At 52.4% G+C, this 54,282-nt stretch carries 67 protein-coding genes (2 of these 67 cut by a window edge); 52 read left to right on the forward strand and 15 right to left on the reverse strand.

The genetic code is table 11. The annotated features are described in order from the left end of the window. Positions 1–874 carry the 3' portion of a 3-isopropylmalate dehydrogenase gene (locus WC772_06025; GenBank protein ID MFA6170308.1) on the forward strand. Its footprint begins 179 nt before the window's first position, so 874 of the gene's 1,053 nt are visible here — the last part of the coding sequence; its start codon lies beyond the left edge, outside the window; it ends in the stop codon at positions 872–874. 4 nt (positions 875–878) lie between these two features. On the opposite strand, the gene WC772_06030 is transcribed toward WC772_06025, so the two are convergent. The 3 genes from WC772_06030 to WC772_06040 form a co-directional block, all read right to left on the reverse strand. Beyond that, positions 879–1,499: a hypothetical protein gene (locus WC772_06030; protein MFA6170309.1), complete on the reverse strand. Its 621-nt coding sequence runs from the start codon at positions 1,497–1,499 to the stop codon at positions 879–881. A gap of 79 nt (positions 1,500–1,578) precedes the next feature. Continuing rightward, positions 1,579–2,754 carry a serine/threonine-protein kinase gene (locus WC772_06035; protein ID MFA6170310.1) on the reverse strand — a complete coding sequence of 392 codons (1,176 nt, stop codon included), beginning with the start codon at positions 2,752–2,754 and terminating at the stop codon, positions 1,579–1,581. Between the two features lie 247 nt (positions 2,755–3,001). After that, positions 3,002–3,481, reverse strand: a complete 480-nt coding sequence (locus tag WC772_06040) for a 3-isopropylmalate dehydratase small subunit (protein MFA6170311.1) — start codon at positions 3,479–3,481, stop codon at positions 3,002–3,004. 127 nt (positions 3,482–3,608) lie between these two features. Between WC772_06040 and WC772_06045 the strand changes: the two genes are divergently transcribed. The 11 genes from WC772_06045 to WC772_06095 all read left to right on the forward strand — a co-directional run bounded on the left by WC772_06045 (position 3,609) and on the right by WC772_06095 (position 11,316). Then, entirely contained in the window at positions 3,609–4,544 is a 936-nt protein-coding gene (locus tag WC772_06045) for a hypothetical protein (protein ID MFA6170312.1), read from the forward strand. Positions 4,545–4,609: 65 nt separating this feature from the next. Next, positions 4,610–5,623 carry a serine/threonine-protein kinase gene (locus WC772_06050; GenBank protein ID MFA6170313.1) on the forward strand — a complete coding sequence of 338 codons (1,014 nt, stop codon included), beginning with the start codon at positions 4,610–4,612 and terminating at the stop codon, positions 5,621–5,623. 89 nt (positions 5,624–5,712) lie between these two features. After that, the gene (locus tag WC772_06055; protein ID MFA6170314.1) at positions 5,713–5,973 is read left to right on the forward strand and encodes a hypothetical protein; all 261 of its coding nucleotides are present in this window, start codon (positions 5,713–5,715) and stop codon (positions 5,971–5,973) included. Next, on the forward strand, positions 5,940–6,368 hold the full coding sequence (locus WC772_06060) for a hypothetical protein (GenBank protein ID MFA6170315.1): 429 nt from the start codon (positions 5,940–5,942) through the stop codon (positions 6,366–6,368). The genes WC772_06055 and WC772_06060 overlap by 34 nt, the downstream gene beginning before the upstream one ends. A gap of 62 nt (positions 6,369–6,430) precedes the next feature. Continuing rightward, positions 6,431–7,423 (forward strand): serine/threonine-protein kinase, encoded by a 993-nt coding sequence (locus WC772_06065; protein MFA6170316.1) that lies wholly within the window; start codon positions 6,431–6,433, stop codon positions 7,421–7,423. Positions 7,424–7,466: 43 nt separating this feature from the next. Then, complete coding sequence (locus WC772_06070) at positions 7,467–8,312, forward strand: hypothetical protein (GenBank protein ID MFA6170317.1); 846 nt, start codon at positions 7,467–7,469, stop codon at positions 8,310–8,312. Next, on the forward strand, positions 8,312–8,917 hold the full coding sequence (locus WC772_06075; GenBank protein MFA6170318.1) for a hypothetical protein: 606 nt from the start codon (positions 8,312–8,314) through the stop codon (positions 8,915–8,917). The genes WC772_06070 and WC772_06075 overlap by 1 nt, the downstream gene beginning before the upstream one ends. After that, the gene (locus tag WC772_06080; protein ID MFA6170319.1) at positions 8,918–9,379 is read left to right on the forward strand and encodes a hypothetical protein; all 462 of its coding nucleotides are present in this window, start codon (positions 8,918–8,920) and stop codon (positions 9,377–9,379) included. A gap of 227 nt (positions 9,380–9,606) precedes the next feature. After that, positions 9,607–10,314: a deoxyribose-phosphate aldolase gene (gene deoC / locus WC772_06085; protein MFA6170320.1), complete on the forward strand. Its 708-nt coding sequence runs from the start codon at positions 9,607–9,609 to the stop codon at positions 10,312–10,314. 26 nt (positions 10,315–10,340) lie between these two features. After that, positions 10,341–10,946 carry a hypothetical protein gene (locus WC772_06090; GenBank protein ID MFA6170321.1) on the forward strand — a complete coding sequence of 202 codons (606 nt, stop codon included), beginning with the start codon at positions 10,341–10,343 and terminating at the stop codon, positions 10,944–10,946. A 31-nt stretch (positions 10,947–10,977) separates the two neighbouring features. Next, positions 10,978–11,316 (forward strand): hypothetical protein, encoded by a 339-nt coding sequence (locus tag WC772_06095; protein ID MFA6170322.1) that lies wholly within the window; start codon positions 10,978–10,980, stop codon positions 11,314–11,316. 336 nt (positions 11,317–11,652) lie between these two features. Here the strand turns inward: WC772_06095 and leuC are convergent, their stop codons facing one another. Continuing rightward, complete coding sequence (leuC, locus tag WC772_06100; protein ID MFA6170323.1) at positions 11,653–12,912, reverse strand: 3-isopropylmalate dehydratase large subunit; 1,260 nt, start codon at positions 12,910–12,912, stop codon at positions 11,653–11,655. Between the two features lie 85 nt (positions 12,913–12,997). Between leuC and WC772_06105 the strand changes: the two genes are divergently transcribed. The 24 genes from WC772_06105 (at position 12,998) to metG (ending at position 32,574) form a co-directional block, all read left to right on the forward strand. After that, positions 12,998–13,480 (forward strand): hypothetical protein, encoded by a 483-nt coding sequence (locus tag WC772_06105; protein MFA6170324.1) that lies wholly within the window; start codon positions 12,998–13,000, stop codon positions 13,478–13,480. A gap of 14 nt (positions 13,481–13,494) precedes the next feature. Further along, entirely contained in the window at positions 13,495–14,013 is a 519-nt protein-coding gene (locus WC772_06110) for a TIGR00725 family protein (GenBank protein ID MFA6170325.1), read from the forward strand. Next, positions 14,013–15,296: a phosphomethylpyrimidine synthase ThiC gene (thiC, locus tag WC772_06115; GenBank protein ID MFA6170326.1), complete on the forward strand. Its 1,284-nt coding sequence runs from the start codon at positions 14,013–14,015 to the stop codon at positions 15,294–15,296. The genes WC772_06110 and thiC overlap by 1 nt, the downstream gene beginning before the upstream one ends. Positions 15,297–15,599: 303 nt before the next feature. Continuing rightward, entirely contained in the window at positions 15,600–15,992 is a 393-nt protein-coding gene (locus WC772_06120; protein ID MFA6170327.1) for a leucine-rich repeat domain-containing protein, read from the forward strand. A gap of 102 nt (positions 15,993–16,094) precedes the next feature. Further along, positions 16,095–16,562 carry a DUF6036 family nucleotidyltransferase gene (locus tag WC772_06125; GenBank protein ID MFA6170328.1) on the forward strand — a complete coding sequence of 156 codons (468 nt, stop codon included), beginning with the start codon at positions 16,095–16,097 and terminating at the stop codon, positions 16,560–16,562. Next, the gene (locus WC772_06130) at positions 16,543–16,752 is read left to right on the forward strand and encodes a hypothetical protein (protein ID MFA6170329.1); all 210 of its coding nucleotides are present in this window, start codon (positions 16,543–16,545) and stop codon (positions 16,750–16,752) included. Before WC772_06125 ends, WC772_06130 begins: the two co-directional genes overlap by 20 nt. Before the next feature lie 64 nt (positions 16,753–16,816). Next, the gene (locus WC772_06135; protein ID MFA6170330.1) at positions 16,817–18,004 is read left to right on the forward strand and encodes a hypothetical protein; all 1,188 of its coding nucleotides are present in this window, start codon (positions 16,817–16,819) and stop codon (positions 18,002–18,004) included. Then, positions 18,001–19,068, forward strand: coding sequence for a hypothetical protein (locus WC772_06140; protein ID MFA6170331.1), 1,068 nt, complete (start codon positions 18,001–18,003; stop codon positions 19,066–19,068). The genes WC772_06135 and WC772_06140 overlap by 4 nt, the downstream gene beginning before the upstream one ends. Before the next feature lie 88 nt (positions 19,069–19,156). Further along, entirely contained in the window at positions 19,157–19,777 is a 621-nt protein-coding gene (locus tag WC772_06145; protein MFA6170332.1) for a hypothetical protein, read from the forward strand. Between the two features lie 53 nt (positions 19,778–19,830). Beyond that, entirely contained in the window at positions 19,831–20,775 is a 945-nt protein-coding gene (thiL, locus tag WC772_06150) for a thiamine-phosphate kinase (protein ID MFA6170333.1), read from the forward strand. Next, on the forward strand, positions 20,772–21,884 hold the full coding sequence (locus WC772_06155; GenBank protein ID MFA6170334.1) for a M20/M25/M40 family metallo-hydrolase: 1,113 nt from the start codon (positions 20,772–20,774) through the stop codon (positions 21,882–21,884). Before thiL ends, WC772_06155 begins: the two co-directional genes overlap by 4 nt. Next, positions 21,877–22,425 (forward strand): NUDIX hydrolase, encoded by a 549-nt coding sequence (locus WC772_06160; GenBank protein ID MFA6170335.1) that lies wholly within the window; start codon positions 21,877–21,879, stop codon positions 22,423–22,425. Before WC772_06155 ends, WC772_06160 begins: the two co-directional genes overlap by 8 nt. Beyond that, positions 22,422–23,294 carry a site-specific tyrosine recombinase XerD gene (xerD, locus tag WC772_06165; protein ID MFA6170336.1) on the forward strand — a complete coding sequence of 291 codons (873 nt, stop codon included), beginning with the start codon at positions 22,422–22,424 and terminating at the stop codon, positions 23,292–23,294. Before WC772_06160 ends, xerD begins: the two co-directional genes overlap by 4 nt. Positions 23,295–23,312: 18 nt before the next feature. Next, on the forward strand, positions 23,313–23,897 hold the full coding sequence (locus WC772_06170) for a site-2 protease family protein (GenBank protein ID MFA6170337.1): 585 nt from the start codon (positions 23,313–23,315) through the stop codon (positions 23,895–23,897). Next, positions 23,894–25,057, forward strand: a complete 1,164-nt coding sequence (locus WC772_06175) for a folylpolyglutamate synthase/dihydrofolate synthase family protein (GenBank protein MFA6170338.1) — start codon at positions 23,894–23,896, stop codon at positions 25,055–25,057. Before WC772_06170 ends, WC772_06175 begins: the two co-directional genes overlap by 4 nt. Before the next feature lie 16 nt (positions 25,058–25,073). Next, positions 25,074–25,661 (forward strand): SPOR domain-containing protein, encoded by a 588-nt coding sequence (locus WC772_06180; protein MFA6170339.1) that lies wholly within the window; start codon positions 25,074–25,076, stop codon positions 25,659–25,661. 31 nt (positions 25,662–25,692) lie between these two features. After that, the gene (locus WC772_06185) at positions 25,693–26,721 is read left to right on the forward strand and encodes a rod shape-determining protein (protein ID MFA6170340.1); all 1,029 of its coding nucleotides are present in this window, start codon (positions 25,693–25,695) and stop codon (positions 26,719–26,721) included. Continuing rightward, the gene (mreC, locus tag WC772_06190; GenBank protein ID MFA6170341.1) at positions 26,718–27,533 is read left to right on the forward strand and encodes a rod shape-determining protein MreC; all 816 of its coding nucleotides are present in this window, start codon (positions 26,718–26,720) and stop codon (positions 27,531–27,533) included. Before WC772_06185 ends, mreC begins: the two co-directional genes overlap by 4 nt. A 4-nt stretch (positions 27,534–27,537) precedes the next feature. After that, a complete protein-coding gene (mreD, locus tag WC772_06195; protein MFA6170342.1) occupies positions 27,538–28,008 on the forward strand; it encodes a rod shape-determining protein MreD in 471 nt (156 codons plus the stop codon). Next, positions 28,001–29,728, forward strand: coding sequence for a penicillin-binding protein 2 (mrdA, locus tag WC772_06200; GenBank protein MFA6170343.1), 1,728 nt, complete (start codon positions 28,001–28,003; stop codon positions 29,726–29,728). Before mreD ends, mrdA begins: the two co-directional genes overlap by 8 nt. A gap of 112 nt (positions 29,729–29,840) precedes the next feature. Further along, a complete protein-coding gene (locus WC772_06205; GenBank protein ID MFA6170344.1) occupies positions 29,841–30,545 on the forward strand; it encodes a 50S ribosomal protein L25 in 705 nt (234 codons plus the stop codon). 51 nt (positions 30,546–30,596) lie between these two features. Beyond that, entirely contained in the window at positions 30,597–31,877 is a 1,281-nt protein-coding gene (locus WC772_06210) for a hypothetical protein (protein MFA6170345.1), read from the forward strand. A 2-nt stretch (positions 31,878–31,879) separates the two neighbouring features. After that, positions 31,880–32,242, forward strand: coding sequence for an EscU/YscU/HrcU family type III secretion system export apparatus switch protein (locus WC772_06215; protein ID MFA6170346.1), 363 nt, complete (start codon positions 31,880–31,882; stop codon positions 32,240–32,242). 2 nt (positions 32,243–32,244) lie between these two features. Then, on the forward strand, positions 32,245–32,574 hold the full coding sequence (gene metG, locus WC772_06220) for a methionine--tRNA ligase subunit beta (protein ID MFA6170347.1): 330 nt from the start codon (positions 32,245–32,247) through the stop codon (positions 32,572–32,574). On the opposite strand, the gene WC772_06225 is transcribed toward metG, so the two are convergent. From WC772_06225 to WC772_06235, 3 genes are read right to left on the reverse strand one after another with little or no spacing between them, the layout of a single operon-like run. After that, positions 32,575–33,267 (reverse strand): SIMPL domain-containing protein, encoded by a 693-nt coding sequence (locus tag WC772_06225; protein MFA6170348.1) that lies wholly within the window; start codon positions 33,265–33,267, stop codon positions 32,575–32,577. An 8-nt stretch (positions 33,268–33,275) separates the two neighbouring features. After that, positions 33,276–33,827, reverse strand: a complete 552-nt coding sequence (gene rfbC / locus WC772_06230) for a dTDP-4-dehydrorhamnose 3,5-epimerase (GenBank protein MFA6170349.1) — start codon at positions 33,825–33,827, stop codon at positions 33,276–33,278. A gap of 31 nt (positions 33,828–33,858) precedes the next feature. Further along, a complete protein-coding gene (locus WC772_06235; protein ID MFA6170350.1) occupies positions 33,859–35,025 on the reverse strand; it encodes a 2-phospho-L-lactate transferase CofD family protein in 1,167 nt (388 codons plus the stop codon). 175 nt (positions 35,026–35,200) lie between these two features. Between WC772_06235 and WC772_06240 the strand changes: the two genes are divergently transcribed. Beyond that, the gene (locus tag WC772_06240; protein ID MFA6170351.1) at positions 35,201–35,833 is read left to right on the forward strand and encodes a hypothetical protein; all 633 of its coding nucleotides are present in this window, start codon (positions 35,201–35,203) and stop codon (positions 35,831–35,833) included. Positions 35,834–35,877: 44 nt separating this feature from the next. Here the strand turns inward: WC772_06240 and prmC are convergent, their stop codons facing one another. Genes prmC through WC772_06260 form a run of 4 tightly spaced genes read right to left on the reverse strand, consistent with a single transcriptional unit; the run spans position 35,878 to position 39,006 of the window. Then, a complete protein-coding gene (gene prmC, locus WC772_06245; protein ID MFA6170352.1) occupies positions 35,878–36,753 on the reverse strand; it encodes a peptide chain release factor N(5)-glutamine methyltransferase in 876 nt (291 codons plus the stop codon). Then, entirely contained in the window at positions 36,750–37,811 is a 1,062-nt protein-coding gene (gene prfA / locus WC772_06250) for a peptide chain release factor 1 (GenBank protein MFA6170353.1), read from the reverse strand. Before prfA ends, prmC begins: the two co-directional genes overlap by 4 nt. 21 nt (positions 37,812–37,832) lie before the next feature. Then, positions 37,833–38,138: a 50S ribosomal protein L31 gene (gene rpmE / locus WC772_06255; protein MFA6170354.1), complete on the reverse strand. Its 306-nt coding sequence runs from the start codon at positions 38,136–38,138 to the stop codon at positions 37,833–37,835. Positions 38,139–38,172: 34 nt separating this feature from the next. Continuing rightward, complete coding sequence (locus WC772_06260) at positions 38,173–39,006, reverse strand: glycosyltransferase family 2 protein (protein MFA6170355.1); 834 nt, start codon at positions 39,004–39,006, stop codon at positions 38,173–38,175. A gap of 86 nt (positions 39,007–39,092) precedes the next feature. Between WC772_06260 and nikR the strand changes: the two genes are divergently transcribed. The 5 genes from nikR to WC772_06285 are packed head-to-tail and all read left to right on the forward strand — an operon-like array spanning position 39,093 to position 41,445. Then, positions 39,093–39,515 carry a nickel-responsive transcriptional regulator NikR gene (nikR, locus tag WC772_06265; GenBank protein MFA6170356.1) on the forward strand — a complete coding sequence of 141 codons (423 nt, stop codon included), beginning with the start codon at positions 39,093–39,095 and terminating at the stop codon, positions 39,513–39,515. Between the two features lie 10 nt (positions 39,516–39,525). Then, positions 39,526–40,224: an energy-coupling factor ABC transporter permease gene (locus WC772_06270; protein ID MFA6170357.1), complete on the forward strand. Its 699-nt coding sequence runs from the start codon at positions 39,526–39,528 to the stop codon at positions 40,222–40,224. A 2-nt stretch (positions 40,225–40,226) separates the two neighbouring features. Continuing rightward, positions 40,227–40,466, forward strand: a complete 240-nt coding sequence (locus WC772_06275; protein ID MFA6170358.1) for a PDGLE domain-containing protein — start codon at positions 40,227–40,229, stop codon at positions 40,464–40,466. After that, positions 40,463–40,888: a hypothetical protein gene (locus WC772_06280; GenBank protein MFA6170359.1), complete on the forward strand. Its 426-nt coding sequence runs from the start codon at positions 40,463–40,465 to the stop codon at positions 40,886–40,888. The genes WC772_06275 and WC772_06280 overlap by 4 nt, the downstream gene beginning before the upstream one ends. Before the next feature lie 56 nt (positions 40,889–40,944). Then, the gene (locus WC772_06285) at positions 40,945–41,445 is read left to right on the forward strand and encodes an outer membrane beta-barrel protein (GenBank protein MFA6170360.1); all 501 of its coding nucleotides are present in this window, start codon (positions 40,945–40,947) and stop codon (positions 41,443–41,445) included. Positions 41,446–41,509: 64 nt separating this feature from the next. Here the strand turns inward: WC772_06285 and bioA are convergent, their stop codons facing one another. Continuing rightward, positions 41,510–42,817 (reverse strand): adenosylmethionine--8-amino-7-oxononanoate transaminase, encoded by a 1,308-nt coding sequence (gene bioA / locus WC772_06290; GenBank protein ID MFA6170361.1) that lies wholly within the window; start codon positions 42,815–42,817, stop codon positions 41,510–41,512. A gap of 108 nt (positions 42,818–42,925) precedes the next feature. Here bioA and WC772_06295 point away from each other — a divergent pair, with 108 nt between their 5' ends. From WC772_06295 to WC772_06315, 5 genes are read left to right on the forward strand one after another with little or no spacing between them, the layout of a single operon-like run. Then, the gene (locus WC772_06295) at positions 42,926–43,546 is read left to right on the forward strand and encodes a hypothetical protein (protein MFA6170362.1); all 621 of its coding nucleotides are present in this window, start codon (positions 42,926–42,928) and stop codon (positions 43,544–43,546) included. Then, positions 43,533–44,516, forward strand: a complete 984-nt coding sequence (locus WC772_06300) for a hypothetical protein (protein ID MFA6170363.1) — start codon at positions 43,533–43,535, stop codon at positions 44,514–44,516. The genes WC772_06295 and WC772_06300 overlap by 14 nt, the downstream gene beginning before the upstream one ends. 12 nt (positions 44,517–44,528) lie before the next feature. After that, positions 44,529–46,667 (forward strand): hypothetical protein, encoded by a 2,139-nt coding sequence (locus tag WC772_06305; GenBank protein MFA6170364.1) that lies wholly within the window; start codon positions 44,529–44,531, stop codon positions 46,665–46,667. Positions 46,668–46,696: 29 nt separating this feature from the next. After that, positions 46,697–47,260 carry a radical SAM protein gene (locus tag WC772_06310; protein ID MFA6170365.1) on the forward strand — a complete coding sequence of 188 codons (564 nt, stop codon included), beginning with the start codon at positions 46,697–46,699 and terminating at the stop codon, positions 47,258–47,260. After that, a complete protein-coding gene (locus WC772_06315) occupies positions 47,242–47,547 on the forward strand; it encodes a hypothetical protein (protein MFA6170366.1) in 306 nt (101 codons plus the stop codon). The genes WC772_06310 and WC772_06315 overlap by 19 nt, the downstream gene beginning before the upstream one ends. Here the strand turns inward: WC772_06315 and WC772_06320 are convergent. Continuing rightward, on the reverse strand, positions 47,473–48,900 hold the full coding sequence (locus WC772_06320; GenBank protein ID MFA6170367.1) for an acetylxylan esterase: 1,428 nt from the start codon (positions 48,898–48,900) through the stop codon (positions 47,473–47,475). The two genes, WC772_06315 and WC772_06320, sit on opposite strands and share 75 nt — an antisense overlap. A gap of 74 nt (positions 48,901–48,974) precedes the next feature. Here WC772_06320 and WC772_06325 point away from each other — a divergent pair, with 74 nt between their 5' ends. Genes WC772_06325 through amrS form a run of 5 tightly spaced genes read left to right on the forward strand, consistent with a single transcriptional unit; the run spans position 48,975 to position 53,287 of the window. Further along, positions 48,975–49,736, forward strand: a complete 762-nt coding sequence (locus WC772_06325; protein ID MFA6170368.1) for a thiazole synthase — start codon at positions 48,975–48,977, stop codon at positions 49,734–49,736. Then, positions 49,733–50,731 carry a 2-iminoacetate synthase ThiH gene (gene thiH, locus WC772_06330; protein MFA6170369.1) on the forward strand — a complete coding sequence of 333 codons (999 nt, stop codon included), beginning with the start codon at positions 49,733–49,735 and terminating at the stop codon, positions 50,729–50,731. The genes WC772_06325 and thiH overlap by 4 nt, the downstream gene beginning before the upstream one ends. Continuing rightward, positions 50,728–50,931 (forward strand): sulfur carrier protein ThiS, encoded by a 204-nt coding sequence (thiS, locus tag WC772_06335; protein ID MFA6170370.1) that lies wholly within the window; start codon positions 50,728–50,730, stop codon positions 50,929–50,931. Before thiH ends, thiS begins: the two co-directional genes overlap by 4 nt. Positions 50,932–50,951: 20 nt before the next feature. Beyond that, positions 50,952–52,274, forward strand: coding sequence for a histidine--tRNA ligase (gene hisS / locus WC772_06340; GenBank protein MFA6170371.1), 1,323 nt, complete (start codon positions 50,952–50,954; stop codon positions 52,272–52,274). Continuing rightward, positions 52,271–53,287 carry an AmmeMemoRadiSam system radical SAM enzyme gene (gene amrS, locus WC772_06345; GenBank protein ID MFA6170372.1) on the forward strand — a complete coding sequence of 339 codons (1,017 nt, stop codon included), beginning with the start codon at positions 52,271–52,273 and terminating at the stop codon, positions 53,285–53,287. Before hisS ends, amrS begins: the two co-directional genes overlap by 4 nt. On the opposite strand, the gene WC772_06350 is transcribed toward amrS, so the two are convergent. Both WC772_06350 and WC772_06355 read right to left on the reverse strand, forming a co-directional pair. Beyond that, the gene (locus WC772_06350) at positions 53,284–54,093 is read right to left on the reverse strand and encodes a class I SAM-dependent methyltransferase (protein MFA6170373.1); all 810 of its coding nucleotides are present in this window, start codon (positions 54,091–54,093) and stop codon (positions 53,284–53,286) included. The two genes, amrS and WC772_06350, sit on opposite strands and share 4 nt — an antisense overlap. Before the next feature lie 40 nt (positions 54,094–54,133). Then, positions 54,134–54,282, reverse strand: the 3' end of a protein-coding gene (locus tag WC772_06355; protein MFA6170374.1) for a glycosyltransferase family 39 protein. The gene runs 1,246 nt beyond the window's last position; 149 of the gene's 1,395 nt are visible here — the last part of the coding sequence; its start codon lies off the right edge, out of view — the gene reads right to left on this strand; its stop codon occupies positions 54,134–54,136.

A 54,282-nucleotide genomic window follows, 5' to 3' on the forward strand; every position in this document is an offset into this window, starting at 1 on the left:
CGCCGAACTCAAGAAATACAACGCTATTTATTTAGGGGCGGTCGGCAGTCCGGATGTCAAGCCGGGGATCCTGGAACACGGCGTCTTGCTCAAACTGCGCTTTGCCCTCGATCAATACATCAATCTTCGCCCGGTCAAGCTTTATCCCAATGTCTGGACGCCGGTCAAAGATAAAGGACCGGACGAGATCGACTTTGTCGTCGTTCGGGAAAACAGCGAAGGCCTTTACGTCGGTACCGGCGGCTTCCTGAAAAAGGGGACCCCGGACGAAGTGGCGACCCAGGTTTCAGTGAATACCCGCAAGGGAGTGGAACGCTGTCTCCGCTACGCCTTCGAAATCGCCAGGAAGCGAAACAAACGGAAACAGCTGACCCTGGTCGGCAAGACCAATGTTTTGACCTACGCTTTTGATCTCTGGGAGCGGGCCTTCCATGAGATCGGGGAAAAGGACTATCCCGATATTAAACGGGAATACGCCCACGTCGACGCGACTTGCATGTGGTTCGTGAAGAACCCGGAATGGTTCGACGTTATCGTGACCGACAACCTGTTCGGCGACATCATTACCGACCTGGGGGCGATGATCCAGGGGGGGATGGGGATCGCGGCCGGCGGCAACATTAACCCGCAGGGGGTCTCGATGTTCGAGCCGATCGGCGGCTCGGCCCCGAAATACACCGGCAAGAACGTCATCAATCCTTTGGCGGCGATCGGCGCCATGCAGCTCCTCTTAAGCAACCTGGGGGAAGAAAAGGCGGCCGCCGACATCGAAGCGGCGATCATCAAGACCGTGGCCAAGATGCCCTCGCAAGCGGCCGGCAAGATGGGGATGGGGACGAAGGAAGTCGGGGACAGCGTTGTTGCTAACCTCTGAACTTCTATATTCCCGCGAGTTTTCGTAAAAATATATCAGCGGCAGTTTTCAGTTTTTGGAGCGGGATGAGCTGGTTCGGACCTTGGCCTAAAGATAAGACCATCATTTGTCCGGTGAATTTGGCGAGCGGACCAAACATATTGTCGAGTTCTTTTTGGGCGAAGCTATCGGTATCGGACAACTTGACATGGTTCGGCTCGACCGGTCTGGTGACCGGGAAGCCAGGGCAGGGGACCATTGTTAATTCGCTCTCGTCAGCATTGAAGGCCGGTAAGGCCAAGCTAGTTACTCTTTTTAGATAGACATCGTCGCAAAAAGCAATCAGTCCGCAATAATCTTGATAATGATCGGAGTTTTGCAGCAGTTCGCGCAGGTCACGGGGGAGGGCCGCCTTTTCAACCCCTAGGAGGACCTTGAGCTGTTGGGGATTATATTGTGGTTGATTGGTCTGCCAATCATGAATTATTCGTCCCACTTCATTTATTGTCGACAAAGGCCGCGCTTTTATTCTGGTTAGAAGCATGATTTCGGAGTTTAAGGAAACAGTATAGCAACGGACCCCGGCCCGGTAGGTTCGTGGTTGGAATGTTATTCGGTGTTGGGCATCTAAGGTCATATTGATCATTTGTTTTCTCTATATAACATCGGCAGGGGAGAGCTTTAATTTCAGTGGATTTATGATGAGGGGGAGCGTTTTAACTGGCTTAAAATGGGTAGGGCTGTTCTTCTGAAACCCCGGTTACTTCCGCTACTTCGCTGGCCGGCAGCATTTGGTAAACCTCATATTCTTCTATACTTTTTGCTAACCGTTGGGCTTGTCGCAGGGAAGCGATTAGTTCGTTTAACTCACTCGGGCGCTTAGCCGGGTCCTTATCAGTCATGCTTTGAATGATGTTATCCAGCCGAGAATGTAAACCATTGAGGACGGGACTAAGCCAAATAGCGTTTCGACCTTCAAATCTTTCGGTGATCGCGGCTTTGGGCAAATTTGGAAAAGGCTCATTGATCTGATTATTTGCCACCGCGAGAAAGCTCCCGCCTCTCATTGGGTTGGTACTCCAGGCGAGCAGACCATAGAGGATTATTCCCAGGGAATAAATATCATACGCTGGTCCGAAAGAAGAGATCATTTCTGAAGAATATAAATGTCCAAAAGCTTCTGGCGGCATATAATTAAGTGTTCCTTTAACTACGCCTTGTTTGATGTCTTTATCTTCTTTGCCAATTTCAATAGCCAGACCAAGATCTATTAGGAAGGCTTTGAGACCAATATTTATTTCATTAGTAATAAGAATGTTCCCCGGTTTTAGGTCCCGGTGAATCAGACCATTGCTATTGATTGATTTGAGCGCTCCAAGCATTTGAATCGCGATCTCTACCGTCTGATTAACCGTTAAAGAATTGCTTTCCAAGTAATAATTTAAGGACGGCCCGTCGAGATCCCGCATTGCCAGATAGTAAGGAGTGTTGCCGGAGCTATCCGGTCTTGAATTTGGCAGAGGCCCTGATTCGACATGCTCAGGGATCCCCAGCGAAACATTGTTTTCAACCGGATTTGAAGTGGTGATTTTTTCCAGGGCCGCCGCTTCGGAAATTAAGGCTCGTGCCATTCTGTTTTCGGCGCATTTAATGATTACCTTAGTTGAAGCTAGCTCTTTCATACTTTCCAAGGCCTTTAAGCCTGATCTGGTGATAGTAAGCCGACAAAGATCAAACAGATCGGCGTCAATAGCGTCCAGTTTGGCCAGATTAATTTTTTTTAGCTTAGCGATCCCTAGGGAGCGCAACTGTTCGAGGCCTAACATTTGTAGTTTTTTTAAGTCGATCGCTCGATAGGCGGTGGACATTCCTCCCTGTTCAGATAATTTGGAGGTGATCAAATATCTTCTAAGATAGATCTGTCCAACGCGAAGGTTATCGCTTCTGATCTCTCGGTTGACCGGGTGAGGGGTTCGCCCGATATTTACCGCGGCTGATGAGTAGGACATTAATATCTCTCTCCTCAGGCCTAACCAATAGGCCTTCTGCTTATATTATCGAATATATCGGGGGAAAACTTGCGCAAAGGCCAGTCATATATTTGGCGTAAAATAAGTAAATACTGGGAGTGTAAGTAGGGGCGGGCAGTTACCGGTGTTTTAAATAATTGATCAGCCCGCCCTTGTCGACGATCTTTTGCATGAACTCGGGGAAGGCTTGTGCTTTATAGGTTTTACCGCTGGTTTTGTCTTTTATCGTCCCGCTGGATAGTTCAACTTCGAGCTTGTCCCCTTCATTTATTTCTTCCGCCGCCTGGGGTGATTCCAGAATGGGGAGGCCGATATTGATGGCGTTCCGGTAAAAGATCCGGGCGAACGACTTGGCGATCACCGCCGAGATCCCAGCCGCCTTGAGGGCGATGGGGGCGTGTTCGCGCGACGAGCCGCAACCGAAGTTATCCCCGGCGACGATAAAGTCGCCCGGGTTCATTTTGTCGACCCATTCCGAGTCGGCGTCCATCATGGCGTACTGGGCGAGCTCGGCCGGGTCGGAGGTATTGAGGTACCTGGCCGGGATGATCAGGTCGGTATCGATATTATTACCGAATTTCCACGCTTTACCTTGCATAACATCACTATTTTAGCACCCTTAAAGCGGGACTTCAATAAATCCCCTGAAATTTTCTCCTCCAAATATCGATAATTTTTTAGAGAGCGGCAGCTCCGCGCTTAAAAAAATTTATAAAGGCGGGAACATGATAATTAAAACGGGATTGCGGAACGCCGGTTCTTTCCCCGCGCGGACTGCCGGTTATGAAATATTTCCGAGCCGCAACGGCCGGATCGCGGCTTGCCAGCCTTACAAATATCCCACCAGAGACAACGACCTTGCGGTCGGCGAACAGGTCTTTCAGGCCGATAACCGGCAAGAGTATCTTTCGGTCCGCCTCACCATGTCCCATCTTTTCTCGGCCATGGGGGCCGACAGCCGCGGCCAGGCGGTTGAAAACAAGGCGGTCATTACTTCTCCCGGACTGGTCCCGGCGGAGATCGAACGATCTTTCAGCCTGGCCGGACCGGAATTCGCCGCCGATTTTGCCGGCCTCGCCAATATCGTTTTTTGCCCGCTGGTTTTAGAGGTTGACGATCGCGGGGTCCGCTGGTCGCCGGGTTTTGAATTGGGGATGTTTTATCACGAACCGGTGCTTCAAAGATCTTTTTTAAGCCAAGCGAAGTATCTTGACGATCCGGCCAGGATCGTCTTTGTCAGCGCTTTTTCCGCGGAAAAACTCCCGATCCCGGGAGAAGAACTTCACTGGAGCTTAAGTTTTCTGGTCGGTCGGGTCAAGATCAATGCTTTGGCGGTTGCCAAAGGCTTATCGGATTTCGGGGAGAGCGCCCGGGATTGCTACGCCCAGATCTATCAGATCAGACTGACCCAGAACTTGCTGGAACAGACTTTGGCCGCTGACCCAAGTTTCAATTCTAATAGTAAATTCATGATTATCCTGAAGTACTTGATCGGTTTCGACCAAATGGTCGGCAAAGCGGCCAACCTGATGACCCCGGCTGAAAAACAGCGCTTGGCGGGCTTGTTCGGCGGGGAGAGCGTCGATACCACACGACGTTATAACCAGGCTTTTGTGGAAGCGATGCTGGGGACCGTAGACAAAGAGCCGACTGCGAGTTAAAAAACCGCTTATAAAACTGCAATTTTTGTCAATTTGTTACGATAATATAATAGAGGGAGTACCCTATGAGTACAATCAGAAAAATACCTTCGTTCAGTGATCTTAAACCGAGCCGGAAAATCAGCCGTCCGGCGCCTTCGCGGCTGAAGCAACCGGCGGACAACAATCCCGGCCGCCTCTCGTTGCCCAAGGTTGATTTTACTCATACCGTTGACCAAGATCATATCGCCAATTTAATGTCCGCTACCCATAATTGCCTGATGAATACCACGGGGCCGATTGAGTTCGGCCCTTTTCTATTGAGAAGCAGACTTGGCGCCGGAGGGTATGGCGTAACTTTTAAAGCGATCGACATGCGAGACGGCAAAGAAAGCGTCGTCAAGGTCCCTTTAAGATTTGAAGAGGATAATTTTAGGGCGCTGATAGAAGAGGGGCAAAAAGCATTGGTCAGCGGCAGTCTTGACGGGCAGGTCGTTACGGTCAAAGGAATAGGGGATGTTAACGGCGTCCCGTATATTGCCATGGAATATATCGATGGGTTCGACCTCTCCGCTCTTCTTGAGCTGAACGGCGATTTTTTGCCGCTTAAACGGAGCCTTGAGATCGTCATCGGCCTTTGCGACGCGGTTGAACACTGTCACTCGCTCGGGGTTTTTCATCGGGACATCAAACCGTCGAACATCATGATCGGCAATGACGGCAGAGTCGTGCTGATCGATCCCGGATTATCCGCTGTTGGGAACGACGCGACCGGTTTTGCCGGCACGCCGCTCTATTTTTCACCGGAGCAGTCGAGAGGGGAACAATTAACGCCGAGATCGGAGATCTTTACGGTCGGCGTGATCCTGTTCGAAATTCTGACCGGCGAACACCCGTTCGGGGCCTACACTCATTCGGCGCTGATGCAAAACATTCAATCCAATGAACCGGACTTCAGCCTCCTGCCGCAAAAGACCAGGGAACAAAAGCAGCTTTTCTACGTGATCAGGCGGGCGCTGGCCAAAGACCCGAAACGCCGGCCGGCTTCGGCCGCCGAACTGCGCAGTCAGCTCGCAATTATCCTCGCCAAACTGCCGTAATTATACGCCGCTTCTAAGCCAGCAAAATATCCTGAAATTTCCCGGCGGGCTAAAAGATAACTAATCAGCCGCAGTAAAAGGAGATTTTTATGGTATATAAAGTCGGGTCCCGTCAATTAAGGCCGCAGTCGACCGCGCTGAAAGTCGGCGACGAGATGATTGGGAGCCTTATTTTTAGGGAGAGAAGGAATGTCGGTTTCGGAGAAGCAAGGGAACTTTTGCTGGTCAGGGTCAGAGACGGTATCATGGGACTCTTGGTCGGTAACCGGGCCGAATTGGACGCGCTGGACCCGAACCTTACGATGCCGCCGACTCTTTGCATCCAAAAAGACGCTACGTTTTTGAATTGATCAATCAATGGCGGCCAAACATGCCGGCCGCCGCCCCGACCAAGCCCGAAACCACTCCTTCCCGCATCACCGACAAAGCGATCCCGGCGGTAACAGAGCGGACCGCTTTCCGCAATTTCGGCTACGGCCTGTCAAAGACCAGTTCGAGGGATAAAGGCCAGTTAAGGAGCCTTTCTATGGACTGGATTGCCATGGCCAATGATGGCATTGGAACCTATCGCCGGAGCCTGCGGGATGGAGAAATTATCGACCTGGAGGCGTATCAACATTATAAGGGTCTTTATGAGCTCGTCCAAAAATTGGAGATAAAAAATAAGGGTTGGTCTTCCTTCAGGGATAAATTCTTCCAGTTTTTAAGCCTCCCGGCGGAACCGACGCGGCCGGAACGATCATAATCTCGGTTTAGCCATGCAATTTTACTCGTTTTCTTTCGATAATATAGTAGGAGTAAAGTGCCATGAGTACTATACCTAACATTGGTTCCTCAAGCAGGCTTTCATCGAGATGGGTGGTTTCTTGCCCACCCTCAATTCCGGCGTCGCGTTCTTCCGGGCTTAGCCCGTTAGCGCAGAGCCTCCCAACCCTTAATTTTCATGCTTTACCGTCGATCAAAGACCAACCGATCGCCTTAAACATCCAAGGAACGCAAGTTACTTTGAGCGACAGCAATAAAATTGGCCAGGGTGGAATGGCGGCGGTTTACAAGGTTTTTGCCGATGGACGGGAGCTGGCGGCGAAATATACGAGTATCCCCAAATTGGCGGCTTTTTTACGGAAGGAAGGGGTGTTTGGTTCCCAGCTTAATTCCGCGCCTGGTTTCCATCAGGTCTACGGAGTGGCCGATGCTGGAGGAGGGGCGGTCCTTTTAATGGATTTTATTCCAGGCGAAAAAGCCTCAAGGTTGGCGGGGATTCTTCCCCAAGCAACAGTAATCAGGTGCATCAGAGACATCAGCTTGCGACTGTATGAAGCGCATTTGCAGGGGATAATTCACCGGGACATTAAAACCGAGAATATCATGATTGAGATAGAAAACGGCCGGCACGTCAAATCAAGTTTATTTGATTTCGGCCTGGCCACGACCGTTGACGAACAGCGGCGTCAGTCCGGTCTTATGGTTGGAACGCCGGCGTTTTTTTCTCCGGAACAAGCCCGCGGTCAAGCCCTTGATCCGCGGTCGGACCTTTACTCTCTTGGGGTCGTGTTTTATGAAATGCTGACCGGGCGCAATCCAATCGATCCGAGAAATGACATGCCGGCTTATGACCTGATAAACAGTGTCGCCCTTGGAACGGTCGCCCCCGACCTCACCAAATTGCCCGTCGAACTTCGCCCAATAATCGGTAAAATGTTGGAGCGTAATCGCGAAACCCGCTATCAGGATTGCCTGGCTGTTTTTCTGGACCTGGCAACCGTCCTGGAAAACATGGGGCTCGACCCGAATTCTTAAACCGAGTGAAATTTCCCGCTCCTACCCACGATAACTAACCGTAATGCTAAAGGTTATTTTCCAACCACAACGGGCCGGGTTTTTACCGGCGGACTTTGCCGGCCGCCGGCTCTCGCCGGCCAAGAACGGCCGGGTTGAATTAGCCCAATTGGGGCGGCCGCTCCCTGTCGCGCAAGATGACGTGAAGGCCCGTCCGCCGATGATTGGTATTTATGGGCTGGTGGCAAAAATAGCGGTCGCGGTCGTTGTCGACGTCAATCATTTGCCGGAGGCGATTAAAGCGCCGTATCTTTTGGCCGGAGAGGAATTTGCCAGGGATTTTGAACAGTATCTTTCCGCCGTCGTCTTTTTTGATTCGATCAAAGGACGGAACGGCGAATGGAACAATGGTTTTGAGCTCTCCATGCTGGGGTTAGATGGGCAGTCCTTTAGCCATTTAACGGCGGATGCCACGTCGGAGATTTCCCGGTCCGATGGTCGAGGGGTTGTTTTTTTGAGCTCTACCGCGCCCGAAGGGAACTTGATCCCGGGCGAAGAACTCCACTGGAGCCTTAGTTGGTTTATTGGGCGGCTTCGTGTCGGGAACTTACCGCTAGGGGAGACGGGCCGCGATTGCGCCGCGGCTATTTATCAATCGAAAATGCTGCGGCATTTTATTTCCGGCAAAATGCGGACCGATCAGGGCTTTTATTATGACCCCTTGCTAAGGCAATATTTAAACTGCTTGGTCGGCTTTAACGAGCTTATTATCAGTAAAGCCAGCTTGCTGACGGAGCCGGAAAAAAACACGATCGCCGCTCATCATGAGAGGGGCTGGTCGATCGACAGCGTGATCAAGTTTAACCGAATAACCGTTGAGGGCTATCTGACTGCTCTGCAGGAGACGTAATGAAGATCAATAAAGTTCGCGCGTTAATGCCGCTGGTCCTGGCCGGTGCGCTGGCCGGTTGTCAGACAAAAAATACGGCTATTCATAAAGACCCGACCGCGCCGGTTGCTCCGGCCAAAAAGACGGTCTGGCCGCCAAACTATGAATATTTTATCGCTCATACTATTGCCGTTAAAAATATCAACCTTAAGAATTACGGCTGTGTCGGCGTTGGCGATAGCTTTGACCGGGACTTCAACGGGACTGAAGCGAGCGCGGTGGAAAATGTCCGCCAGGCGATGTTTTCGGCCCACCGGAGTTATTTCTCCAGCTGTCGGCTGGCAACGGCCGGCGATAAGCAGCCAACAATAGCGAAGTCGATCGATCCGAAGGAGCCGAACTCGCCGCTTTATATGACGATCGCCGGGTCGGATGGGGTTGTCGACAGTTACATCCTGATTTATCGGCAAGATAAACTATTCCACGCCACCGCTATTGCCGCTGACGGGATCGCCATGGTTAAGGCGGGGGGAAAGCTGAATACTTTTGTCGGGACGATGACCGCTGAAGGCTGTACGCCGACGATCCCCGATCTTAGTTTGTTGCTGATTTTGAGAGGCAAATAGATGGGGATTACGCGAGTTTATCATCGCGTCATGGGGGCGCTTGGTTCGGAAAGTTCACAAGCCAAACTACTGAAGTCCGGCCAACTTCCTAACCGGACGATCCTCCGTTTGGCGTTTACTTCAAGTAACAACCTTAGGCTGGCCGCCTGGGCGGCGATCAACGCCCGGCCGGAAATTATCTGCGGCGGGGCGCAAAGGGACGAGTTTGGGGTAAAGCGCCTGTTACCGGACGCGGAACTGGTCTTAAGACAACGGGAAACGGAACCGAAAACGGTTGCCCGGGTTTTGCATTATTTATGTTCCGACGAAGCCAGGGAACTGACCTATGTAATCGATCTGTTAAGTGAGCACAGCGCAAACAAGCAAGGGGACATTGTCTCCGAACTTGGCAAGATCAACCTTCCTTTGGCGAAAAGAATAGTCGCGATTTGGCAAAGAAGCCGCGGAAATAAACCAGAGTAATCCACTTCTTCTGACGATCTGCCCACCTATAGGCCGACTTCTACCTTGTTCTCACGGCACCCTTCATTACCCCAAAACATTGACTCTCAAAGAGGGGCACTGCACATGATAAACGGAAACCAGCGGCAATATCGCCGCGGTTTCCGTTTCCCGACTAAATATGTTTTTTCAGCAGTCTTAGATTGACTCTATGAGGCGAGAATGGGAGAATAGGCCGCTTTATGAATATGTTAATTTCAAAATCCTCAGATCTTGCCCCTTATATTGACCACACCCTTTTGAGAAAAGAGGCTACTGAAAATGATATTGAAAAGCTTTGCCTCGAAGCTAAGCAATACGATTTTTATTCGGTTTGTATAAGATTTCAATGGGTTAGAAAAGCTAAAGAATTGTTGAAAGGAACACAAGTAAAAGTGTGTTCAGTTGTAGGGTTTCCGCTTGATTCTGTTCAAGCTGAAAATTGCCATTTTGGTGCTATGTCTACTAAAGAAAAAGTGGGTGAAGCCCAAATGGCGATTGCTGATGGGGCGAACGAATTGGATATGGTTATTAATATTGATGCCTTAAAGAAAGGCGATTATGAATATATAAAAAACGATATCAACTCGGTTAAAAAGGCTGCGGGTAATAAAACATTAAAGGTTATCATTGAAACGGCTATGCTTAATGAGGAGCAAAAGAAACAAGCGTGTCAATTAGCACAAGAGGCTGGGGCCGATTATGTTAAAACCTCAACAGGATACGTTAAAGATCAAACAGGCAAGACGCTTGGCGCAACGATTGAAGATGTGAAATTGATGAGAGAGATTGTTGGAGGTGATTTTGGGGTTAAGGCTTCCGGTGGAATTAGTGATTATAAAAAAGCAAAAGCCATGATAGAAGCTGGTGCAAATAGGCTGGGGTGTTCGGCATCGGTTGAGATAGTGAAAGAATGAATTGTTTTAAATTAGGGAGGAATGAGATGGATAATAAAGAGTACGAATTAAAATTTAAATATGCATGGAACTGGTTTAAGTATCATGCTGTTCAGCGCTATTCATCATTTTATTATTATTTGATAATTATCGGTGCATTGGCTTATGGATATATTCAAGGTAATTGTGCGCCAAGAATAAAGCTGATTATTTCTCTATTCGGGGTAATTGTTTCGTTGGCTTTTATTTTTATTGAGAAGCGTAACGCTGATTTGGTCGATTGTGGCAGATTAGCGTTAGATGCCTTGGAAAAGGATAAAAAATGTGTTCTTAGCACCTCATATATTAGGTGCAGAGATAGGAAAAGTAGTTGCGGAGGTAAAAAGGGCAATGTGGAATGGATCAGAACACATACATTTTGGTTTAGGGCGATTATATGCACTGTTTTTACTATATCACTGTTTGCAATGGTTGATATTATTGTTAATAACTGGGGCAAAATAATGTCTAATATTGTTAATCCGTTAAATTGGATAATACTAATAGTTACATTGGTTGGTTTTATTGTTTTTGTAATAATTGCTTGCTCTTCCCTTAAAAGGGTTGTTAATATTAAGATTCCGGATGATTGTTGGAATGGGGACTGCAAATGAAGTTGGGGTATTCAAACTATATGGTTTTCTCATGTTAACCTTATCAGCAAGAATCCTTGCCATTCTCTACATCGCCTTTATCAGCCTTTTCGCCTTAGATGCCTTTAACGGTGGTTTTAGCTGGCCGGGGACGGTGATCGCGTTATTCATCCACCTTATCCCAACTTTTATCCTGATCTCTTGCCTTGCCGTCGCCTGGAAAAGGGGAGTGATCGGCGGGAGCCTTTTTCTGGCAGTGGGAATATTCTTTACTCTCTGGTTTAGGACCTATCAGCGGCTAGATGTCTTCCTCTTAATTAGTTTCCCGTTGCTGTTGATCGGCGCGCTGTTTATAATAAGTGGGAGACCGACTAGAGGTCTTCGGGACTAACTATTCGACCGGCGACCGCCGAAGCGGCCGTTAAGTAATAAACCCAATTCTTTTTTTCGGCTTTTCTTCAACTTGAAGGGTTCTTTCTCTATGGAGCATGGAGTTATGGTGGCTGAGGAGGGGAAGCGGCAATTGCTAGACTCGGAAACCTGCGGCAATATCGCCGCGGTTTCCTTGTTATTGAGGGCAAAGAAACTTGGAACCGCGACGTTCAGTCGCAGGTTCCACTAGAAAGATTAAAGATACCCCACCGCAAGCGGTGGGGAGTTAGGTCAGAATGTTGACCTCTTTTATTCTTGTTGTCCTTTAAGGTCACAATTTGTGACCTTAAAAGTTTTAGAGGTCTTCTGGGCTAACTATCCGACCGGCAACCGCTGAAGCGGCGGCGACGGCGACGTTGGAGAGGTAGACTTCCGATTTGGGATGGCCCATCCGGCCGACAAAGTTGCGGTTGGTCGTGGCGATCGCTCTTTCCCCTTCAGCCAAAATCCCCATGTGGCCGCCAAGACACGGCCCGCAGGTCGGGGTCGAGACGGCCGCTTCCGCTTTCAGGAAAATATCGAACAACCCTTCTTTCATCGCCTGTTCGTAGATCTTTTGAGTTGCCGGGATAATGATCAGGCGGACATCTTTGTGTTTCTTTTTCCCTTTAAGGACCTTGGCCGCGATCCGGAGATCTTCGATCCGGCCGTTAGTGCAGGAGCCGATGACCGACTGGTCGATCTTTACCGACTTGCATTGGCTGACCGGTTTGGTGTTGCTGGGGAGATGAGGGAAGGAGACCTGCGGTTCGATCTTGGAAACGTCCCAATCGTAAACCTGGACGTATTCGGCGTCCGGGTCGGAAGTATAAATAGTGCCTTTTCCCGCTTTGACCTTCTTTAGGTAGGCGACGGTCTTGGCGTCGGCCGGGAAGATCCCGTTCTTGCCGCCCGCTTCGATCGCCATATTGGCCATCGTCATCCGTCCCTCGACCGAGAGGGCGTCGATCGCCGGGCCGGTAAATTCCATCGACATGTAACGAGCGCCGTCGACCCCGATCTGGCCGATGGTGTAGAGGATGAGGTCTTTGGCTTCGACCCACTTCGGGAGCTTGCCGCGATAGACGAATTTTAATTGTTCCGGGACTTTGAACCAGACTTCGCCGGTCGCCATCCCGGCCGCCATGTCGGTGGAACCGACGCCGGTCGAGAAAGCGCCGAGGGCGCCGTAAGTGCAGGTGTGGGAATCGGCCCCGATGATGAGATCGCCCGGTTTGATCGCCCCCATTTCCGGGAGGAGGGCGTGTTCGACCCCCATACAGCCGATCTCAAAGAAATTGACGATCCCGTATTTCTTGGCGAACTCGCGCATCATCTTGACCTGTTCGGCCGATTTGATGTCTTTGGCCGGGGTGAAGTGGTCGGGGACCAGGAAGATCTTCTTTTTGTCGAAAACCTTTTTAACGCCGATCCGCTCGAACTCTTTGATCGCTGTGGGGGAGGTGATGTCGTTCCCCAAGACCAGGTCAAGCTTGCAGTTGATTAGTTCGCCGGGGGAGACGGACTTCTTGCCGGCGTGTTTGGCTAATATCTTTTGGGAAATAGTCTGTGCCATAGACCAATCTTAACAAATTTGTCGCCAGGTTTCAAGAAAACCGCTCCGCTATGTTATAATTCCGTTGTAAGGAGCGTGTTTTTTTATGAAAAAAATCGCTATTGTTTTGTGTTCCTTATTTGTTCTCGGTTGTTTCAACCAGGTTCGGGCGGAGATTGGGGCCGGTTATGAAACCATGGTCATCCTGCCTCACGCCTTTACCCTTTACTACAAGGATAAATCCAGCGGTTGGGGAGGCAAACTTTCCGCTGATTTCGGAACCTCCTTTCTTTCCAATATGGTGAAACTTTACGGCTCGATCGTGACGCTGGGCCTAGTTAACATTAAAGAGGTTAATTTTTATACCGCGTCGATCACTAAAGATTTGACCCAGGAGCCCAGGTCCCGCTCGTACGCGCGGCTCGGGGTGATGTTATTTTCCGCTTCATCGGGGAGCGCTTCCACTACCGCGACGATCCCAACCCTCGGGATCGGTTGGGAATGGCAGGACGGTCTTTTCGGCCAGACGACTTCCTGCGAGCTTGGCTACCCGGAAGTTTTGACCCTGGGAATGCGTCATTTTTTTTAAACGAGGAGTCTAAAATGATCAATAAAGTTTTTATCTCGGTTGTCGGTGAAAGCCACGCGTCGCCGGAGATCGCCAAACTGGCCGAAGAGGTCGGGGTGGAGATTGGCAAAGCGGGGGCGGTCCTGGTTTGCGGCGGGTTGAAAGGGGTTATGGAGCATGCCTCTAAAGGGGCTAAAAGCGCCGGCGGAACGACGATCGGCATTTTGCCCGGCAGTAAACGGGACGATGCCAACCAGTATATTGATTACCCGATCGTTACCGGCATCGGCTATGCCAGGAACAAGCTGGTGGTCAAGAGCGGCCATGTCGTGATCGCGATTGGCGGCAGTCATGGGACCCTCTCGGAAATGGCCTTTGCCCTTGGTTATAAAATCCCGGTCGTTGGTCTCAAGACCTGGCAGATTATCCATCACAGCGGCGTGATCGACAGAAGCATCCACTATGTTTCTACCCCCAAAGAAGCGGTCACCGTTGCCCTGAAACTGGCGAAAGAGGCCGGGAAGCCCGAAGAGATCAAGGAATACCACTCGTAATGACGACCCAACGCCAGGCCGCCCTCAAAGGGGTGATCACCCCGCAGATGAAAGCGGTCGCGCGCGACGAAAAGCGTTCATCAGAAGAGATCCTCGCTGGGATAAAGAAAGGGACGATCGCGATCCCATTCAACCCAAGGCACAAAAATTGTAAGGCAACAGGCATAGGCAGAGGCTTAAGGACCAAAGTTAACGCCAATATCGGGACCTCGGCTGACTTTCCCCAATTAAAGAACGAACTAAAAAAACTCCAAGCCGCTCTGGACGCCAAAACCGACGCTTTGATGGACCTGTCGACCGGCGGCAACATCAACGCCACCCGCAAAGCGATCATGGCCGCTTGTCCGGTTCCGGTCGGGACGGTGCCGATCTACCAAATGATCGTCGAAAAGAAAATGACGGTCGAGGGGATGTTCTCGGTCGTCGAAGCGCAGGCCAAAGAAGGGGTCGACTTTATGACGATCCACTGCGGCGTGACTCGGGCTTCCGTGGCCGAGCTGAAAAAACACCCCCGGCTGATGGATGTTGTTTCGCGCGGCGGCGCGCTGATGATGAAATGGATCATCGATAACGACCAGGAAAATCCTTTTTACGAACATTATGACCGTCTTCTGGAAATTGCCGCTAAATACGATGTGACTATGTCGCTTGGCGACGGAATGCGGCCGGGCTCGGTTATTGACGCCGGCGACGCCGCCCAGATCAAAGAGCTCAAGATCCTCGGTCAGTTGACGAAAGAAGCCTGGCGGGCCGGGGTCCAGGTGATCATTGAAGGGCCGGGACATGTTCCTTATGATCAGATCATCGACCAGATGAAAATGCAGAAAAAATATTGTTACGGGGCGCCGTTCTATGTTCTGGGGCCGCTGCCGACCGATGTTGCCCCAGGCTATGACCACATCACCGCCGCGATCGGCGGAACGTTAGCCGCGGTCTCCGGCGCCGATTTCCTCTGCTACGTTACCCCGACCGAACATCTCGGCCTGCCGGAAGCGGCCGACGTCAAAGAAGGGGTGATCGCTTCCCGGATCGCCGCCCACTGCGCCGATATCGCCAAGGGGATCCCCGGAGCGATCGAGTGGGACCGGGCGATGTCTAAGGCGCGCAAGGAGCTCAACTGGGGGAAGCAGATCAACCTGGCGATCGATCCGGAGAAGGCGAGGGCGATTCATGAGAAGAGAAAGGGACACGGGACACGGGGGATGGGACACGGGAAAGGAGTCTGCTCTATGTGCGGAGAATTCTGCGCGATGAAAGTTTCCACCGAAGCGTTGAAGAAATAATTTTTTCCTCTGAAATATTCCCCAATAAATGCCGATAAATATACAGAGTCTATCATTAATTGGGAGATCAACATGGGAATAATTGCCAGAATCGGAGGAAGAGTTGAACGATGGATCAATAGTCAGAGACCACGGCTAAATGTTAAACCGCCAACCGCATCGATTACCCCGACAAGTCAGATCTACCGGGTTCAGCCGGAAGGGATGATCCCCAAAATAAGTAAACCGATTGACCAAATATTTTCGATAGACTACAAATTTGTGAGTTCAAAGGATGCGGCGAGAATTACAAATGATGATTTATTGCTGTTGGTCCGCTACTTGATCGATTCTAAGATTAGTGTTTCTTTAGAGCATTTGGAATTGAGAGGCGCTCAAGTAAGCGATCTTAGTCCGCTGGCCGGGTTGACGAATTTAGAGTGGTTGGACTTGTCTGGTACCCAAGTAAGCGATCTTAGTCCGCTGGCCGGGTTGACGAATTTAGAGTGGTTGGACTTGACTGGTACCCAAGTAAGCGATCTTAGTCCGCTGGCCGGGCTAACGCAGTTAGAGGACTTGCTCTTGACTGATACCCAAGTAAGCGATCTTAGTCCGCTGGCCGGGCTAACGCAGTTAGAGGACTTGCTCTTGACTGATACCCAAGTAAGCGATCTTAGTCCGCTGGCCGGGTTGAAGATCTTACGAATTATAAGATAGCGGGGAAGCCAAGGCGATCGATCCGGAAAAGGCGAGGAAAATAGAATAACCGGTCCGGTTGTTGTATAATTCAATATGCTTTACGAAAGTGTTTTTCGCGCGTTGGATGAGAAAAATATCCGCTACTTAGTCGTTGGCGGTCTTGCCGTCGTCCTTCATGGTTTTTTACGGTTTACGGCTGATCTTGATATTATTCCTTCTTTTGCCAGCGATGATTTGAGTAAACTCATGGGGACCCTGCAGGAATTGGGCTATAAACCTAGGCTGCCTGTCGATCCAAAAGATTTTCTCGATCCTGCAAAAAGGGGCCATTGGATAAAGGAAAAAAACATGCGGGTCTTTTCCTTTATTCACCCGGATAAACCACTGGAAATGATCGATCTTTTTGTCGACAGCCCGATTGATTTCGAGAAAGCGTACAAAAACAAACAAATATTCACCTCTAAACAAATCAATATTCCGGTGCCGGCAATTGAAGATATGATCAGATTAAAAGAATTGGCCGGCAGACCGCAAGACATTGAGGATCTTGAAGCTTTAAGGGAGATAAATGAAAAGAGCAAGCAGTAAGCCTGGTCGGCTGTGGGAGAAGATCGAGCCGTTTCGACACCTTTCTGCCGAAGCTAAATTGACCTGGCTTGAAGAGGCCAAGCGTTTTGTATTAGCGTTTGTTCCGTCAGACAAAAGAATCACCCCCCGGGAAATGGTTGACCGCCGAAGCGACGCGATGAAGGTCTCGACCGAAGCGTTGAAGAAATAATCGATCAAATAATCAATCCCTCTGAAATTTCTGCTTTTACTTTTCGATAACGATAGCGAATAACATGAGTAATATCATTCGATTTCCGTGGGTTAACTGTTCAGTCACTCCTTTGCCGAAAGGCCATGTGGCGCCGGTCCGCTATTTTCCCAGGTTGACTCCTCTTTATAAGGGAGACTCTTATGTGGCCGGGCGCAATGACCAGTCTTCTTTAACCCGTTTTGTCGGCTACGCTCTGCCCGCCGGTTATCTCGCCACTTCACGTTTGGTCCGGCCGAAGGTCGCGTCAGAGGCGGTCGAGTTCTGGCAGAAATTCGGCGCGCGGGAAAAAGAATGGGTGGCTAATTTTCGAGCCTTACCGACGGCCGGACAGCTCGATTATCTTCAGATCTTTCCCGGTCGAGGCGGATTGAAAGATGTTTTTGGTAAGGCGAGCCTGGCGATAGCCGGGCGTTTACGGACACTGGCTAAATACGACCTTCCTCTGGTCAAAGAATTATTTTGGGAAATTAACGACCGGTCGCGCGAGAATCTTGGCGGCGCGGTTTTTTACGCCCTGGGGGGGCGGCCGTTGCTGCAAGCCGGGCTTCTGGTTGCCGGTGGTGTTCAGCGGGGCCCCCAATTATTGGAAAGCGTGTTTGAAGCCAACGCGCCTGGCGAGCTGGAAGTTGCCCGGATCATGATCCAGGAGCAGGGGTTGGGCGCGAAGGAGCGACCGATCTTGCGGGAGGTCAATCGCCGATTCTTTGTGCCAAGAGGCGGTGCGGAAAAAAGCCTGGAATTACGTCGTCTGGCGGTCTGGCAGATCAGACTTAGCAACGCGTTCCGTTACGAACAGTTGATCGTTGTTAAACGAAACTTTGGCGGCAGAGCGGGGGAGAAGCAAGCGGCTGAAATGGAGAAAAAAGCGGCGCTCCAATGGCGGCAATTAACTGCCGGATTAGGCCGGTTCCCGGCGGATGAGCTTTATAACTTGTTGCAGTATTTTAAAAGGGACGAGGACTCTGTTTTGGTCCTGGCCAGATTTTTGGATAATGGGCATCTTGACCAGATCAGAAGGTATCTTGAATTGATCTTTAATCAGACCTTTGATTCTAACGCGGTAAGCGGCGCGGACCGGGCAAGCTGGTGGGGGCTCCAGCTTAACCGGCTGTTCGCGCGTTCCAACGATCCCCGGCTTGGAGATGAGAAATCCCTGATCCGCCAGGCGATAATCGACGTCATCCTAACCGGCGGGGAGCCCGAACAGTGACGACCGCGATTAGTCGATCGTCGGAATACCATTTACACCGGCCCAATCCCCGGTTGGCGGAGGCAGGACAACTTTCCCCGCGCAGTGAAGTGCACCAGAGGGCGAACATTTTTTTTCAGCGGGAGGTTTTGGCCACTTATAACGACCGGTCGGCGTCTCAAAGGCCGCCGGCAACCGTAGTTTTTGGGCCGAACCAATTTGACGATTTTCCTTTAGCGACTATGCTGGAGCAGGGGGCGGTTTACGGTTTGGATCTCAACCTGGAGGCGATGAACAACGCCAAGCGGAGCCAGCCGAGAGAATTGCGCCGACGCTTGGCGACCTTACAGCTTGACGCGTCGCTCTATGCCAATCGGCAAATCGACCTGACCGCCAGAACGATCTCCGGCCATTACTCCTTATCGGAAAAACTGTTCGAGAAATTGATCAGCGGACTTGAAACTCTGGAGCCGTCCGGTGAACTTCCTTTTAATAATAATAGTTTTGACCTGGCGGTTTCCATCAGTACGACTTCGCAGTTTGTCTCCGTCGCTTATAACCGGGCGTTCGACTTGCAGGTGGAAAAATTCGGCCGGGACTTTGTCTATGACTTTTACACGGCGGAAACTGAAAATGGCGGCCAGTGCTTGTCGCGGGGCCGGCTCTTCGATCGAGTCGTTAACGGCTTAGCCAGGAAAATAGCGCTGACCCACCTGCGCGAAATGGCGAGAGTGGTCCGTCCGGGTGGGATGATCTACTGGTCCGATCATTCTTTCGCGACTGAAGCGGTCAGCAGTTCCGGCTTTTTCCCTCTTTGGCCGGATGATCTCCGGCCGCACACCCGACTGACGCCAAACTTTCAGCTCAAAACCGACCGGCCGATGTTGGCCGTTGATGTCGGGACCAAGGCGGAAGGGGTCGCGGTCGTCGGGCCCGATAGTCTTACTGAAATGACAAACGAAGTGCCCGGGGTCATGAAGATTGCGGATTATTCCTTTTGGAACGTCAATTCCCAGGGGGTTTCGATGTTTGGCGTGCCGGGAATGTATTTCCTCGATTCGGCCGTGGTCCTGACAGTAAGATAAAACACCTTCATCTATTTGTCGCGCAAGAAAACACCCCGACAAAGCGATAAGATATTGTCGCGTAAATCCACTATGATGGAGGAGAAAAATGGCAGGACCAGTTGAAGGAGCGCCCTCGAGCCCGAGATATTCATTGACGCTTGGCGGCATTGTTAGGCAGCCAGCCGACTCACTTACGAACCCTTATGGAAATGATACCGTGGTTATTAAGGGTAAAACTAGTGATGTAAAAGAAACGGTTGCTTCAACTCCCGAATTTGGCGGCTTTGGCGAATTTCATTTGACTTTTCCTTCAGGTATTGGAGCTGGTTACCGAGTAGGGGTCGTTTTTGCCCCTGGCAGCAACAAAATTAGCGCTGATAACCAGGAGAGTGTCGATATAACCAGCAGGGACGCGGTTGTTGAGAATTCATTAATGCTTAGTTGGACTCCGGTGGGGGCGTCAGCCAAGTCGCCTTTTTCCTTTCGTTTAGGGGCTGGGCCGACTGTCGCGAGTATCTTTTCTACTACTACCCATTTTACTCTTGGCGATAAGACTGCTGTAAGTGACGAATCTAACGTCCAGCATCGGCTTGGGGTTGGAACGAGCGTTGATATGAACATCCATTTAGGATCTTCTTTTGGCTTGGCCTTGGGTGGTTCAGCGAGCATGTTTGGCTCGGCTGGTACAATGCTTGGAGTTAATGCTGGTTTAACTTTAGATTTATAATTGTCATTTGCCGGTTGTCTTTTTTGCCCAAGTAAGCATGCTATAATTCCGGCATGAAGGTCTTACAGCTCGGGGAATTCGGCCTGATCGACCATCTCACAAAACACCTCTCAAAAGGGAAGGCGGTTGTCGGGATTGGCGATGACGCGGCCGTCCTGAAAATGACAAATGACAAATGTCAAATGTCAAATAAAGGAAAATATTTATTAATTACGACCGACGCGTTGGTCGAAAACGTTCACTTCACCATCAAAAACACCTCTTTTGTTGATCTCGGTTATAAAGCGCTGGCCGCTAATGTTTCCGATATTGCCGCGATGGGCGGGACACCAACCGCCGCCGTGATCACTTTGGCCTTGCCCGCCGGGTTGGCGGTCGAAAAGCTCGATGCCTTTTACCGGGGGCTGAACCGGCTGGCTAAAAAGCTCAAGATCGACCTCGTCGGCGGCGACACTGTCGCTTCGCCCAAAGCGCTGATGATCTCGATCACTCTTCTCGGCGAGGTCTCACCGAAAAACCTCCTGCTGCGTTCCACCGCCAAAGTCGGCGACCTGATCTGCGTCACCGGGACTTTTGGTCTCCCCGCCGCCCGTCATTATTCGGCCAGTGTTTTGCCTCCCATCCGGCTGAAAGAGGCGGCCGCGCTTGCGGCACAGCGGCTGGCTTCGGCCATGATCGACAGCTCCGACGGTTTGGTCCGGTCAGTCGTGGAACTGGCCAAAGCGAGCCAGGTTGGCGCCCGTCTTTGGGAAGAAAGAATCCCGATCGCGCCGGGGGCGACCCTGGACCAAGCCCTTTATGGCGGGGAAGAATATGAACTGGTTTTTACGGTGCCGAAAAATAAGGTCCGGGACCTGGCCGGAAAAAGAAAACTAAAAAAGATCGACCAGATCTCGATCGTCGGGGAGATCGTTCCCCTGGGCGAACAAGTTAAGCTGATCGATAACCGTGGTAAAATAAAGGAGCCTAAAACGAAAGGATTCGAACACTTCCAATGATCAATCAACAGCGTTTAGTCAAAACTTTCAAGCAACTGGTCAAGATCGACAGTCTCTCTCTCCAGGAAGCGGTCATCATGCGCCACTTGAAAAAAGAGCTGGCCGCGCTCGGTTATCGTTCCACTTTTGTCGGCCGTCCGGATAAAGGGGAGGTCGGCAGTTTGAGCGTCCTGATCCCCGCCTATAAAAGTAAAGGGCCCCGGTTGATGCTCAACGCCCATGTCGATACGGTCGTTCCCGGCAAGGGGATCAAGCCGCTCGAAAAAGGGGGCTACATCACTTCTGACGGGACGACGATCCTCGGCGCCGATAATAAAGCCGGGGTTGCGGTCATTCTGGAGCTCCTCCGGGTTTTAAAAGAAAAAAAATTACCTCATCCGCCGCTGCAGGTCCTTTTTACCGTAGCGGAAGAGATCGGACTGGTCGGAGCGGCCGCTCTGCCGCGCGCGGCCCTGAAAGCCGACTACGCTCTGGTCCTGGACGGCGGCGACATCGAGAAGATCGTTCATTTTGCTCCTAACCAATATAATATCGTGGCCAGAGTTTACGGCCAGGCGGCCCACGCCGGGATCCATCCGGAAGAAGGGATCAGCGCCATTAAGGCGGCCAGCGCCGCGATCGTCAAGATGAAGTTGGGGCGGATCGACTATGAGACGACCGCCAATATCGGGATCATCCGGGGCGGTCGGGCGACCAATATTATTCCCGATGAAGTCGAGATCAGGGGGGAAGCTAGGAGCCACAAATTGGCCAAGGTCAAGAAGCAGATCGCCCAAATGGAAAAAGCCTTGATGACGGAATGCCGCAAACACGGTGCCGTCTGTAAGATCAAGTTTGCCCGGATCTACGAAGCGTTCAACGTCAGTGAAGAGAGCCCGCTGATGGAAGCGGCGGTCGACGGGATGAAAGCGGCCGGCGTGCGGCCGGAGATCACTGGGACCGGCGGCGGGTCGGATGCGAATGTTTTTAACGCTTGGGGAATCCCGTCAATAATCATGGGGGTTGGGGCGGACAATGTCCACACGACCAAAGAGCGGATCGCGGTCCGCGACCTGGTCCGGGGGGCGACAGTTATTCTCAATGTTATAAAGGAGTTTAACTATGAGTAATTTAGAGGAACAGCTCCTCTCTTCCCGTCCGGCTTTTGACGGCCGATTGCTTAAGCTTCGGGTCGACACTGTTAAGTTGCCGTCCGGCAAAGAAGCGACCCGTGAAGTAGTGGAACATCCGGGAGCGGTGGCGATCATTGCCGTAACCGACGATCAGGAGCTGGTCCTGGTCCGCCAGTACCGGCGGGCGGCCGGTTCCATTCTGTTGGAAGTTCCGGCTGGGACGCTGGCCAAAGGGGAACCGCCGGCGGAAGCGGCGGTCCGGGAATTGGAAGAAGAGACCGGCTACCGGGCGAAGAAAGTAAAAAAAGTTTTCTCCGGTTTTGTCGCCCCCGGTTATTCAACGGAAATGATCCACTTTTATCTGGCGGAGGAGATGACCCTTCTTCACCCTCATACTGAAGAGGACGAATTTATCGAAGTCGATCTGGTCGACCTGGAAACTTGTCTCGACCTGGTCAAACGGGGGGAGATCAAGGATAACAAGACGATCATTGGCATTATGATCGCCGACCTGGCGAGCCGGGGAGAGTTGGCTTGAACGAATTTACCCAGGACTTCTTAAGCTTTATCCAGGTGGAGCGGGGCTACTCCCTTAATACCGTGGCCTCGTATCGGCTTGACCTCGAACAATTTGCCGCTTTTGCCGGAGAAGGTTTCCCCAAGATCGAGCGGGAAGTGGTCCAGGCCTATCTCCAGCATTTAAGCGAAAAGGTCTTTTCGCGGACCTCGATCGAGCGGAAACTTGCTTCCCTCAAATCTTTTTATCATTATCTGGTCGGCGAGGGGACGGTGGAGGTCGACCCGACTTCCGATTTCAAGCTGCCGAAAAAAGCCAAGCGCCTGCCGAAAGCCTTGAGCATCGGCGATACGGTGAAGCTGATCACTTCGCCGCGGGGGAACGATCCCTGGGCCCTGCGCGACTCGGCGATACTGGAACTCCTTTACGCTACCGGGATGCGGGCGTCGGAGCTGACGGCTCTTAACCTGGACGATATCAATCTGGAGGTCTCCTTTATCCGCTGTTTTGGTAAAGGGTCGAAGGAACGGGTCGTCCCGGTCGGCAAAGCGGCCATAAGAGCGATCAAAGATTATTTAGAAAAAGGGCGGCCCAATTTCCCGCAAAAGGACAAGGCCGCTTTTCTGCTCGATAAAAACGGCGAGCGCCTGACCAGGCAAGGGTTGTGGCTGATCATTAAAAAACACGTGAAAAAGCAGGGGTTGCGCGAGAAGACTTCGCCGCATACTTTGCGCCATTCCTTTGCCACCCACCTGTTGGAAAAAGGGGCCGACCTCCGCTCCGTCCAGGAGATGCTGGGCCACTCGGACATCGCGACCACCCAGATCTATACTTCCGTCTCCCGCGAACGTTTGAAGAAAATGTACAATCAGGCCCACCCGCGGGCTTAAAAAAAAGAGGAGAAAATTATGTTCGATTTAAGTTTTTTTATTATCGCGCTGCCGATCCTGCTGGTGACGATTACCATTCATGAGTTCGCTCACGCTTTCGTCGCCGATAAATTAGGGGACCCGACGCCGCGTTTAGCTGGCCGGTTGACCCTTAACCCGATCAGCCATCTCGATCCGATCGGTTTTTTGATGCTTCTCCTGGTCCGTTTCGGCTGGGCCAAGCCGGTCCCGATCAATCCCTATAATTTCCGCAACCCGAAGCAGGGGAGCCTGTTCGTCAGCCTGGCCGGACCGCTCTCCAACTTTTTCGTCGCCTGGGTTGTGGCGGTGATCTTCAAGAATGTTCCCTTGCCGAACAGTTATCTGGTTGATCTGGTCTCCTACACCATTTGGATCAACTTGTCGCTCGGGGTCTTTAACTTGATTCCGGTCCCGCCGCTCGACGGTTCGCATATTTTGGAATACTTCCTGCCTCCGCACCAGTACGAAGTCATGGTCCGGCTCCAGCAGTACAGTTTCCTGATCCTGATCGGGATCATTCTCTTCGCCATGCCGATATTAATGACGATCATCGAGTTTCTCTACAGGCTGCTGGTGGGATGACTTCAACTGTTGCCCGCTATCTCTCCTCCCTCGAAAAATTCGGGATCAATCTCGGCCTGGAGCGGATTACCGAGCTGCTAAAATTGTTGGGCGATCCCCAGCTAAAATTGAAGGTCATTCACGTTACCGGGACCAACGGCAAAGGTTCGACCTGCGCCATGATTGCTGCGATCCTGAAAGAGGCGGGTTATTCGGTCGGCCTCTACACTTCGCCTCATCTCGTCAAACTAAACGAACGCTTCAAGATCAACGGCCGCGATATCAGTAATCCTGATCTGTCCGCCGGGGTGAAGGCCGTCCGCTTGGCGGCGGATAAACTAGCCGAAAAGCCGACCGTCTTTGAGGTTTTGACCGCCGTCGCCTTTTGGTATTTCGCCAAAAAGAAAGTCGACTACGCGGTGATCGAAGTGGGGATGGGGGGACGGCTTGACGCGACCAACGTTGTCTACCCGCTCGCCGCAGTCATCACTAATATCGAGCTGGAACATACCGCGGTCCTGGGCAAAACTTTGGCCAAGATCGCGGTGGAAAAAGCGGCCATTATTAAACCGGGGGTCCCGGTCGTGACGGCGGAAAAGAAAGAAGAGGCTTTAAGCGTTTTGCAGTACCAGGCGGAGAAAAATCAAAGCCTGCTGGTCCAGGTTGGGAGTGAAGGGGAAGGGTTCACCGCTTCTTTGATCGGGGAGCATCAAAAACTGAATGCTGCTTGCGCGGTCGCGGCGGTCCGCCTGGCCGGGATCGAGGCCGATAAAAAAGCGATCCTTGCCGGACTGAAAAAAGCGGCCTGGCCGGGCCGTTTCCAGGTGGTCAGCCGCAACCCGCTCACCATTCTCGACGGCGCCCATAATCCGGCCGGGATCCGGGCGTTGGTCGCCACCCTGCGGCGCGAATTCCCGGGGAAAAAGTTCACTTTCCTCTTCGGCGCCCAGCAGGATAAAGACGTGAAAACTATGCTCCCCTGGCTGCGGCCGCTGGCCGAAGAAATAATCGTCACCCGATCGTCACATCACCAATCCGCTCCGGTAATCTTTGGCCGGAAAGCGACCCCTCTAAAGCAGGCGCTCAAGCGGACCCATGGGGTCGATCGGGTGATCTGTGGTTCGCTTTTTTTAGTCGGGGACGCGCTTCGTTTCGGGGTTGACGCTCGGGGTGAGGAGTAGTAGAATAAGTCCGGCCATGGAATATCAAAATTTTCCAGAAAAAAATCCCGGTGATCGTCCCGAAGAAGGGCCCAGCGTAGAACTGCCGAAACAAAACCGTTTTTCCTGGGTCAGAAACTTTTTTGTTTTTATCGTTCTGGCGGTCGTGATCGCCGGCAGTTTTATGATCAGCTTCCAGCTCGGCAAAAAAGTTCTTTTTTCCGTCAAGAAACAACCGTTTATGGAGAGGGACGCCGGTCGGCTTGAGCCGCCGCCGTCTTATGAAGCGCTTCGCAAACTGGAAAAAGCGCTCCGGGCCGAAAGTAAAAAAATAGCCCCCAAAAAGAGCGTTCGAAAAGCGGCTCCCGCCAGACGATACCAGCGGACGCCGGCGGCCAAAAAGACCGGCAGTTATTATAAAGTGCAGGTGGGCCCGTTCGCGACCCTCTCTGAAGCCAAGTATCATTTGTCGCTGATCCGGGCCAGAGGAATTGACGCTTTCCTGAAAAAATATGGCGCGACCTGGAAAATCCAGGCCGGCGCTTATAAGAGCCTTAAAATGGCCAAGCAGCAGCAGAAAGCCTTGCTGGGCAAAGAATTTAAATCGAAGATTATCATCGAATAGCCTTTAAGGAGGAAGCATGTCGGTATACGATATGGTGTTTGGTAAGTTTTCACGTGATTTAGGGATCGACTTGGGGACGGCTACGACTCTGGTTTTTGCCCGCGGTGAAGGGATCATCCTCTGTGAACCGTCGGTCGTCGCGATCAACAAAGACAACAACAAGCCGCTGGCTTTCGGTAACGAAGCCAAAGGAATGCTGGGCCGCACGCCGGCCAACATTGTCGCCGTCCGCCCGATGCGGGACGGGGTCATTGCCGATTTCGAGATCACCGAAATGATGCTCCGTCATTTTATCAACAAGAGCCACCAGCGTTCCGCCTTTGTCAGGCCGCGGATCGTGGTCGGCGTTCCGTCCGGGATCACCGGAGTCGAGAAGCGGGCGGTCCTTGATGCCGCGATGCACGCCGGCGCCCGCGAAGCTTACCTTGTTGAAGAACCGATGGCGGCCGCGATCGGCGCCAATCTCCCTGTCTCGGAAGCGCAGGGGAGCATGATCGTCGATATCGGCGGCGGTACGACCGAAGTGGCCGTTCTCGCCCTTGGCGGGATCGTCGTTTCCAAATCGATCCGGGTCGCCGGCGACGAAATGGACGAAGCGATCGTTTCTCATTGCCGCAAGAACTACAATCTCCTGATCGGGGAGCGGACCGCGGAACAGATCAAGATCGACATCGGTTCGGCCTACCCGCTGCCGGAAGAAAAGACGATCGAAGTTCGGGGGCGCGATCTGGTGACCGGCCTGCCGAAGACCCTGACCCTCACTTCATCGGAGATCCGCGACGCCCTGGCGGAGCCGGTTTCGATGGTCGTCGATGCCGTCCGCATGACCCTGGAAAAAACCCCGCCGGAACTCTCGGCCGATATTATGGACCGGGGGATCGTCATGGCTGGGGGTGGATCGTTATTGAGGGGGCTGGATAAGTACCTGGCGCAGGAAACGGAAATGCCGGTTTATGTCGTCGACGATCCGATCTCCTGCGTCGCTTACGGGACCGGGAAGATCCTGGAGGAAATTGACACCCTGAAGAAGGTCCTGATCATGCCCAAGAGCAATCAGTGAAGCCATACCGCGGAGCAAGAAGAAAAAATTCTTATCGTCCAGCCGTATTTATCGTTCTGCTGGCGCTCCTCCTGTCCTATTTCACCATAAACAATTCCTTCGGGATCCGGTACGTGTTTACTTCGATCTTTTACCCGATCCAGTATTCGGTCCAATATGTCGTTAAAGGGACTTTGAGCGTCCCGGCCAATCTTATGGCCCTGCGTAATCTTTCCAAGGAAAACAAGGAACTAAAGACCCGGCTGCTTACTTCCATTTCCAAGTTGGCTTTATTCGAAGAGCTGGTCAACGAGAATGTCCGTCTCCGACAAGCCCTTGATTTCCAGGGGACCAATCGCTACCGCTTCAAGCTCGGAGTCGCCCAGGTGATCGCCCGGGGAGCTTCGCCTTACACTTCGCTGATGGAGGTCAATCAGGGGGTGTTATCCGGGGTCCGGGTCGACATGACGGCGATTGTTGAGTCCGGCCTGGTTGGACGGGTGGTCGAAGTTTCGCTGTTTAGTTCCAAGGTCCTCCTGATCACCGATCTTAAGAGCTCGGTGGCGGCGGTCGACCAGCAGAACCGGGAATTCGGCGTGGTGGAAGGGTTTGCCAGCCAGCATTCGCTCTCCATGAAATATGTCAGTTCGGTCGGCGAGATCGCGGTGGGGGACAAGATCGTGACCTCGCCCGCTTCCAAGATCTTTCCGCCCGGCATCCCGATCGGGACGGTCGCCCAGGTTAAAAAGCGCGATTCCGATCTTTTTTACGACGTCAAAGTTAAGCCGGCGGTCAATTTTTCCAAGCTCGAAGAAGTATTCCTGATCTACTAAACATATGCGGACATTCAAACTGATAATTTTTCTCTTAGCGCTCCTGCTTATTCAAACGGTCTTGCTGCCGTTCGTAACTTTCTTTGGCGCGATGCCCGACCTCTTTCTGGTTGCGGTGGTGATCTACGCGGTCCTCTCGGAGCGGGGAACGTCCACTATCTTCGCGGCGGGGGCCGGCCTGCTCCAGGATCTTTTCTCGGCCGGGTTTTACGTCAACACCCTGGCCAAGGTCGCGATCAGCGTCCTGGTCGGCGGGATCGGCGACGAGGTGGTCGGCGACGCCCGTTCGTTCTCGGCGAGCATGGTGGCGATCATCACCCCGCTTTATCTGATCGTTGAAGGGGTGATCATTTATTTGGGCGGCCATCATTTTTCAATCTTTTATTATCTGCTGGAGATCTTGCTGACCATCCTCTATAATCTGGCTTTTGTTCCGGTCGTCTATTTCTTACTGCAGAAGGCGACCAGTGAATAAAGACCAGGTCCTTTGGCTGGCTTTTGCTTTTGCGTTCCTTTTGATTTTTGGCCGGCTTTTTCAACTCCAGGTGATTGAAGGGGACAAATACCGGCGCCTGGCGCTGGAGAACGCCGCCAAGACGATCCCGGTTTACGCCCCGCGCGGCATTATTTACGACCGGAACGGCAAAATCATCGCCCAAAACCAGGCGGTTTTTTCCATTCAGGTCATGCCGCAGCTTTTGTCCGATTCCGACCCGGCCCGTCGCGACCGGGTCTTAAAGAAGCTAAGCGAATTGCTCGGTGAAGAGGTCAAGCCGGTGAAACGATCGGACCGGCCGATCCTGATCAAGGACAATATCGACTTGAAGACCGCGATCACGGTCGAAGAGATGGGCAAGGAATTAAAAGGGGTGGAGGTCGTGGTCCATCCGGTCCGGCTCTATCCTTTTGGCGCCGCCGCTTCTCACCTGCTCGGCTATGTCGGCGAGATCGAGGGGGATGAGTTAAAAAGGCTGAAAGCGGAAGGCTATCGACTGGGCGATACCATCGGCAAAGACGGGCTCGAAAAGATCTACGACAAGCTGATCCGGGGAACCGACGGCGGGAAAAAGATCGAAGTCGATGTTCGGGGGAACCCGATCCGGGTCTTGGGTTCGGTCGATCCGGTTGCCGGAGCGAATGTTTACACCACGATCGATATCGATTTGCAACAGGTGGCCGACGTGGCGCTCGGAGGAAAAAATGGCGCGGTGGTTATTCTTGACCCCCGGAGCGGCGAGATCCTGGCGCTGGTCAGTCATCCTAATTATGACCCGAATATCTTCGTGAAACAGCTCGATTCCGAGGAGTGGAGTAAGCTCGGCAAAAAAACGCATCCCTTCATGAACCGGGCGCTGGCGATCTATCCCCCGGGCTCGATCTTCAAGGCGATCGTCCTGACCGCGGCTCTGGAGCGAAAAATAACCAAACCGAACGAAAGCTTTTTCTGTCCCGGCTATTATCGGATCAACAACCGGATCGCCCGTTGCTGGAAAGAGACCGGCCACGGACGGATCACCGCGGAAGACGGCTTGGTCAATTCCTGCGACATTGTTTTTTATGAGTTGGGGCGGCGGTTGGGACCGGACCTGATCGCCGAATACGCCCGGAAATATGGGTTGGGGGAGCGGACCGGGATCGACTTGCCGAGCGAGAAGAAAGGGTTGGTCCCGGACAGCGGTTGGAAGAAACGGATTTACGGCGAAAGCTGGTATGACGGCGATTCGATCAATTACGGGATCGGTCAGGGATTTCTCCAGGTTACGCCGGTCCAGATGGCCAAAGTTTATGGCAGCATCGCGACCGGTCGTGAAAGACAACCATACATTGTGGCCGAGATCAGGAAGAAAGACGGGGCGGTCCTTTTCCAGCAGCGGCCGCGGGAAGCCGGGATCGTTCCGGGAACGGTTGATACTCTGAACGTGGTGCGCGCGGCCCTGCGCCAAGTTGTTTTTAGGGCGACCGGTAGGGCGGCAAGCGTGCCGGGGATCCCGGCCGCCGGTAAGACCGGGACCGCGCAAACTCCCGGTCTGCCGCACGCCTGGTTCCTTTGCTACGCTCCCTACGATGAACCGGAGATCGTGATCGCCGCTTTTGTGGAACACGGCGAGCACGGCGATCGCTCCTCCGCGATGGTCGCCCGCGATATTCTGAAGTGGTACAAGGAAAACCGCCTGCAGAAAGAGTACCCAGAGTAAGCATACAGAGCACTAAGCGGAAAAAGATTTAATGCTTTAAGCTTTATGCTGGAAGCTGATGCTTTAATTCCCTTTTGACAAAGATCGAACAATTTGCTAAAATAGTAAAGTTATGAAAAAAGTTGAACTGGCCGCTGAAAAAAGAGACGGAATCGGGACCAAAAAAGTTAAAGCCTTAAGAAAATTAGGCTTAATTCCCGCTATTGTTTACGGTAAAAAGATGAAGCCGGTCGCGGTCGCGATCGACAATAAGATCTTTTTGTCTAAGATATTAGGCTCTGAAACGGGAAAAAACACGATTGCCACCCTCAAACTTGGCGGTTCCGACCTCCAGGTCTTAACCCAGGAAATTCAATATGATTATATGAATGGTAAGATCCTCCACATCGATTTTGCCCATGTCCTTATGGACGAAGTCGTTAAGGCTAAGATCGCGATCGAACTGACCGGTACCCCGATAGGGGTCAAAGATAATGGTGGGATCCTGGTCCATGGCTTGCGCGAGATCGAAGTTGAGTGTTTGCCGGGAGATATTCCGGAGAAATTCCACGTTGATGTCGCCGGGTTGATGATCAACGATTCACTGCACGTTTCCGACCTGCCTAAGGGTAAGTTTAAGGTTCTTTCCAGCCCGACCGAAATGATCGCGGCTTGCGTTCCTCCTGCTAAGGAGGAGGTTGTGGCTCCAGTGGCGGCGGTGCCAGTTGCTGGTGAAGCCGCGGCCGCGACCGCGGTCGCCGATGAAAAGGTCAAGGAAAAAGCGGCTCCAGGCGCCGCACCGGCAAAAGCGGCTCCAGCTGGGAAACCAACTAAGTAACCCCTCTGGATTGCGCAATTATTTGCCTATTTAATCCGATAAAACAATAGTATGGGTGACTTTCAATCAGAAGGCGGCGGGATCCATCCCGGTAAGCCGATCATTTGGCCGACCGGTAAGCCAACCAGCACGTCTTCCACTACCACGACTCAATCCAACGCCGCCCAAACCGCGCAACAAGTTTCAACTACCGCCAAACCAGCTCAAGCTGCTCCTGTTCAACAAGCGGCCGCAACTACAGCCGGTACTGCCGCCAAGCCGGCGCAGACGATTTCCCGAGCGTTAACAGTTCAGGATATCCGCTCGCACTTATTACAGCTGCAAGTTGAACCGAGCGATTTTAATACAAAATTAGCCTCGCTGATGCTAAGCAACGGTTTGGAGATTTCGCGGACGAACTTTGTGAAGATCAACGGCATGCTGCAGGGGACGAACAAATCGGACGCGATGCAGCAGGCGGCGACGATGTTATTAATGAAAGGGATCGACTCGCCTGAAGCGGTGAAGGTTTTGGGCCAATATCTGCAGGATAACCCGAGCATGGCGAACCAGCTTTCTGGCTTGCAGTCAGGGATCAGCAACCTGACCAGCGCTCTAATGAGCGGGAAGGGGCTCTTGGACTCGACCCTGGTCGCCCAGTTGACCGCTTTGCTCGGCCAGTTCGACGAGACTTTTCAGAAGATCTCCGACCAGTTCGCGACGAAGGGAACACCTCTTGACCGTAACTCTTTGCTGATGGATGCCAAGGCTTTGAAGGCCTTGTTACAGGGAGTTAAGGAGAAGGCCGGAGGCGAAAAAGCGCGGAACGCTCAAGGCGAGCTCCTGGCGTCGGCGGTCAAGGAATTTACCGGCAAGCTCGACCGGATGATGCAGAACGTCGTCGCCCAGTCGATCCTCTCGCAAAGCGGACGGACCGAGGTCAATTACCATTACCAGCAGATTCCCAATACCATGGTCAATCCGCCCAAGGATTTTGAGATCGTCATTAAACGGGACGGCGAGGGGAAGAAGGCGAAGATCGACCCGCGCAATACCCAGGTTGTCATGACATTCGAGACCGATGGTCTGGGAAAGATGGTCATCTCGATGATCGTCAAGGATAATAAAATATACGTTGTTTTTGTTTTTGCCGAAAAAGATTACGGCGACAACGGCCGCGCCCTGATCGCCAAAGAGTTCGGCGACTTCCAACAGAAACTGGCCGACAAGAATTTTTTGATCACCGGCTACCAGGTCAAGGTTGACCGGGTGATGTGCAATACCAAAGCGTATCTGATCCCGCTGTTACCATCGATCGAAAGCGCCCTGAAGCGGATCGACATTGAGGCATAAGCATGGCTGAAGAAGAAAAAATAGAAAACCCAGAACAGCCGCCGGCCAGAAAAACTGTCGTCGCCTTGCGCTACGACATGGACCGGGACAAGGCTCCCATGGTCCTGGCGACCGGCAAGGGGATGATGGCGGACGAGATCCTGCGGATCGCCGAAGAGAATAAGATACCGCTCTACGAAGATCCGGAACTGGCCAAGCTCCTGGCAAAGCTGGAAATTGACCGGGAGATCCCGGCCGAACTTTACACGCTAGTGGCTGAAGTCTTGTTCTTCGTTTTCAAACTCGACCGGATGGCCGAGAAGCGGGAGAAAGTTGTCTCGCGTTTGCGCGAAGAGAAAAAAGAGAAAGCACGAAAGGGAGAATAGCGATGGATAATATTACCTTTGACGATTTTAAGAAACTCGACCTGCGGGTCGCCGAGATCAAAGAGGTGGAGGAAGTCCCTGGGGCCGATAAACTTTGGAAACTGAAGATCGATTGCGGCGAAGAACGGGAAATTGTCGCCGGGATAAAGCTCCACTACACCAAGGAAGAGTTGATCGGCAAAAAGATCGCTTTCCTAGCCAACCTGGAACCGAAAACGATCCGGGGCGTAACTTCGCACGGGATGCTGATGGCCGCCTCGAACGAGGATCGAAGTATCATTACTATTCTTTCGCCGCTGAAGGAGCTCCCCAACGGGTCGCGGATCTCCTAGCTATTCGACCAGATAAGTAATTGAGACCGAACCCCTGATGTCGATCAAACCTGGTGAGACCGGGGTCTCGCTCCCGCCGTCATTAAGCGCGGCCATTGTTTTCATCTGGTTGCCGAACGGCTGGGTCACGACCGAACCACTCTCGACGATCGTCTCGATCCCCTTAATCTTTAAGCTTGAAGCGGTGGCGATCGCCTGGGCTTTACTGGCCGCGTCCTGGACCGCCTTCGATAGGGCTAACTTCTTGAATTCCTGGTCCTCTTTGCGGGCGAACTGCAGGCCGGCGACGTTATTGGCCCCGGCGGCGATCCCGGCGTCGATCACTTTGGAGATCAGAGCAAGCTCTTCGATCGAAATATTGACCTGGTTACTGCAGCGGTAGCCGATCGTTTTGGGGGGTTGGTTCTGTTCGTATTTTTGCTCCGGCCAGATGTTGAAGTTTGAGGTCATGATCTTATTCTTTTTGATCCCGGCCTTTTCGACCGCCTCCATGACCAGTTTCATGATCTTGGCGTTCTCGCTTTGGGCGCTTTGGGCGGTTTTACCGGTATATTCAACTCCAAGCTGGACGTTGGCCGAATCAGGTTCCACCCGGACGCTCCCGTTACCATTGACGACGATCGTGCGTTCTTTGGCGGCGACGGTTAGGGCCAGGCAGAGCAGGGCTAATATAATGAAGAGCGGTTTTTTCATAATTCCTCCTAATTGAAAGTCGGGGCTGATTTAAAGGCCGGGCTACTGGCGTCTTTGGCGGAGATGCCCGGGGTTAGTCCTTCGAGCGGCCACTTGATCTTAAGACCCGGATCGTTCCAAACGATTGCCTTTTCACAGGCCGGATCGTAAAAGTCGGTGCATTTATAGACGACATCGGTCTCGTCTTCCAACGCAAGAAAGCCGTGGGCAAATCCTTCCGGGATGTAGAGCTGTTTGGTGGGATCGAGTATTTCGCCGTGCCACTGGCCAAAGGTCTCGGAGCTTTTCCGCAGGTCGACCGCGACATCAAAGATCTTCCCTTTCATCACGCTGACCAGTTTTCCCTGCGGGTGGGGGGGGAGCTGGTAGTGGAGGCCGCGAATCACTCCTTTTTTCGAGCGGCTGTGATTGTCCTGGACAAAACGAACGATCAGGCCGTTTTCGGCAAAAGCCTGGGCGTGATAGCTTTCCATAAAGAATCCCCGGTCGTCGGCAAAAGATTTGGTCTCGATGATGACAACGCCGGCCAATGGGGTTTTATTGAACTTAAAATTGCTCATGGAGAAATTGTATAACTATTTTAATCGTTTGTCATTTAGCTAATGCGGCTAAGATGTCGGCCAGGGGTTCGGGCTGATAATAACCCGTTTGCTCTCCTTCAGAGATCAAGGGCGTTTTTTCAAACCTAAGCCCGGTTAAGGTCTTCGTGTCATCGGGTATCAGTCTTCGCCCGGCTTCTAAGTTCAAGTTTTTGCCGCGCTCGCCGGTGATGACCACTTGTAAATAATCGGTATCCTTGGCTTCGGTTTCTGCCCCTTTTAAAGTCTCAATTAATCGCCGGACCATCTCGACCGTCGTCATCCCGTGAATTTCAGGGTCTTCAATCGTGTTGGGGATAAAAACTTTCAAGGCGTGGCTTTCCCGGACCGCTTCCGCCATTCCCATCAGATGGAGCGTGGATAAAAGGCTGGTGTAGAAGCTCCCCATGGAAAAGACGATCGTATCCGCGTTCCTGATCGCGGTTGCCGCTTCAGCGCTAAGTTTTGGCTTGATCTCATTGGCGGCCGGGTCTTCCCGGTCGAGAAAAAAGAGCCGTTGCATTCGTGAGCCAAGCTCGGTCTTGGTGATAATGTGCTGGCCGACAATTACTTGGCGGTCTTCCGTTTCAACCGCTAAATGCATGACCGCTTCAGATGCCGGCAAGACCCGCCCGCGGACCCCCGCCAGCTTTTCGTATAAAAATATTGCCGCGCTGATGTCTCCAAAATCAAGGTAAGCTCCGGTCAAGAAGAAGTTCCCGATACTCCCTTGCTTTAAGTCAAAAGGGCCTTTGGTCAACTCGATGACCTTTCGCTTGTCGTCAAAACGTCTTAGGTTAGCTACAATTATTTTGGCAAATTTGTGATTGCCGGAGTAGGCGGCGCTGGTCAAGGGGTGACGGCCGTCGATTATTGAAGCGAATTCGTCTTCTAGCGCGGTTTTATCTTCTATGTTGGGCAAACGATAGGCCAGCAGGTCGGTGATCTCGCGATAGCCAAGGGTCCGTCGGTCGGCGAGGTCGATACAGCGGCTACGCAGGTCGCCGATTGCCGGAATGCCGAAAAAGTCCCTGATCCGCCTGGTGCTTCTCCCGCTGTCAGCGGTGCCGATCACATGGACCGTCGAAGGGTTGGGATAAAGCGAGGCCAGGGCCTTGGCCACGGAACGAAAACCTGTTCCACCCGTCACGCAGGCGATTCGCCGGTCATAAATGGACATTGTCTACCTTCCTTTTGGAACGTTTGTTCTCCCGGTTTATTATCTTTACTTAGTCGAAGAAATTTCGTTCGATTTGATTATTTGCCACCGGCCGATTTTGGCGGTTGGGCCTCTGGTTATACATTTATGGTGAAATAATGGTCGGTATTTTCCGATAAATAAACGAGGAAAATACATGACAAATATCGGGCCAGTTGGTCTTAGGCGTTGGGGACACACAATTATATCCGGAACAATAAAAGAGCTTAATAAGCATGAGCCCGGAAAGTACTTTTTTCATGCTACCCGGAGAAATATCGTTGAATTTTGCTCTGAGGCTTTAGGGGGGCAATTATATTTCCCTGAAGCTAAGCCTTTGTTCGTTGCTGATGTCGCTGACGCAGCCATTTTGCCGGATGAGATTTCCCTGGAGGGCTATTTGCCAGGGAGAATCGCTCAAAGAATTGCCGGGGGGAGTTCGGAAACGTTTGGCTTAGGTGTAGCTGGGATCGATTCAGTGCTCGACATTGTGGCGGTCGCTTATCAAGGTGTTCTTTCCCCGAAAGAATATAATCGGGTTTTACTTTTGAGAGATATTTATGCCAAAAGTTTTAGGGACGAACCTGTTCCTTGGATTTTGCGGGCTTCTTGGGACAAACTGGCCTCACTTATAGCGAACCGAACGGTCAAGGTTGTTAGTCAAAGAGATTTACGGTATAGCGATGGAATCTTTTCGGAATTTAGTTTTGCTGGCCGGTTTAGCCTGTCTGATTTTGAGGTTTTTGCTGAACCAGACCCAAAAGAACTAACCTTTAATTCCTTGGGATAAATTTAACTCTATTCGCGCTAACGTTGTTAAATCCTGTTTTTTTGTTAGCGAGTGGGCTGATAGATACCCGCTTTCGCTATCCTCGGTATCCCCGCGTAATCATTAAAGAGTTCAAATTGCGAGTAACGGTTGTCGGCTGTGAAGATTACTTTGATCGCTTCTGATTGACCAAAGCCAAACTCAAACAATAACATCCCACCCGAATTAAGATGATCGGGGGCTTCTTTAATAAGACGGCGAATATAATCTAACCCATCGTTGCCGCCATCAAGGGCGCCAATCGGTTCCCAATCTTTAACATCAGGGTCTAAGCCGGCTAAATCAGCGGTCGGGATGTAGGGAGGGTTCGAGACGATCAAGTCGACTTTTTCTTTTAAAGGGGAAAGGAGGTCTCCTTCAAGAAAAGTAACCTGCTCGATCATTCCCAAGTTTGTCGCGTTCTCTTTCGCTAGCCGCAACGCAGAAGGGGAGCGCTCAATCGCGGTAATCTTGGTCCCCGGAATATTCTTGGCCAACGTAATCGCAATACAGCCGCTGCCGGTCCCCACGTCAACAATCCTACGTTCCACGTTCTGCTCTCTATGTTCTACGTTCTTCCCATCCAATCCCCTAATCGCTATTTCCACTAACAGTTCCGTTTCCGGTCGGGGAATCAGGACCCGTTTATCGACTTTGAAGTCGAGGCCGAGAAATGGCTGATAACCAACGATATAGGCGGTTGGTTCATGGGTAAGCCGGCGCTCGATAAAATATTTAAAAGAAGCAAGCGATGCCGGAGCGATAACCTGTTCGCTTCGGGAGATAAGGGTTGTGGCCGGTTGTTGCAACGCGTGGGCCAATAAAATCTCTGTTTCCAGCCGGGGGTCTTCTAAGTTTGAGAGGCGGGCGAGCCCAAAGGCCAGAGCCTCGGCGATCGTCATGAGGCGTTGGCGAGTTTGGCCGCCCGGTCGGCGGTCGAAAGGGCGTCGATCAGTTCGTCCAGGTTGCCGTCCAAGACCTGGTCCAATTGATGGACGGTAAAGCCGATCCGGTGGTCGGTTAGTCGGTTCTGCGGGAAATTATAGGTCCGGATCTTTTCGGAACGGTCGCCGCTGCCGACCATGACGCGGCGGCTCGATTCCCGATCTTTGCGCCTTTTTTCTTCCTCGACTTCATAGATGCGGGAGCGCAGAAGTTTCATCGCTTTGACCCGGTTCTGGAGCTGGGAGCGCTCTTCCCGGCATTCGACGACGGTCCCGGTCGGGAGATGGACCACCCGGACGGCGGACGAAACTTTGTTGACGTTCTGGCCGCCGGCGCCGCCGGCCCGGAACGCTTCAAAAGTGACGTCTTTTTCGTCGATGTGGATGTCGACGTCCTCGACTTCGGGGAGGACGGCGACCGAGGCGGCGGAGGTGTGGACCCGGCCACTTGATTCGGTCTTGGGGACCCGTTGCACGCGGTGGATCCCGCTTTCAAATTTAAGGCGGCTGTAAGCCCCTTTACCCAGGATATTGACGATCGCCTCCTTGTAACCGCCGAGCCCGGTGTCGTTGGCGTCGATGATCTCGGTCTTCCAGCCTTTCCGTTCGGCGTAGCGCAGGTACATGCGGAGGAGCTCTCCGGCAAAGAGGGCGGCTTCTTCGCCGCCGGTCCCGGCCCGGACCTCTAAAATGATGTTCTTGTCATCCAATGGATCTTTGGGGATCAGCAGGATCTCAAGCTCGGAGACGAGAGTTTGCTTCTTTTTCTCCAGCCTTTTGATCTCTTCTTCGGCCATTTCGCGCATTCCTTCGTCTTTGAGCAGGGCCGCGGCTTCGGTAATCCCTTTTTCCGCCAGTTTATATTCGCGGTATTTTTCGACGATCTCGCGGAGCGAGCTTAATTCCTTGGCGTAGTTGGAGAAGAGTTCGCGGTCGTTGATGATGTCGGGGTTGCCCAGAGAGCTTTCCAGTTCAATAAATCTTTTTTCAACATTGGCTAGTTTATCTAAGAACATAAGGTAGGGGGGACGGGGAGCTTACTTTTCCTTGGCGGGAGCTTTTTTGGCGACTTTTTTAGCGGCGGTCTTTTTGGCGGCTGTCGCTTTGGATTCTTTCTTTTTCTTTTCTTTTTTCACCCGGGGGGTGACGTTGGCGAACTTCTTCTTGAACTTCTGGACGCGGCCTTCGGCATCAACTAATTTCTGCTTGCCGGTGAAGAGCGGGTGGCAGTGGGAGCACATGTCGACCTTGATGTTCTCTTTGGTCGAACCAATGGCGAAAACCGCGCCGCAAGCGCAGGCGGCCGTGGTGTCAAAATACTTTGGGTGAATGCCTTCTTTCATATAATTTATTTTACCACAAAATCGGGTTCCTTGTCTACTGGATTTCCCGCAACCCTTCTTCTAACCCCCGCCGGTATTGGTATTCCTCGAGCAGGTAAGCCGATTTGATCCGGGCGAGCCGCTCCGGCCGGGCTTTGAGGTAATGATAGACTGCCATGGCCAGCGGATTCATCCCCAGGAACATTTTGATCCCGAAAGTCGGGTGCTTCCGGTAAAAGAGGGCGGCCGAGCGCCCCATCTGGTATTTGCGCTCCAGCATCCCTTCGGCGGAGACCGGGTGGTGGTGATAATTGACCGCTGTCGGGAGGTAATGGAGCGGGACCTTCATTTGGTGGAGCCGGTAGCCAAGCTCTATATCTTCCCAGCCGTACCCTTTGAACTGTTCGTCGAAGAGCCCGGCCTCGACAATGATCTTTTTAGAGAGCGAGAGGTTCCCGGTCAGGAAATAGGACCACTTCAGGCGGGCGCCTGGGAAGAGCCAGGCTTTAATGTACGGCTTGCCGTCCGGGTTAATGGTGAGGCCTTCGAAGGAGGCGTTCTTTTTACGCTCGTGAGCCAGGAGATGCTCTTCGAGCAGGGTCTCTTTGGCGACCATGTCGGCGTCGGTCAAAAAGATTAGCTCGCCCGCCGCCGCTTTGATCCCCAGGTTCCGGGCGTAAGTTTTCCCTTGATTGGGGACGACCCGGTAATTGAAACGGCAGGGGGGGGTAAGCTCCTGGACCATCAGGTCGGTCTCGTCGGTCGAGGAACTGTCGATGAGCTGGATCTCATATTGGTCGGGGGAGAGGGTTTGTTTGAAAAGCGATTCCAGCGTTTGGCGCAGGACCGCTTTCTGATTGTAGGTGCCGATAATGACGGAAAGTTTCATGCTGTTATTATATCGGTTTGCCGGGGCGCGGTAAAGCGGTTGACAGCTTGCTGTCCTGGTGTTACCATCCAAACAAAGGTGTTACTATGAACAAGGAAAAAGTCAGCCGTTTCGGGGTTTCGATGGAGCCGAGTTTGCTCGCTAAGTTCGATCGCCTGATCGAAGAGAAGGGCTACCCCAACCGTTCCGAAGCGGTTCGCGACCTGGTCCGCAACCATTTAGTGGAAAAAGAATGGGAAGCTTTGCGCGGGGAAGTAGTGGGAGCGGTGACCCTGGTATACGACCACCATGTCCGCGACCTCTCCGATAAGTTGACTGACCTTCAACATGACTATTATAAGAACATTATTACTACTAACCATGTTCATCTCGACCACCACAATTGCCTTGAAGTTATTGTCTTGAAGGGTTCCAGCCGGGAGATCAAGGCATTGTCGGAGAAGCTGATCAGTACCAAAGGGGTTAAGCACGGTAAACTGACGATGACCTCGACCGGGAAAGATCTCTGAAAGGAAAAATATGCATATTCCAGACGGGTTTCTTGATCCAAAAGTTTCGAGTGGTTTGGTTGGCGCGGCGGCATTTGTTTTAGCTTTCAGTTTTGCTAAGGTGAGGGAGAGCGTAACGGCGGTAGTCCCTGCGGCGGCTTTAGCGACAGCCGGGAAAAAAGCGGCCAATCTAGCCCATGGTGCGCGGCGGGTCCTGACCGGCGAAGGGGAGCGGACGATCTACAAAATGGGGATGGTCGCGGCCCTGGTTTTTGCCGCGCAGATGTTTAACTTTCCGATCGGTAACGGAACTTCCGGCCACTTGATCGGCGGGGTCTTGGCCGCGGTTATCCTGGGCCCGTTTGCCGGAACGATCGTCATTGCCGCTGTCTTGGCGGTCCAATCGCTCTTTTTTGCCGACGGCGGCTTGCTGGCGCTGGGAGCAAATATTATTAATATGGCCTTGTTCGGCACGATCATCGGTTACTACATATATTATGGTTTGAAAAAAGTTGCTCCGGAATGGCTGGCGATCGCGGTTGCCGCTTGGCTCTCGGTCCCATTGGCCGCTTTTACCTGTGCTTTAGAGTTGGGCGTTTCCGGCACGATTCCCTTCGCGGTCGTTATCCCGGCGATGGTTAAGGTCCATCTGGTGATCGGGATTGCGGAAGCGCTGATTACGTTAGCTTTAATTAACATTTTCCGAGCGATGCTGAAAGGCGAAGAATAGCCGTGAAGAAAATGCTTTTAATTACCGTCTTTGTCGCAATCCTGGCTGCTTTTTTTGCCTCAACCTATCCGGATGGGCTTGATTTTGTGGCGGAAAAATTTGGCTTTGCCAAAAAGGGGGTGGAACGAACCGCGCCGCTAAATGGGCTTTCGACTTCAACCGCCGGGATCGCTGGAGTGCTGATTATGTTGTCTTTGTTTTGGGGGAGCGCTTACGTTATTAAAAAAGGAGCAATCAAATGAAAAAAATAATTATTTTCCTGTTTGTTTTATTGGCCGCCGCTCAAGTCCATGCCGCGACGCCGTACCTTTACGCCAATACCACTTGGGGGGCGATGGGAGGGGGATTAGGCTTTGATCTGGGTGACGGAAGAGCGGTTGATTTTTGCGCGACCGCCGGATCCGGATCTTCGGGGACGACATACCAGTTGTACGCCGACTATTTTATCGGTAACTGGGGGGTTGGGATCAACGCGAAAAAATTAACCGTTAACGCCGATTTGGCCTATGACCTTAGCTTGCAATACGCCCTGGAGCAGGCGATTAACGAAAAAGTGACCGTCGGCGCTTCCTTCACCATATTGAATTATGATACGACCGCGAACGCCGATCCAAACCTGGCCTTTATTTCTTCGATCGGGGCGTATGTGAAAATGCCGTTCTAATTAAAGATTGATTACCAGCCAACAGTTGTAGTATTATAACAACCGAGGTGTTAAAAATGAAAAAGAGTTTTCTGGTCGCTTTGATTTTAGGCTTGATGGTTTCCGCTTCTTTCGCCGGGACGGTCAATGTTTCCGGCCGGGCCGGGATGTTTAGCAACGGTAGCGGTTCGTCGTCGCTGATGTACGGCGTCAGCGCCGATTACGGCATCACGGAGAATGTTTCGGTGCGGGGCGCGGTCGATCGGACTACTTACAACTCTGGCGGCGCAGATGTTACTTATATGCCGGTGTCAGTTGATTTGATTTATCACCAAACATTTGGCGGAATGCTGACCCCTTACGCCGGCGCCGGTTTGAGCTATAACACTTTAACGATTGGCAGCGCGTCAAGTTCCACGACCGGTTATCAGGGAGAAGTAGGCGTTAAGTTTTCCTTGGGCGGCATGACCGCTGGCGTTGAATATCGGGTTATTTTCCCGGATGCCAGCAAGTCTTATTCCTACACCTCGTCTAGCGTCTATATCCAGGGTGGTTTCTCGCAAAGCTTTAAGATCTAAGGATTGGCGGAACATTAGCAGAACGAATTTAACCGCCCCGATCCGATCGGGGCGGTTAAATGACTTATTTGGTTGTAGCCGTTATTATTGAATTGTATGTAATCTCGATCAGCCTTCTCAATTCAGCCTGGGTGATGTTTTGCGGCGGCATCAAGACGATGACGTCGCCGAGAGGCCTAAGGATTGCCCCTCTTTTTCTCGCTTCCAGAATTACCTGGTGTCCCATTCTGGTTTTAGCCGGATAGGGAGTCTGCTTCTTTTTGTCTTCGAATAGTTCGATCCCGACCATGGTGCCGCATTGGCGGATCTCACCGACGTGCTTCAGTTGATAAAAGCGTGGTAATTCCCGTGCCAGCAATTTAACGTTCCGTTCAATATTAGCGAGCAGCTTATTCCGTCGAAACAGTTCCAGCGAAGCAAGAGCGGCGGCGCAGGCGAGGGGATTGCCGGTATAGGTGTGGCCGTGGAAAAAGGTTTTGTTCTCTTCAACTTGGCCGAGAAAGGCCTGATAGATCCGATCGGTTGTGAGCGTTGCCGCCAGCGGTAAATAGCCGCCGGTAATCCCTTTCGCGACGCACATCAGGTCGGGGGCAACCCCTTCGTGCTCGCAGGCGAACATCTTGCCGGTCCGGCCAAAACCGGTCGCGACTTCGTCGACGATCAGTAAAACGCCGTATTTTGTGCAGAGCCGGCGGACCGTTTTGAGATACCCTTTAGGCATCATCAAGATCCCCGCCGCCGCCTGGATGAGCGGCTCGACGATCATCGCCGCGATCTCCCGGTGTCTCGCCTTAAGGACTTTTTCCAGCTCGTCCGCGTCTCCCGGCGTGACTTTGATCGATTTGAAGAGGAGCGGCTTGTAGATCTTGTGGAAGAGATCGATCCCGCCGACCGAGACCGAGCCGATCGTGTCGCCGTGGTAGGCATTGGTCAAGGTTAGAAACTTAGTTTTTTGCTTTTGGCCGGTTTGTTGCTGAAACTGAAAGGCGATCTTGAGGGCGATCTCGACCGCAGTCGAGCCGCTGTCGGAATAAAAAACTTTATTTAACCCCTTGGGCGCGATCTTAACCAACTGTTCTGCGAGTTCGATCGCCGGGACATTGGCTAAGCCAAGAAGGGTGGAGTGGGCGACCTGGCCTAGCTGTTTCTTGATTGCTTGGTTAAGGGTTTGATTGTTATGACCGTGGACGGTAACCCAAAGTGAGGAACAGCCGTCAATATATTTTTTTCCTTCGGTGTCGTAAAGATAAACGCCATCACCTTTTTCGATAATAAGTTGGTCGTTAGCCTGCCAATCTTTCATTTGGGTGAAAGGGTGCCAGAGCGCCCGCTTATCCTTGCGTAATAAGGCTTTGGTCCATTGGTTTGCCATTTATCTAGTATACGGGGTTCGGCTTCCGTTGGTCAAGAGAGGCAAATTGGCCTGAAATCTTGCCGTTCATCTTCAGATAACAGCCTAGATGATAGAAAGGAAAATAAAATGAAGATCAACGCTAGCTTTCGCAATGTTCTCGATCTTTCCCGGGTCCGGGTTCGACGGGACGACCTTTACGTGACCGAATTGAAAACCGAGGCGGCCAGGCAAATCCTGCGGCGCCGCTCTTTGCGCCCGGTCGCCGAACTTTTTACGGGCGGGGTAATCCGTTCCTATTTCGATGTTCGAAACTACCGGGAGCCGCTGGCCAACGAAAAAGCCAGCCTTGATCAGGTCCGCGCGAAAGAGCCGCGCGCGGCCGAGGTTTCCCTCTTGTCGGTCATCAAGGCGGCCGAATTCACCGTCCCGGATGAACAACCGGTGAACGATTCGCTGGCTGACTTGATCAGTACGGTTTTAAGCCCGGAGGCCAAAGAGGAATTGGCAAAAAGTCTTTCTTATTTTGTGAAAAAAACGATCCTTGAAACGTATCCTTCCGCTGCGTTCCAGCTTATGACCGATGAGGAAAAATTTGTTGTGCTTTTCAACGCGGCCGGTGAAGGGCAACTCGTTGAATTATCTCCCTTGCGATTTCTGGCCGAAGCTTATTTACGGGAAAAGCCCAACACCGGACAGTACGCTATGTTGTGGGCGATGATCGAAGGTGGGGAAAATGATCAGTCGTAGCGCGAAACTGACCCAATATGCCTTAGCCGGGATCGTTGTCGGGGCGCTTCTGGGCGGCTGTAAAAAAACTATGGCAAAACCGACCCCTCAACCCGCGGCTTCCAGCGTGACGATTAGAGATCCGCAGAAATTATATTTACAGGATTGGCAGATCAAAATGCTTCTGACCAGCCGGGAATACCGGGGTGGTGAGCTGTGCGTTGACGGATTGCCGGTAGATTTCCAGCTTGAGGAGCGGATTAATCAGTGTTCTCAAATGTCATTTTATGACGCGGGAGCGCGCGAATTGCTGGTCGCGGCCAAAGGAAATGATTTTTTGTCGCTTTCGGAAGAGAAGCAGCGGACGGCGGTAAATTATCTGGCCGGAAAAATTATAGCGGTCGGCCCGGCTCAAGACCATTCCTTCAGTCGGTTGTTGTCCGAGGCCGATAGGACAGGACATCGAAATTACTGTCAGGACAATAGTCGGCCGTTTTCTTTCCTGGTCGATCTTAACCTGCCAGCGAGTGAAATGGATTTGGCGCTGGTCGCGGCCGCGGCGATAAAAACCGAGTACCAATTGATCATTACCGAGCCTTTAGCTTTGCCGGTCCCAGCCCGGCCGGAAAGTGAAAAGAGCCTGACCCTCGCTTTCCGGGTCGTTAACGGCCGCCGCCCCGATGTTAGCCGATTATCGGTTGACCTTGGCGGGCAGGGGGTCGCGGCGAAGATCGAGGGCTTCTCCGGTGGCGGCCGGGGAATCAAGATCGATCATTGTTTAATCGATGAGGATGAACTGATCATCAAGATCAGGATTAAGTTGGAAAGAAACGCCGCTCTTGGCCGGCGGGACCTGGCCTTGTTTGAAGATCAGACGCCGCTTTTATTAGTAAAGAACGCGTTAGTTGTTGTTCCGCCGCCGGGGGCGGAATTGCCTAACTGTACATCTTTATTCTCCGCCGAAGATCGCCACAAAGGACTTTGTAAATAAGGGAGAGGAATTATGTCGGATATTAGGAGCTTGTTGATCCTGGACGATCTGGTTGGATATGTCGGAACAAATAAGAAATTCACCAAGGGTTACGTTAATGTCTCACGGGATAGGCTTGGAACGAGGACCCGCGAGCAGCTCAATCGCCAGGAGATCAAGGTTGTCCGTGATGCGTTGATCGCCAAGTTAACGGGTGGTAATAAGGCTCGTTATGAAGGGTACAGTGGAAAACTTGACCAACCGGAAAGCTCGGCCGACCTGGACCGGGCCCTGATCGAATGTAATAGCGAGTCGAATCTTGATCATCAACAAAAGGAGATCATCAGAGAGGTCCTAATTTTGGACGACCTATTGGATTACGCTAACGCCTCGATCTACGGCGGAGATAACCGAATAAGTGTTAGTCCGGCGGTGCGGGACAGGATCACCGGAGCCGCGTCGGTACTGGCCGGACAAAATAAGATCGTTCTGGCTGATATCGACAAAGCCAGGGAAGAGCTCATTACCCAATTAAGCGCGAGCGAAAGGGCTTTGCTGGAAACCTTAAGGGGCCGTTTGAATAAAGGGGAGGGAAAAGAGGACCTAAAGAGCGTTTTATGCGGCGCGAATCTGCGGCGGGAATCTTTTTGTCCCGCCCTTCTGGCCGCGACCCCTTCAAGCGTCGAGCCGGGGGTTCAAGACCAGCCTTTTACTTTAATTGGAGTGAACCTGCCAAAATCGGCGACCGTTGAATTGCTTGACGACCAGAACCAAACGATCGCCAATGGAGTAGTCATCAATTCCTACCAGAACCAGTCCGAAACCTCGGCGACCGTCAGGCTGAATATCCCTGCCGCCAAGATGTTGGCTGACAGGAGCATTAGAAGTTTTACGGTCCGGCTGACCAGCCAGGACCAGCTTTTTTCCGCCCTCCGATCGGGGATCATCCAGGTCACCCAATCGACGGTTCTGCCGCCGACAATCCAGACTTGCCAATCACCGAACGTTTGTCTGGTCCCGCCGCCGCCGATCGGCCTGATCGTGTCGCCGACCTCTTTGCTGGCGAACAATCAGCCGCAGAACTTTAATATCGTCGGCGACCAGGCGGCCGAGATCAAGACCATCAGACTGGTTGATCCGTCAAACAATAGCGAAATTCAAACGGTTGCTGTTTTACCCGCGATGCTGTCTGACCAGAATCGCCGGCTTGCCGTGCCGGTTACTCTTGATCCGGTAGCCTTGCTTGCTACTCTGAAGACCAAAGCGGACGACCAGCTGACGTTGAAAATCGAGGCTTATGATTCAACCAATCATTTGGTTGCCGGATTGGATGATGTCACGATCATTGTTATTCAGGACCGAGTCATTGTTGAACAGGTCCCGTATCGGCTTCCGCCGTTGGTCCATGACGTTATTCGACCGGACCTGTCGATCGGTGTTTCAGTCCAAGAAAACAGCAGCAGTGTTCCGCTGGTTCTTGGCCTCAATCCCGGCTTGATCGGTAAAACCGCCCCGATTAAAAGTCAATATTTTGAACTGGCGGCGAAAGGCGATTGTTCATTGTTTAGCGGCGAAGTGGTTGACGGTTGTCAGGGTCAGGGCTATTTCAATTTTTCCAGATGGGGGATCAAGGCGGAAGCGTCCGGCCGGTTAAAGTACGCGACCAGCGGTTCGATCTATAACCTGCCGTATTACTATGAGCGTTCTTCCTTTATGACCGACGGCCGTTTCTCCTTCAGCGTCATCCCAGGGCGGGCCTTGACTGTCAGGGGGAACGGGGAGTGGAGTTATGTCAGGGCCGGAAATCAGCAGACCGATAGCCGTTTCCGCTTGAGCAGCGACGGCTTCATTACTTTTGGCGCCGGCCGGTCGGTCTATGTTCCGGAAAAGTTGAACTTACATTTTGGCCTTGTGCCGGCGGGTGAACGGAAGGTCGCCGGCGAAGGGCGGCAGTTGCGAGGGGGTGGTCTCGGCTTTGACGCCCGCTGGGATCGCGGGATCTTAACCGGTTTGCCGCTCGGTTTATATTTCGGTTGGGAGCGGATCTCCGCGGTCGAAGAAAAGAACCCGCATAATTTTTACGGCGGAGTAAATTTCGACCTGATGAGATTTATCGATCGGACCGTTGGTTATCAGGATTTTTCCAAATATCTGGTCAATCGCGGAGATTAATCCGACCGCTTCAGGGTATAATTAAACAGATGAGCTTAACTAATTGCCGTCTTTGCGGACACCGCTGCGAGGTTGACCGGCTGGCCGGCCAGCTGGGGATCTGCCGGGCCGGGAGCAAACCTGAAGTTTCTTCTTTTTGCCTCCACCACGGGGAAGAACCGGTCCTCTCCGGCGCCAAAGGATCGGGGACGATTTTTTTTACCCACTGTAGTTTACGCTGTGTTTTTTGCCAGAATTATCAGATCAGCCAGGGGACAAGGAATGACAGGAAAAAAAAGGAGGAGGAGGGAGTAGCAGGGATAATGTTGGAATTGCAACGGCAGGGAGCAGAAAATATCAACCTGGTTTCTCCAACTCATTACGGTCCGCAGATCATTGAAACCTTAAAGCAGGCGCGCGCTCAAGGATTGAAACTGCCGATCGTCTGGAACTCCAGCGGGTATGACAGCCTGGAATTATTGGAGTCGCTTGACGGGCTGATCGATATTTATCTTCCCGATTTTAAATATGGCGACGACGCGGCCGCTTTGAAATATTCCGGCAAGTCGGTAATCTGGAAATCGGCGATGACGGCTTGGCTAGGAAAGGGTTGATCGTCCGGCATCTTGTTTTGCCGGGTGGAGTGGCCGGGAGCCGGGCGGTCCTCGATTTCTTGGTTTCTCTTTCTCCCGATCTCTTTGTCAGCCTGATGGCGCAATACGGCCCGCGTCACCGGGCGGCGGAGTTTCCGGAACTGTCCGTTTCCCTGACGAAAGAGGAATATAACGAGATCGTTGCTCACGCCGAGCAAATCGGCCTGGGGAATTTATTTGTCCAGGACCCGAGGAGCAATGAGACTTACCTGCCTGACTTTGAGAAAGTGGAGCCATTTGGAGAGTAACCCTTCTGGTGGCTCCCGGAGCGGGTTGATCAAATACGCTTCCTGGCTGGGTGAGTAGACGAGCTTCGGGTCTTTCGGCATTTTAAAACGATCCAGGACAAGGTAGGGGGCCTTATGGTTATATTGTTCGCTGACCGGGGCCGAAACGGCGTAACTTTTTTCCCCATTATCCAGCGCCAGCCGGAAGAGTGACCGGACCAAGGTCGAACTGGCCTGTTCTTTGTCGGTCGCGTTGACGAAAAAGACGATCTCCGGATCGATCAGGTAGTCCGGAATATAAAAATTGTATTTGCCGCTCGACAGCTTGACCGGGCGTGTCCGCCACTGTTTCTCCGTCCAGCCGCTCGCGCCGCCGGAGGCGTAGTAAAACTGGACCTTAGCGTCTTTTGAACCCCCTTTGACTTCCGCGGCGATCGTCACGCCGCCAGGTTCGCGACCGTAGATCAGGTTGATTGCGGGGAATTTGTTTTTCGCTTTTAAATGACGATCGAACCAGGCTTTGGCGACCGCGGCGGTTCCGGGGAGGAACTGATGCCGGAGGTTGGGGACCAGGTAGTACTGTTTTTCCGCTTTTACCCGACCGTAGCTTTTCTGAAAAGTGTGGAGATAGTAGCAATGGTCGTTGGTCCCGGTGATAAAAAGGATCGGCGACCGTTGGCTGGCCAGAAAATTGCTCGGATCAAGCAGTTTGTCCCAAGCTTGTTTTTCCCGTCCGGTCTTGGCCTCGAACAGCTCTTGCCAGGTACACCCTTCAGGAATAAAACCGGCGCCAAAGACGTTGACGGCCGCTTTCAGCCGCGGCTCCTGGCCGTTGGTCAGAAGGGTTAAGACCCCGCCCCAGGAAAGGCCCAGCATTCCGATCCGGTTCCGATCGACTTCCGGCTGTTTGGCGAGAAAATCGATCCCGTTCCGGGCCGCCGTCACGGCGAAGATTAAGTAGTTGTTCGCCGGATCGGCCGTATTGAGCAGGTTTTTGACTTCCATGTCGGGACCAGTCGAGCGTGAATGCCGGCGTTGTTTCCCTTTGCCTGGCAGATCGATCACCAGGACGGCGTACCCGTAACCGGCCCAGCGGAGCGCGGTTTTTATGTCGGCCGAGCCGCCGCCGCCATGGGCAATAAGCAGGGCGGGAAGCGGGGCGAAATGGTCCGGGTAGCAATAATAGCCGAAGATCCTGGTCGCCTGGCCGCTTTGCGGGCGGCCGGGAAAAAAGACCTCTTTAATTTGGAACCCGTTAATTGAATATTGCTTGATCAGAACGGGATCGGCCGCGATCGAGGTTGGCTGCCAAAGCTCCTTGAGCGACAGCGCTTCCGGGGCAGCGGTCGCCGGCCAGATTAACAATAAAATCAATAATAAAAAAGAACGCACGGAAACTGATTTTACCTTATGTTGCGAGGCGGTGCAATTCTTTGTATACTGTAGAAATGAAGGATTTGCTGGTTATTGCCAAGAAAAAGTTTAAATCCCGGCTTCTGCTTGGGACCGGAAAGTTTTCTTCGCCCCAGGTAATGAAAAAAGCGGTCGAAGCTTCGGGGGCGGAGATCGTGACCGTGGCTTTGCGCCGGGTCGACCTGGCCAACCCCCGCGACCATATATTGGGCTATCTCAACCCGAAAAAGTACTTGATCCTCCCCAATACTTCCGGCGCGAAAAGCGCCGACGAAGCGGTCCGGCTGGCGAGATTGGCGAAAGCCTTTGGCCTCCCGGCCTGGGTCAAGCTGGAAGTGACCCCCGATCCTCGTTTTCTTCTCCCTGACCCGATCGAAACCTTAAAAGCGGCCGAGATCCTGGTGAAAGAAGGTTTTAAGGTCCTTCCTTATATTAATGCCGATCCGGTCCTGGCCAAGCGGTTGGAAGAGGCGGGGTGCGTGACGGTCATGCCGCTTGGCTCGCCGATCGGCTCCGCCCAGGGGATTCGAACCCGGGCGAACATTGAGATCATTATTCAGCAAGCGAAAGTACCGGTGGTCGTCGACGCCGGTTTGGGGAGCCCCGCCCACGCCGCCGAAGCGCTGGAGATGGGAGCGGCGGCCGTTTTGGTCAACACCGCGATCGCGGCGGCCGACGATCCGGTCGCGATGGCCGCGGCTTTTAAACTAGGTGTCGCGGCGGGACGGCAGGCTTATTTGGCTGGGATGATCGGCGGCAGTAATCTTGCCCGCGCTTCCAGCCCGCTCCACTTATGAACCTCCGGGAATTTGAACGGATCATCTGCGGTGAAGTCGCGCTTCCGGAGCTGTCAGCGGCCGCCCGGCGGGAAACCCTGAAACATTTTGGCCGGACGATTCAGCTTTACGCTCCGCTTTATCTTTCCAACGAATGTGTCAACAGTTGCGTCTACTGCGGCTTTAACCGGCGCTCGATGATCAAAAGGGTGACTTTGACCCTTGAAGAAGCGCTGGTCGAGGCCGATTGCGTCAGGCGGGAAGGTTTTCAGCATCTCCTGGTCTTGACCGGCGAATACCCCAGCAAGGCGCCGGTTAGTTATCTGCGCCAGATCATCGCCGAACTGAAAAAAAAGTTCACTTCGATCACGATTGAAGTTTATCCGATGATGACTGAAGATTACCGCTCTTTGATCGAAGCGGGGGTTGACGGGCTGACGATCTACCAGGAGACCTACCATCGCCCGACTTATCAGGCGGTCCACCCGGACGGACCGAAACGGGATTACGACTGGCGTTACGGCGCGCCGGCGAGAGCCGCTGAAGCTGGAATGCGAAAGATCGGCCTTGGTTTTTTGCTCGGACTCTATGACTGGCGGGAAGAGGCGCTGAAACTGGCGGCGCATGTTTCTTCTTTATTAAAAGATTATTGGCAGACCCAACTGCAGATCAGTTTTCCCCGGATCAATCCGGCGGAAACGAACTATAAGGTGGAATACCCGGTTTCCGACGACGACTTTCTCCGCTTGGTCTGTGCTTTGCGTTTGCTTTTTCCCGAGATCGGCTTTACATTATCGACCAGAGAAAAGGCCGCTTTTCGCGACCGGATCTTCCAATTCGGCCTGACCCAGATGAGCGCCGGTTCTAAGACCGCGCCGGGGGGGTACGCGCTTGACGATCAAAGCGGCAAGCAGTTTGACATCTCCGATGAGCGGACCCCGCAAGAGGTTGCCCTGGCCTTGCGGACTGCCGGTTATGAGCCGGTTTGGAAGGATTGGGAGAGGATCCTGGGATGATAAAAATTATTGTTAACGGCCGGGAATGGGAGGTCGCGGACGAAACCACGATCGCCGACCTGCTCGGAAAATTCAAAGTCCCGTCCCGGGCTTGCGCGGTGGAACTTAACGGCCGGATCATTAAACGGGATAAGTTCCAGAAAACCGGCCTGAAAGAGGCTGATGCCGTGGAGATCATCCGAATGATGGGCGGCGGCTAAGGGTATGTTATAATTTAATCATGGCTAAATACACCGCTCCCCGAGGGACCAAGGACATTCTGCCGGCTGAAGTCGGCCTCTGGCAGTTTATCGAGGATAATTGCCGCGATATTTTCTTCCTCTATAATTACCAGGAGATCCGGACCCCGGCCTTCGAATCGACCGAACTTTTTGCCCGCTCGATCGGCAAGACCACCGATATCGTCAAAAAAGAGATGTACACCTTTGAGGACCGCAAAGGCCGCAGTCTGACCCTGCGTCCCGAAGCGACCGCTGCTGTCGTCCGGGCCGGACTGGAAAACAACCTGATCGCTCCTGACAGTTTCACCAAGCTTTTCTACATCGGCCCGATGTTCCGCTACGAACGCCCGCAAGCCGGGCGCCAGCGCCAGTTCCATCAGGCGGGGGTGGAAGTCTTTGGGTCGGCCGATCCTCTTCTAGACGCCGAAGTGATCGTCATGGCGGTGAAACTTTTTGATTCGTTAGGCCTGAAGGAATTGCGGGTCGACCTTAATTCGGTCGGCTGTAAAAAATGCCAGCCGGGTTACCGGCAGGCGGTCCAGGATTATTTCCGGCCGAAGGTCGAAAAGATGTGCGCCGACTGCCGGGAACGTCTGGAGAGCAACCCGCTCCGGATTCTCGACTGCAAGGAACAGGGCTGTCAGCCTTTTCTGGCGACGGCCCCGGCTTCGGCCCAGCATTTGTGCGAAGAGTGCGACCTTCACTTTAAAAAACTACGCAGTTATCTTGATAACGCCAAAGTTAAATATCAGCTCAACGATCGTTTGGTTCGCGGGCTTGATTACTATACCAAGACCGCTTTTGAGGTTGTTTCCAGCCAATTGGGCTCACAGAACGCTGTCTGCGGCGGGGGCCGTTACGACAACTTAGTTGAAGAGCTTGGAGGAAAAGCGACCCCGGCGATCGGTTTTGCCATCGGTTTGGAGCGGGTCGTTGAAGTCTTGAAGCAGGCGAAATTGGCGGGGCACGATTCCCGCGGTTTGCTTCTTTATCTGGCGACGATCGGCGAACCGGCCAAAAAGGTTGCTTTTGACCTTTTGAACAAAGGGCGGGAGCTTGGGATCCCCTCTGATATGGATTATACCGGCAAATCGCTCAAAGCGCAGATGAAAGCGGCTGACCGGCTCAAAGCCCAATATACTTATATTATCGGCGACGATGAAGTCGCTAAAGGGACGGCGGTCCTGAAAAATATGGCGACTTCGGAAGAACGCGAGGTTACCTTTGAAAATGTTTTATACCAGCCGTTCGGCCTGGAAGACGTAAAAGAAGAAGCAGCTTGCGGCGGTTGCGGCGGCAGCTGCGGCAACAATTGCGAATGAAACAGGCTTTATTTTTTAAGAAGCTTGAGGCGGGAAAAGTCCAATGCGAACTTTGTCCTCATAATTGCCTGATCTTGCCCGGCGGGCGGGGGATCTGCGGGGTCAGGGAAAATAGGGACGGGTATCTCTTTTCCCTGGTCTACGACCGCGTTATCTCTTCCCAGGTCGATCCGATCGAAAAGAAACCGCTTTTTCATTTCCTCCCCGGATCGCTTTCCTATTCCATTGCTACCGTCGGCTGCAATTTCCGCTGTGATTTTTGCCAGAATTACGGGATCTCCCAGGGGCCGCGCGAAAAGAAGCCGATTGTCGGTCTGGAGACGACCCCCGAAAAAGTCGTCGCGGCCGCTTTGGCTCAAGGCTGCCGGAGCATCGCTTATACCTATACCGAGCCGACGATCTTTTTTGAGTTTGCCTACGATTGCGCCAAGCTGGCTAAAACCAGGGGGCTCCGCAATGTTTTTGTCACCAACGGCTTCATCAATCGGGCCCCGCTGGAAATGGTCGCTCCGTACCTTGACGCCGCCAATGTCGACCTCAAATCGTTCCGTGATGAATATTACCGAAAGATCTGCGGGGGCCGCCTGGCGCCGGTCCTGGAGACTTTGAAGCTGATGAAACAACTTCGGATCTGGGTCGAGCTCACGACTTTGCTTGTTCCCGGCCTGAACGATTCCGATCAGGAGCTAACCGAGCTGGCCGCCTTTATCAAGAACGAACTGGGAGAGGAAACTCCCTGGCACCTTTCCGCTTTTTTCCCGACTTATAAACTGGTGGATCTTCCTCCGACGCCGGAAACGACCCTCCGCCGGGCCAGGGATATCGGACTGGCCGCGGGGTTGAAATATGTTTATACCGGGAATTTGCCGATCGCCGAAGCGGAAGACACTTTTTGTCCGCAGTGTAAAGAACCGCTGATCACCCGGTCCGGTTTTTCAGTCCTCTCGAACCTGATCGACGGCGAAACGGCTTGTCCGAAATGCGGCCGGCCGATTGCCGGGGTTTGGCGCTAGCCTTTTTGCGCGGCGAAAAGATTGTCGAAATGGACCTCTTTCCCAAAGTTGAAAGTTGCCAATTGCGAAATGTTTTCCCGCCAGGATGTGGTCAGATCGGCCTCGGAGAGAACCTCGGTTTGGGTCAAGAACCAGCCTCCGGGCTTTAAAACCCGAATGATTTCACGCCTGACGGTCGTTTGAAAATCTTCAGTATAGTGCCCGCTTAAATGATTAAGGCGGTCGATCAAGCTGATGTAGCTGTGGTCCAGGAAGTGGGAACTGATAATTAGGTCAAGAGAACCATCAGGAAAAGGAAGGGCTCTGGCATCGGCCTCTTTGACCGGAGCGCCGATTTCCCGGGCAAAAGCAACGGCGTGGGGATCACAATCAATACCGGAAAAACCAGTCAAGCCGATCGCTTCCTTTAAGAACAAGGGATATAATCCCCAGTTGCTGGCTAGTTGGATGCCGACAGGTTTCTGGCCAAGAAAGATCAGCCGCCTGGCCATTTCAATCGGGCCAAAAGACTGGAAAGAAAAATCAGAATTTGCCGGAGTAGCCAACTGCATCATTATCTGCGCTTGAGATAATTGCTTAACTATGTCTAAAAGCTGTTCTTCCTCGATCATTTCTTTAATGATCGAGAGCTTATCGCTATGATATATTTTTATGGCTGAATGTGAAGGGAAACCTTGCGCTTGAGCGATCCGATCGGCCGCTTCCCGGCAGAATTCTTTCGGACGGAAAGCGCTAAGCTCATTAATTGCCGCGGCGAAGGCGGGCCGACAGAGCCGGGGACCAAAATTAGTCACTGGAACTTTCATAAAATATTATCATGAAAAACCGGTGATTATTTCAGCTTTTCTACGGGTGCCCTGATCCCTTAAAACCAGACAAGCGGAAAAACTTATAGTTATTAGTGATATAATCCTCGATCAAATAAAGCTTCAAGCCTTTTAATTCGGAGATCTTGGCGAATTCTTGTCCCGCCGCGGCTTTGAATTCTTTACTTT

It is taken from the genome of Candidatus Margulisiibacteriota bacterium, from assembly GCA_041661965.1.
Classification (GTDB): Bacteria; Margulisbacteria; WOR-1; order O2-12-FULL-45-9; family XYB2-FULL-48-7; genus XYB2-FULL-45-9.

What these genes read in the sequence shown, in the direction of transcription:
- WC772_06090 (MFA6170321.1), top strand. Translation starts at nt 10,341, where the DNA reads ATGGATAATAAAGAGTACGAATTAAAATTTAAATATGCATGGAACTGG.
- WC772_06075 (MFA6170318.1), top strand. Translation starts at nt 8,312, where the DNA reads ATGAAGATCAATAAAGTTCGCGCGTTAATGCCGCTGGTCCTGGCCGGT.
- WC772_06065 (MFA6170316.1), top strand. Translation starts at nt 6,431, where the DNA reads ATGAGTACTATACCTAACATTGGTTCCTCAAGCAGGCTTTCATCGAGA.
- WC772_06105 (MFA6170324.1), top strand. Translation starts at nt 12,998, where the DNA reads ATGAAAAAAATCGCTATTGTTTTGTGTTCCTTATTTGTTCTCGGTTGT.
- deoC (MFA6170320.1), top strand. Translation starts at nt 9,607, where the DNA reads ATGTTAATTTCAAAATCCTCAGATCTTGCCCCTTATATTGACCACACC.
- leuC (MFA6170323.1), bottom strand. Translation starts at nt 12,912, where the DNA reads ATGGCACAGACTATTTCCCAAAAGATATTAGCCAAACACGCCGGCAAG.
- WC772_06095 (MFA6170322.1), top strand. Translation starts at nt 10,978, where the DNA reads ATGTTAACCTTATCAGCAAGAATCCTTGCCATTCTCTACATCGCCTTT.
- prmC (MFA6170352.1), bottom strand. Translation starts at nt 36,753, where the DNA reads ATGACGATCGCCGAGGCTCTGGCCTTTGGGCTCGCCCGCCTCTCAAAC.
- WC772_06235 (MFA6170350.1), bottom strand. Translation starts at nt 35,025, where the DNA reads ATGTCCATTTATGACCGGCGAATCGCCTGCGTGACGGGTGGAACAGGT.
- WC772_06185 (MFA6170340.1), top strand. Translation starts at nt 25,693, where the DNA reads ATGGTGTTTGGTAAGTTTTCACGTGATTTAGGGATCGACTTGGGGACG.
- WC772_06305 (MFA6170364.1), top strand. Translation starts at nt 44,529, where the DNA reads ATGTCGGATATTAGGAGCTTGTTGATCCTGGACGATCTGGTTGGATAT.
- WC772_06325 (MFA6170368.1), top strand. Translation starts at nt 48,975, where the DNA reads ATGAAGGATTTGCTGGTTATTGCCAAGAAAAAGTTTAAATCCCGGCTT.
- thiL (MFA6170333.1), top strand. Translation starts at nt 19,831, where the DNA reads ATGAAGGTCTTACAGCTCGGGGAATTCGGCCTGATCGACCATCTCACA.
- WC772_06155 (MFA6170334.1), top strand. Translation starts at nt 20,772, where the DNA reads ATGATCAATCAACAGCGTTTAGTCAAAACTTTCAAGCAACTGGTCAAG.
- WC772_06295 (MFA6170362.1), top strand. Translation starts at nt 42,926, where the DNA reads ATGAAGATCAACGCTAGCTTTCGCAATGTTCTCGATCTTTCCCGGGTC.
- WC772_06040 (MFA6170311.1), bottom strand. Translation starts at nt 3,481, where the DNA reads ATGCAAGGTAAAGCGTGGAAATTCGGTAATAATATCGATACCGACCTG.
- WC772_06070 (MFA6170317.1), top strand. Translation starts at nt 7,467, where the DNA reads ATGCTAAAGGTTATTTTCCAACCACAACGGGCCGGGTTTTTACCGGCG.
- WC772_06310 (MFA6170365.1), top strand. Translation starts at nt 46,697, where the DNA reads ATGAGCTTAACTAATTGCCGTCTTTGCGGACACCGCTGCGAGGTTGAC.
- WC772_06210 (MFA6170345.1), top strand. Translation starts at nt 30,597, where the DNA reads ATGGGTGACTTTCAATCAGAAGGCGGCGGGATCCATCCCGGTAAGCCG.
- amrS (MFA6170372.1), top strand. Translation starts at nt 52,271, where the DNA reads ATGAAACAGGCTTTATTTTTTAAGAAGCTTGAGGCGGGAAAAGTCCAA.
- WC772_06270 (MFA6170357.1), top strand. Translation starts at nt 39,526, where the DNA reads ATGCATATTCCAGACGGGTTTCTTGATCCAAAAGTTTCGAGTGGTTTG.
- rfbC (MFA6170349.1), bottom strand. Translation starts at nt 33,827, where the DNA reads ATGAGCAATTTTAAGTTCAATAAAACCCCATTGGCCGGCGTTGTCATC.
- WC772_06215 (MFA6170346.1), top strand. Translation starts at nt 31,880, where the DNA reads ATGGCTGAAGAAGAAAAAATAGAAAACCCAGAACAGCCGCCGGCCAGA.
- WC772_06350 (MFA6170373.1), bottom strand. Translation starts at nt 54,093, where the DNA reads ATGAAAGTTCCAGTGACTAATTTTGGTCCCCGGCTCTGTCGGCCCGCC.
- WC772_06175 (MFA6170338.1), top strand. Translation starts at nt 23,894, where the DNA reads ATGACTTCAACTGTTGCCCGCTATCTCTCCTCCCTCGAAAAATTCGGG.
- WC772_06280 (MFA6170359.1), top strand. Translation starts at nt 40,463, where the DNA reads ATGAAAAAAATAATTATTTTCCTGTTTGTTTTATTGGCCGCCGCTCAA.
- WC772_06045 (MFA6170312.1), top strand. Translation starts at nt 3,609, where the DNA reads ATGATAATTAAAACGGGATTGCGGAACGCCGGTTCTTTCCCCGCGCGG.
- WC772_06130 (MFA6170329.1), top strand. Translation starts at nt 16,543, where the DNA reads ATGAAAAGAGCAAGCAGTAAGCCTGGTCGGCTGTGGGAGAAGATCGAG.
- thiH (MFA6170369.1), top strand. Translation starts at nt 49,733, where the DNA reads ATGAACCTCCGGGAATTTGAACGGATCATCTGCGGTGAAGTCGCGCTT.
- WC772_06180 (MFA6170339.1), top strand. Translation starts at nt 25,074, where the DNA reads ATGGAATATCAAAATTTTCCAGAAAAAAATCCCGGTGATCGTCCCGAA.
- WC772_06300 (MFA6170363.1), top strand. Translation starts at nt 43,533, where the DNA reads ATGATCAGTCGTAGCGCGAAACTGACCCAATATGCCTTAGCCGGGATC.
- metG (MFA6170347.1), top strand. Translation starts at nt 32,245, where the DNA reads ATGGATAATATTACCTTTGACGATTTTAAGAAACTCGACCTGCGGGTC.
- bioA (MFA6170361.1), bottom strand. Translation starts at nt 42,817, where the DNA reads ATGGCAAACCAATGGACCAAAGCCTTATTACGCAAGGATAAGCGGGCG.
- WC772_06030 (MFA6170309.1), bottom strand. Translation starts at nt 1,499, where the DNA reads ATGATCAATATGACCTTAGATGCCCAACACCGAATAACATTCCAACCA.
- WC772_06225 (MFA6170348.1), bottom strand. Translation starts at nt 33,267, where the DNA reads ATGAAAAAACCGCTCTTCATTATATTAGCCCTGCTCTGCCTGGCCCTA.
- WC772_06135 (MFA6170330.1), top strand. Translation starts at nt 16,817, where the DNA reads ATGAGTAATATCATTCGATTTCCGTGGGTTAACTGTTCAGTCACTCCT.
- WC772_06145 (MFA6170332.1), top strand. Translation starts at nt 19,157, where the DNA reads ATGGCAGGACCAGTTGAAGGAGCGCCCTCGAGCCCGAGATATTCATTG.
- WC772_06240 (MFA6170351.1), top strand. Translation starts at nt 35,201, where the DNA reads ATGACAAATATCGGGCCAGTTGGTCTTAGGCGTTGGGGACACACAATT.
- WC772_06205 (MFA6170344.1), top strand. Translation starts at nt 29,841, where the DNA reads ATGAAAAAAGTTGAACTGGCCGCTGAAAAAAGAGACGGAATCGGGACC.
- WC772_06170 (MFA6170337.1), top strand. Translation starts at nt 23,313, where the DNA reads ATGTTCGATTTAAGTTTTTTTATTATCGCGCTGCCGATCCTGCTGGTG.
- nikR (MFA6170356.1), top strand. Translation starts at nt 39,093, where the DNA reads ATGAACAAGGAAAAAGTCAGCCGTTTCGGGGTTTCGATGGAGCCGAGT.
- WC772_06050 (MFA6170313.1), top strand. Translation starts at nt 4,610, where the DNA reads ATGAGTACAATCAGAAAAATACCTTCGTTCAGTGATCTTAAACCGAGC.
- WC772_06080 (MFA6170319.1), top strand. Translation starts at nt 8,918, where the DNA reads ATGGGGATTACGCGAGTTTATCATCGCGTCATGGGGGCGCTTGGTTCG.
- WC772_06110 (MFA6170325.1), top strand. Translation starts at nt 13,495, where the DNA reads ATGATCAATAAAGTTTTTATCTCGGTTGTCGGTGAAAGCCACGCGTCG.
- hisS (MFA6170371.1), top strand. Translation starts at nt 50,952, where the DNA reads ATGGCTAAATACACCGCTCCCCGAGGGACCAAGGACATTCTGCCGGCT.
- WC772_06285 (MFA6170360.1), top strand. Translation starts at nt 40,945, where the DNA reads ATGAAAAAGAGTTTTCTGGTCGCTTTGATTTTAGGCTTGATGGTTTCC.
- prfA (MFA6170353.1), bottom strand. Translation starts at nt 37,811, where the DNA reads ATGTTCTTAGATAAACTAGCCAATGTTGAAAAAAGATTTATTGAACTG.
- thiC (MFA6170326.1), top strand. Translation starts at nt 14,013, where the DNA reads ATGACGACCCAACGCCAGGCCGCCCTCAAAGGGGTGATCACCCCGCAG.
- WC772_06260 (MFA6170355.1), bottom strand. Translation starts at nt 39,006, where the DNA reads ATGAAACTTTCCGTCATTATCGGCACCTACAATCAGAAAGCGGTCCTG.
- mreD (MFA6170342.1), top strand. Translation starts at nt 27,538, where the DNA reads ATGCGGACATTCAAACTGATAATTTTTCTCTTAGCGCTCCTGCTTATT.
- rpmE (MFA6170354.1), bottom strand. Translation starts at nt 38,138, where the DNA reads ATGAAAGAAGGCATTCACCCAAAGTATTTTGACACCACGGCCGCCTGC.
- thiS (MFA6170370.1), top strand. Translation starts at nt 50,728, where the DNA reads ATGATAAAAATTATTGTTAACGGCCGGGAATGGGAGGTCGCGGACGAA.
- WC772_06055 (MFA6170314.1), top strand. Translation starts at nt 5,713, where the DNA reads ATGGTATATAAAGTCGGGTCCCGTCAATTAAGGCCGCAGTCGACCGCG.
- WC772_06160 (MFA6170335.1), top strand. Translation starts at nt 21,877, where the DNA reads ATGAGTAATTTAGAGGAACAGCTCCTCTCTTCCCGTCCGGCTTTTGAC.